Annotated in this window: 54 protein-coding genes and 2 pseudogenes (2 of these 56 running past the window's edge); 38 read left to right on the forward strand and 18 right to left on the reverse strand. The window is 66.4% G+C overall.

Features of this window, described 5'->3' with window-relative positions; genetic code table 11:
• The 6 genes in view from L1087_RS00600 to L1087_RS00625 are tightly spaced (at most 58 nt apart) and all read left to right on the forward strand, a layout consistent with a single transcriptional unit that may run on beyond the window.
• Positions 1–176 carry the final stretch of a hypothetical protein gene (locus tag L1087_RS00600; protein WP_135259513.1) on the forward strand. 310 nt of this gene lie to the left of the window's left edge, so the window shows 176 of its 486 coding nt (coding positions 311–486); its start codon lies off the left edge, out of view; the stop codon is at positions 174–176.
• The gene (locus L1087_RS00605; RefSeq protein WP_234557153.1) at positions 173–1,354 is read left to right on the forward strand and encodes an MFS transporter; all 1,182 of its coding nucleotides are present in this window, start codon (positions 173–175) and stop codon (positions 1,352–1,354) included. Before L1087_RS00600 ends, L1087_RS00605 begins: the two co-directional genes overlap by 4 nt.
• 43 nt (positions 1,355–1,397) lie before the next feature.
• Positions 1,398–1,667: a 30S ribosomal protein S15 gene (gene rpsO / locus L1087_RS00610; RefSeq protein ID WP_038042712.1), complete on the forward strand. Its 270-nt coding sequence runs from the start codon at positions 1,398–1,400 to the stop codon at positions 1,665–1,667.
• Between the two features lie 58 nt (positions 1,668–1,725).
• Positions 1,726–3,870 (forward strand): polyribonucleotide nucleotidyltransferase, encoded by a 2,145-nt coding sequence (gene pnp, locus L1087_RS00615; RefSeq protein WP_234557155.1) that lies wholly within the window; start codon positions 1,726–1,728, stop codon positions 3,868–3,870.
• A 56-nt stretch (positions 3,871–3,926) separates the two neighbouring features.
• Positions 3,927–5,654 carry a ribonuclease J gene (locus L1087_RS00620; RefSeq protein ID WP_038042716.1) on the forward strand — a complete coding sequence of 576 codons (1,728 nt, stop codon included), beginning with the start codon at positions 3,927–3,929 and terminating at the stop codon, positions 5,652–5,654.
• 3 nt (positions 5,655–5,657) lie between these two features.
• Positions 5,658–6,119, forward strand: coding sequence for a universal stress protein (locus tag L1087_RS00625; protein ID WP_234557157.1), 462 nt, complete (start codon positions 5,658–5,660; stop codon positions 6,117–6,119).
• Here L1087_RS00625 and L1087_RS00630 read toward each other — a convergent pair.
• The 3 genes from L1087_RS00630 to L1087_RS00640 are packed head-to-tail and all read right to left on the reverse strand — an operon-like array spanning position 6,083 to position 9,908.
• Positions 6,083–7,048 (reverse strand): sodium:calcium antiporter, encoded by a 966-nt coding sequence (locus tag L1087_RS00630; protein ID WP_234554405.1) that lies wholly within the window; start codon positions 7,046–7,048, stop codon positions 6,083–6,085. The genes L1087_RS00625 and L1087_RS00630 overlap by 37 nt on opposite strands.
• Complete coding sequence (locus L1087_RS00635; protein WP_234557159.1) at positions 7,045–7,494, reverse strand: CBS domain-containing protein; 450 nt, start codon at positions 7,492–7,494, stop codon at positions 7,045–7,047. Before L1087_RS00635 ends, L1087_RS00630 begins: the two co-directional genes overlap by 4 nt.
• Positions 7,491–9,908, reverse strand: a complete 2,418-nt coding sequence (locus tag L1087_RS00640) for a cation-translocating P-type ATPase (RefSeq protein WP_135259507.1) — start codon at positions 9,906–9,908, stop codon at positions 7,491–7,493. The genes L1087_RS00635 and L1087_RS00640 overlap by 4 nt, the downstream gene beginning before the upstream one ends.
• A gap of 68 nt (positions 9,909–9,976) precedes the next feature.
• On the opposite strand from L1087_RS00640, the gene L1087_RS00645 reads away from it, so the two are divergent.
• From L1087_RS00645 to L1087_RS00655, 3 genes and pseudogenes are all read left to right on the forward strand, one after another.
• Positions 9,977–10,543, forward strand: a complete 567-nt coding sequence (locus tag L1087_RS00645) for a thioredoxin family protein (protein ID WP_234557161.1) — start codon at positions 9,977–9,979, stop codon at positions 10,541–10,543.
• An 826-nt stretch (positions 10,544–11,369) separates the two neighbouring features.
• Entirely contained in the window at positions 11,370–12,302 is a 933-nt protein-coding gene (locus tag L1087_RS00650) for an NAD-dependent epimerase/dehydratase family protein (RefSeq protein ID WP_234557163.1), read from the forward strand.
• 74 nt (positions 12,303–12,376) lie between these two features.
• Positions 12,377–13,246 (forward strand): annotated as a pseudogene (locus tag L1087_RS00655) (SLAC1 family transporter); the annotation flags it as partial.
• 3 nt (positions 13,247–13,249) lie between these two features.
• Here L1087_RS00655 and L1087_RS00660 read toward each other — a convergent pair.
• Positions 13,250–14,701 carry a lyase family protein gene (locus L1087_RS00660; RefSeq protein ID WP_234557165.1) on the reverse strand — a complete coding sequence of 484 codons (1,452 nt, stop codon included), beginning with the start codon at positions 14,699–14,701 and terminating at the stop codon, positions 13,250–13,252.
• A gap of 170 nt (positions 14,702–14,871) precedes the next feature.
• Between L1087_RS00660 and L1087_RS00665 the strand changes: the two genes are divergently transcribed.
• The 13 genes and pseudogenes from L1087_RS00665 (at position 14,872) to L1087_RS00720 (ending at position 27,964) form a co-directional block, all read left to right on the forward strand.
• On the forward strand, positions 14,872–16,167 hold the full coding sequence (locus L1087_RS00665; protein WP_234557166.1) for an ABC transporter substrate-binding protein: 1,296 nt from the start codon (positions 14,872–14,874) through the stop codon (positions 16,165–16,167).
• Positions 16,168–17,031 carry a branched-chain amino acid ABC transporter permease gene (locus tag L1087_RS00670; RefSeq protein ID WP_130839800.1) on the forward strand — a complete coding sequence of 288 codons (864 nt, stop codon included), beginning with the start codon at positions 16,168–16,170 and terminating at the stop codon, positions 17,029–17,031.
• Entirely contained in the window at positions 17,028–18,101 is a 1,074-nt protein-coding gene (locus tag L1087_RS00675) for an ABC transporter permease subunit (RefSeq protein WP_234557168.1), read from the forward strand. Before L1087_RS00670 ends, L1087_RS00675 begins: the two co-directional genes overlap by 4 nt.
• Positions 18,098–19,765, forward strand: a complete 1,668-nt coding sequence (locus L1087_RS00680) for an AMP-binding protein (RefSeq protein ID WP_234557170.1) — start codon at positions 18,098–18,100, stop codon at positions 19,763–19,765. Before L1087_RS00675 ends, L1087_RS00680 begins: the two co-directional genes overlap by 4 nt.
• A complete protein-coding gene (locus L1087_RS00685) occupies positions 19,746–20,510 on the forward strand; it encodes an ABC transporter ATP-binding protein (protein WP_234557172.1) in 765 nt (254 codons plus the stop codon). Before L1087_RS00680 ends, L1087_RS00685 begins: the two co-directional genes overlap by 20 nt.
• Complete coding sequence (locus L1087_RS00690) at positions 20,503–21,246, forward strand: ABC transporter ATP-binding protein (RefSeq protein WP_234557174.1); 744 nt, start codon at positions 20,503–20,505, stop codon at positions 21,244–21,246. The genes L1087_RS00685 and L1087_RS00690 overlap by 8 nt, the downstream gene beginning before the upstream one ends.
• 118 nt (positions 21,247–21,364) lie before the next feature.
• On the forward strand, positions 21,365–22,549 hold the full coding sequence (locus tag L1087_RS00695; RefSeq protein ID WP_234557176.1) for an ABC transporter substrate-binding protein: 1,185 nt from the start codon (positions 21,365–21,367) through the stop codon (positions 22,547–22,549).
• 51 nt (positions 22,550–22,600) lie between these two features.
• Entirely contained in the window at positions 22,601–23,476 is an 876-nt protein-coding gene (locus tag L1087_RS00700) for a branched-chain amino acid ABC transporter permease (RefSeq protein ID WP_135259501.1), read from the forward strand.
• 42 nt (positions 23,477–23,518) lie between these two features.
• On the forward strand, positions 23,519–24,295 hold the full coding sequence (locus L1087_RS00705) for an ABC transporter ATP-binding protein (RefSeq protein WP_135259538.1): 777 nt from the start codon (positions 23,519–23,521) through the stop codon (positions 24,293–24,295).
• A pseudogene (locus tag L1087_RS00710) lies at positions 24,292–24,801 on the forward strand (ATP-binding cassette domain-containing protein); the annotation flags it as partial. The gene L1087_RS00705 and the pseudogene L1087_RS00710, both read left to right, overlap by 4 nt.
• 6 nt (positions 24,802–24,807) lie before the next feature.
• Positions 24,808–25,035, forward strand: coding sequence for an ABC transporter ATP-binding protein C-terminal domain-containing protein (locus L1087_RS13370; protein WP_407702033.1), 228 nt, complete (start codon positions 24,808–24,810; stop codon positions 25,033–25,035).
• A 6-nt stretch (positions 25,036–25,041) separates the two neighbouring features.
• Positions 25,042–26,895, forward strand: coding sequence for an AMP-binding protein (locus L1087_RS00715; RefSeq protein ID WP_234557180.1), 1,854 nt, complete (start codon positions 25,042–25,044; stop codon positions 26,893–26,895).
• A 1-nt stretch (position 26,896) separates the two neighbouring features.
• Positions 26,897–27,964, forward strand: coding sequence for a branched-chain amino acid ABC transporter permease (locus L1087_RS00720; RefSeq protein WP_234554394.1), 1,068 nt, complete (start codon positions 26,897–26,899; stop codon positions 27,962–27,964).
• A 102-nt stretch (positions 27,965–28,066) separates the two neighbouring features.
• Here the strand turns inward: L1087_RS00720 and L1087_RS00725 are convergent, their stop codons facing one another.
• From L1087_RS00725 to coaE, 4 genes are read right to left on the reverse strand one after another with little or no spacing between them, the layout of a single operon-like run.
• Positions 28,067–28,609 (reverse strand): glycerol-3-phosphate acyltransferase, encoded by a 543-nt coding sequence (locus L1087_RS00725; protein ID WP_038042728.1) that lies wholly within the window; start codon positions 28,607–28,609, stop codon positions 28,067–28,069.
• Between the two features lie 4 nt (positions 28,610–28,613).
• Complete coding sequence (locus L1087_RS00730; RefSeq protein WP_234557181.1) at positions 28,614–29,024, reverse strand: SufE family protein; 411 nt, start codon at positions 29,022–29,024, stop codon at positions 28,614–28,616.
• A gap of 9 nt (positions 29,025–29,033) precedes the next feature.
• Positions 29,034–29,726: an SDR family oxidoreductase gene (locus L1087_RS00735; RefSeq protein WP_234557182.1), complete on the reverse strand. Its 693-nt coding sequence runs from the start codon at positions 29,724–29,726 to the stop codon at positions 29,034–29,036.
• Positions 29,727–29,731: 5 nt separating this feature from the next.
• Positions 29,732–30,337, reverse strand: a complete 606-nt coding sequence (gene coaE, locus L1087_RS00740; protein WP_234554393.1) for a dephospho-CoA kinase — start codon at positions 30,335–30,337, stop codon at positions 29,732–29,734.
• Between coaE and L1087_RS00745 the strand changes: the two genes are divergently transcribed.
• Both L1087_RS00745 and amrB read left to right on the forward strand, forming a co-directional pair.
• Positions 30,317–31,612, forward strand: a complete 1,296-nt coding sequence (locus tag L1087_RS00745; protein WP_234557183.1) for an HDIG domain-containing metalloprotein — start codon at positions 30,317–30,319, stop codon at positions 31,610–31,612. The two genes, coaE and L1087_RS00745, sit on opposite strands and share 21 nt — an antisense overlap.
• Positions 31,587–32,720 (forward strand): AmmeMemoRadiSam system protein B, encoded by a 1,134-nt coding sequence (amrB, locus tag L1087_RS00750; RefSeq protein ID WP_234557184.1) that lies wholly within the window; start codon positions 31,587–31,589, stop codon positions 32,718–32,720. Before L1087_RS00745 ends, amrB begins: the two co-directional genes overlap by 26 nt.
• A gap of 268 nt (positions 32,721–32,988) precedes the next feature.
• On the opposite strand, the gene rnr is transcribed toward amrB, so the two are convergent.
• Genes rnr through glmM form a run of 5 tightly spaced genes read right to left on the reverse strand, consistent with a single transcriptional unit; the run spans position 32,989 to position 38,479 of the window.
• A complete protein-coding gene (gene rnr, locus L1087_RS00755) occupies positions 32,989–35,247 on the reverse strand; it encodes a ribonuclease R (RefSeq protein WP_234557185.1) in 2,259 nt (752 codons plus the stop codon).
• A 1-nt stretch (position 35,248) separates the two neighbouring features.
• Entirely contained in the window at positions 35,249–36,493 is a 1,245-nt protein-coding gene (locus tag L1087_RS00760) for an aspartate aminotransferase family protein (RefSeq protein ID WP_234557186.1), read from the reverse strand.
• Between the two features lie 10 nt (positions 36,494–36,503).
• Positions 36,504–36,902 carry an acyl-CoA thioesterase gene (locus tag L1087_RS00765; protein WP_135259491.1) on the reverse strand — a complete coding sequence of 133 codons (399 nt, stop codon included), beginning with the start codon at positions 36,900–36,902 and terminating at the stop codon, positions 36,504–36,506.
• Positions 36,890–37,168: a ribosome-binding factor A gene (locus L1087_RS00770; RefSeq protein ID WP_038046166.1), complete on the reverse strand. Its 279-nt coding sequence runs from the start codon at positions 37,166–37,168 to the stop codon at positions 36,890–36,892. Before L1087_RS00770 ends, L1087_RS00765 begins: the two co-directional genes overlap by 13 nt.
• Before the next feature lie 9 nt (positions 37,169–37,177).
• A complete protein-coding gene (gene glmM / locus L1087_RS00775) occupies positions 37,178–38,479 on the reverse strand; it encodes a phosphoglucosamine mutase (protein WP_234557187.1) in 1,302 nt (433 codons plus the stop codon).
• A gap of 38 nt (positions 38,480–38,517) precedes the next feature.
• Here glmM and L1087_RS00780 point away from each other — a divergent pair, with 38 nt between their 5' ends.
• Entirely contained in the window at positions 38,518–39,042 is a 525-nt protein-coding gene (locus L1087_RS00780; RefSeq protein WP_038042747.1) for a Uma2 family endonuclease, read from the forward strand.
• A gap of 33 nt (positions 39,043–39,075) precedes the next feature.
• Here L1087_RS00780 and polA read toward each other — a convergent pair whose 3' ends face one another.
• Genes polA through aroE form a run of 3 tightly spaced genes read right to left on the reverse strand, consistent with a single transcriptional unit; the run spans position 39,076 to position 42,960 of the window.
• The gene (gene polA / locus L1087_RS00785; protein ID WP_234557189.1) at positions 39,076–41,577 is read right to left on the reverse strand and encodes a DNA polymerase I; all 2,502 of its coding nucleotides are present in this window, start codon (positions 41,575–41,577) and stop codon (positions 39,076–39,078) included.
• 9 nt (positions 41,578–41,586) lie between these two features.
• Entirely contained in the window at positions 41,587–42,165 is a 579-nt protein-coding gene (locus L1087_RS00790) for an IMPACT family protein (protein ID WP_038042750.1), read from the reverse strand.
• The gene (gene aroE, locus L1087_RS00795) at positions 42,166–42,960 is read right to left on the reverse strand and encodes a shikimate dehydrogenase (protein WP_234557191.1); all 795 of its coding nucleotides are present in this window, start codon (positions 42,958–42,960) and stop codon (positions 42,166–42,168) included.
• Between the two features lie 47 nt (positions 42,961–43,007).
• Between aroE and L1087_RS00800 the strand changes: the two genes are divergently transcribed.
• The 13 genes from L1087_RS00800 to L1087_RS00860 all read left to right on the forward strand — a co-directional run bounded on the left by L1087_RS00800 (position 43,008) and on the right by L1087_RS00860 (position 53,277).
• Entirely contained in the window at positions 43,008–44,276 is a 1,269-nt protein-coding gene (locus L1087_RS00800) for an NfeD family protein (protein ID WP_234557193.1), read from the forward strand.
• A 1-nt stretch (position 44,277) separates the two neighbouring features.
• Positions 44,278–45,255, forward strand: a complete 978-nt coding sequence (floA, locus tag L1087_RS00805; protein WP_234554925.1) for a flotillin-like protein FloA — start codon at positions 44,278–44,280, stop codon at positions 45,253–45,255.
• Positions 45,252–45,650 carry a hypothetical protein gene (locus L1087_RS00810; RefSeq protein ID WP_038042758.1) on the forward strand — a complete coding sequence of 133 codons (399 nt, stop codon included), beginning with the start codon at positions 45,252–45,254 and terminating at the stop codon, positions 45,648–45,650. The genes floA and L1087_RS00810 overlap by 4 nt, the downstream gene beginning before the upstream one ends.
• Positions 45,614–46,609, forward strand: a complete 996-nt coding sequence (locus L1087_RS00815) for a PhoH family protein (protein WP_038042760.1) — start codon at positions 45,614–45,616, stop codon at positions 46,607–46,609. The genes L1087_RS00810 and L1087_RS00815 overlap by 37 nt, the downstream gene beginning before the upstream one ends.
• The gene (ybeY, locus tag L1087_RS00820) at positions 46,587–47,006 is read left to right on the forward strand and encodes an rRNA maturation RNase YbeY (RefSeq protein ID WP_038042761.1); all 420 of its coding nucleotides are present in this window, start codon (positions 46,587–46,589) and stop codon (positions 47,004–47,006) included. The genes L1087_RS00815 and ybeY overlap by 23 nt, the downstream gene beginning before the upstream one ends.
• A complete protein-coding gene (locus tag L1087_RS00825; RefSeq protein ID WP_135259482.1) occupies positions 46,961–47,359 on the forward strand; it encodes a diacylglycerol kinase in 399 nt (132 codons plus the stop codon). The genes ybeY and L1087_RS00825 overlap by 46 nt, the downstream gene beginning before the upstream one ends.
• A gap of 4 nt (positions 47,360–47,363) precedes the next feature.
• Positions 47,364–47,726 (forward strand): hypothetical protein, encoded by a 363-nt coding sequence (locus L1087_RS00830; RefSeq protein WP_038042765.1) that lies wholly within the window; start codon positions 47,364–47,366, stop codon positions 47,724–47,726.
• A 63-nt stretch (positions 47,727–47,789) separates the two neighbouring features.
• Positions 47,790–48,260, forward strand: coding sequence for a GreA/GreB family elongation factor (locus tag L1087_RS00835; protein ID WP_135259480.1), 471 nt, complete (start codon positions 47,790–47,792; stop codon positions 48,258–48,260).
• A 2-nt stretch (positions 48,261–48,262) separates the two neighbouring features.
• Entirely contained in the window at positions 48,263–49,738 is a 1,476-nt protein-coding gene (gene lysS, locus L1087_RS00840; protein WP_135259479.1) for a lysine--tRNA ligase, read from the forward strand.
• Entirely contained in the window at positions 49,739–50,611 is an 873-nt protein-coding gene (locus L1087_RS00845; protein ID WP_234557195.1) for a cation diffusion facilitator family transporter, read from the forward strand.
• 96 nt (positions 50,612–50,707) lie between these two features.
• Positions 50,708–52,363: an acyl-CoA mutase large subunit family protein gene (locus tag L1087_RS00850; protein WP_135259477.1), complete on the forward strand. Its 1,656-nt coding sequence runs from the start codon at positions 50,708–50,710 to the stop codon at positions 52,361–52,363.
• Positions 52,364–52,372: 9 nt separating this feature from the next.
• Positions 52,373–52,792 (forward strand): cobalamin B12-binding domain-containing protein, encoded by a 420-nt coding sequence (locus tag L1087_RS00855; RefSeq protein ID WP_038042778.1) that lies wholly within the window; start codon positions 52,373–52,375, stop codon positions 52,790–52,792.
• On the forward strand, positions 52,789–53,277 hold the full coding sequence (locus L1087_RS00860; protein WP_234557197.1) for a PaaI family thioesterase: 489 nt from the start codon (positions 52,789–52,791) through the stop codon (positions 53,275–53,277). The genes L1087_RS00855 and L1087_RS00860 overlap by 4 nt, the downstream gene beginning before the upstream one ends.
• On the opposite strand, the gene L1087_RS13110 is transcribed toward L1087_RS00860, so the two are convergent.
• Positions 53,231–53,353 (reverse strand): hypothetical protein, encoded by a 123-nt coding sequence (locus tag L1087_RS13110; protein ID WP_267964606.1) that lies wholly within the window; start codon positions 53,351–53,353, stop codon positions 53,231–53,233. The genes L1087_RS00860 and L1087_RS13110 overlap by 47 nt on opposite strands.
• A gap of 400 nt (positions 53,354–53,753) precedes the next feature.
• Positions 53,754–55,453: the 3' portion of a vWA domain-containing protein gene (locus L1087_RS00865; protein ID WP_234557199.1), read on the reverse strand. The gene runs 415 nt beyond the window's last position; the window shows 1,700 of its 2,115 coding nt (coding positions 416–2,115); its start codon lies beyond the right edge, outside the window; it ends in the stop codon at positions 53,754–53,756.

The following is a 55,453-nucleotide window of genomic DNA, read 5'->3' on the forward strand; positions in this document are numbered from 1 at the left end:
TGGGGCTTTCCACCGTTTTCCTCCTGCTCTTCCTCCTCACCCGCACCCTGCCCCTACCCTTCCCCACCCCCCTGGGGCCAGCCCTGCTTTCCCCAGCCCCCTTGGACCCCCTTTCCCTGCTGATGGTCCTTCCAGAAGCCCCCCTGCTTTTCCTTTACCTGAGGTATCGGCCATGAAGCTTCCCACGCAAGTGTACCTCCTGGGCTTGGTCAGTTTCCTCATGGACGTGGCCAGCGAGATGGTCTACCCCCTTTTGCCCCTCTTCCTCACCGGACTGGGAGCAGGCGCTGGGGTGCTGGGCCTGGTAGAAGGCATCGCCGAGGCCACGGCCAGCCTCTTTAAGGTGGTGGGAGGAAGGGTTTCGGACCGGGTGGGCCGCAGAAAACCCCTCCTTCTCCTGGGCTACGGCCTTCCAGCCTTTTTACGACCCATCTTGGCCCTGGCCCAAAGCCCGGCCCACGTGCTCCTCTACCGCTTCCTGGACCGCACGGGCAAGGGGCTGCGCACGGCGCCGCGGGACGCCCTCTTGGCGGAAAGCGTGGATAAGGGCGCCTTAGGGCGGGCCTACGGCCTCCACCGGGGCCTGGACACCCTGGGGGCCACCGTGGGCCCCTTCCTGGCTTTTCTCCTCCTGCCGCACCTGGGCATCCGGGGGGTCTTCTGGGCCTCGGCCGTCCCCGCCTTTCTGGCCCTCCTGGCCCTTTTATGGGTGAAAGAGGCCAAGCGCCAAGAAATCAGGCCCCCGCTACCCCCCTTGCGCCTGGCCTACCTCCGCGCCCTCCCCGCTTCCTACCGACGCTTTCTCCTCATCTCCGGGGTCTTCGCCCTGGCCCTTTCCTCCAACGCCTTCCTCCTCCTGCGCCTGAAGGAATTGGGCCTAAGCCAGGAGCAGGTCACCCTGGCCTACACCGGGTACAACCTCCTCTATGCCCTCCTTTCCTACCCCCTGGGCAGCCTGGCAGACCGGGTGGGGTTGCGGCGCGTGGTGGCCTGGGGGTTCGGCCTTTATGCCCTGGTGTACCTGGGCTTCGCCCTGGCGCAAAGCGCCCTGTGGGGGGTAGCCCTGCTCCTCCTCTACGCCCTCTACTCTGCCGCCTTTGAGGGGTCAAGCCGGGCCTACCTGGCCACCTTGGTGCCTGAGGCCACCAAGGCCACCGCCATCGGCCTCTACCACACGGTGGTGGGGGTCTTGCTCCTCCCGGCCAGCCTGGTCTTCGGAGCCCTTTGGCAAGCCTACGGGCCTGGGCTGGCCTTCGGCGCGGGTGCCGGCCTGGCCCTTTTGGCCCTGGCCCTTTTCCTGCTTGACGGAAGGAGGCCAAGGGCCTATTCTGGTTCAGGCCCCACGGGGCTTTGAGGAGGAAGGGGCATAAGCGCCTTCCCCCCTGACGGAGGAGAAAATGCCCATCACCAAGGAAGAGAAGCAGAAGGTCATCCAGGAGTTTGCCCGCTTCCCGGGGGATACGGGGAGCACCGAGGTGCAGGTGGCCCTGCTCACCCTGCGCATCAACCGGCTTTCCGAGCACCTCAAGGTCCACAAGCACGACCACCATTCCCACCGCGGCCTTCTCATGCTGGTGGGGCAAAGGCGCAGGCTTCTCCGCTATCTGGAGCGGGAAGACCCCGAGCGCTACCAGGCCCTGGTTGAGAAACTAGGCCTTAGGAAGTAAACTGGTAACCAGGTCGGGGGCGGGGCCTTTGGGCTCCGCCTTTCGTTTGAGGACAGCCATGCCGGATGCCACACCCAACACCCCACAGGCCCATAGGTACGAAACCCAGGTGGCTGGCCGCCCCCTGGTGTTGGAGGCAGGGAAATACGCCAAACAAGCCTCGGGCTCGGTCCTGGTGCGCTATGGGGACACCGTCGTGCTAGCCACGGCCCAAGCCTCAGAGGAGCCCATAGAGGCAGACTTCCTCCCCCTCACGGTGGAGTTCGAGGAGCGGCACTACGCCGTGGGCAAGATACCGGGGAGCTTCATGCGCCGGGAAGGACGCCCTGGAGAGAAGGCCATTCTCTCCGCCCGCATGACGGACCGGCCCATCCGTCCCCTCTTCCCCAAGGGGTTCCGGCACGAGGTGCAGGTGATCGTCACCGTGCTCTCCGCCGACCAGAAGAATCCCCCGGACATCCTGGGGCCTACGGCGGCCAGCGCTGCCCTCATGCTCTCGGACATTCCCTGGGAAGGCCCCGTGGCGGCCGTGCGGGTGGGCCTCATTGGGGGGCAGTTCGTCCTGAACCCCACCTTGCAGGAGCTGGAGGAAAGCGCCCTAGACCTGGTGGTGGCGGGAAGCCGGGACGCCATCCTTATGGTGGAGGCCGGGGCCCAGGAGGTGGATGAGGAAACCCTGGTCCAGGCCCTGGAGTTCGCCCATCGGGAGATGCAGCCCATCCTGGAGCTGCAGGAGGCCATGGCCCGGACCCTGGGCAAACCCAAGATGGCCTGGACGCCTCCCGAGAGCCTATCCGATGAGGAGAAGGAGGCCCTTTACCGCCTGGCCCTGGAACGGGGGCTTTCCGCCGTGCTCCAGACCGCCAGCAAAGGGGAAAGGAGCCGGGCCCTCGAGGCCTTCGCGGAAGCCCTGATCCTCGAGGCCCTGCCCAAGTTAGAGGACAGCACCCCGGACGAGAGCAAGAAGCCCCTCTACGCGAGCGCTTTTGATGAGGTGGTCCGGCGGGAGCTGAGGCGGTTGGTGCTGGAGGAAGGCAAGCGGGCAGACGGCCGCGGCCCCAAGGACCTCCGCCCCATCTGGATCGAGGTGGACGTCTTGCCCCGCACGCACGGCTCGGCCGTCTTCACCCGGGGGGAGACCCAGGTGCTGGGCACCGTGACCCTGGGCACGGGCCGGGACGAACAGATCATCGACGACCTGGGCATTGACGAAACGGAAAAGTTCCTGGTCCACTACAACTTCCCTCCCTTCTCCACCGGGGAGGTCAAGCGCCTGAGGGGGGTTTCCCGCCGGGAGATAGGCCACGGCAACCTGGCCAAGCGGGCCCTGAAGGCGGTCTTACCTCCAGAAGACGCCTTCCCCTACACCATCCGCGTGGTGGGGGATGTGCTGGAGTCCAACGGCAGTAGCTCCATGGCCACGGTCTGCGCCGGGTGCCTGGCCCTCATGGACGCCGGGGTGCCCATCCGCGCCCCCGTGGCCGGGGTGGCCATGGGCCTGGTGTGGGAGGGGGAGCGGGCGGTGATCCTCACCGATATCCTAGGGCTGGAGGACGCCTTAGGCGACATGGACTTCAAGGTGGCGGGGACGCGCCAGGGGGTTACCGCCTTGCAAATGGACAACAAGGTGGGTGGGCTTCCCCGGGAGGTGCTTAAAGAGGCCCTCATGCAGGCCCGTGAGGCCCGCATGAAGATCCTGGACCTCATGGAAAGCGTCCTTCCCGCCCCACGCCCCGAGCTCAAGCCCTTCGCGCCGCGCATCCTCACCCTCAAGGTGCCGGTGGAGAAGATCGGCATCGTGATTGGCCCTGGAGGCAAGAACGTGCGCGCCCTGGAGGAGCTTGGGGTGGAGGTGGACATCGAGGAGGACGGGACGGTGCGCATCTACTCCAGCGACATGGAGGCGGCCCAAAAGGCCAAGAAGCGCATCGAGGAGCTCACCATGGAGGCCAAGGTGGGCGAGATCTACGAGGGCACCGTCACCAAGATCACCCCCTTTGGTGCCTTCGTGAGCCTTTTCCCCGGGACCGAGGGGCTCCTTCACATCAGCCAAGTCGCCCCCGGACGGGTGCGGCGGGTGGAGGACCACCTTAAGGTGGGGGACGTGATCAAGGTCAAGGTGCACCGCATTGACGAGCGGGGCAAGATCGACCTAATCCGCCCCGAACTGGAAGGCAAGATCCCCCCCAGGCGGCGCGGCTAGCCCCTGGGGGTTTTCCCTAGCGCCCATCCCGGCCAGGCCGGGAAGATAGGAGGTTTATGGAAGATCAGGCGCGCAAACCGAGGCGGCGGCGGAGAAGGCCGCAAGAGGGAGGCGGAGTAACCGGCACCGGTCCCCAGGACTTCCTGGAGATCATCCCCTTAGGAGGGATGGGGGAGATTGGCAAGAACATCACCGCCTTCCGCTTCCGGGATGAGATCTTCGTTCTGGACGGCGGGTTAGCCTTCCCCGAGGAGGGAATGCCCGGGGTGGACCTCCTCATCCCCCGAGTGGACTACCTGGTGGAAAACCGCCATCTCATCAAAGCCTGGGTCCTCACCCACGGCCACGAGGACCACATTGGGGGGCTTCCCTTCATCCTGCCCATGGTCTTCGGCAAGGACTCCCCAGTGCCCATCTACGGGGCAAAACTCACCCTGGGTCTCCTTAGAGGGAAGCTGGAAGAGTTCGGCCTGCGGCCAGGATCCTTCAACCTGAAGGAGGTTTCCCCCGACGACCGCATCCAGGTGGGGCGGTACTTCACCCTGGACCTCTTCCGCATGACCCACTCCATCCCCGACAACTCCGGGGTGGTCATCCGCACCCCCATCGGCACCATCGTGCACACGGGGGACTTCAAGCTGGACCCCACCCCCATCGACGGCAAGGTCTCCCACCTGGCCAAGGTGGCCCAGGCGGGGGCGGAAGGGGTATTGCTCCTCATCGCCGACTCCACCAACGCCGAGCGTCCCGGCTACACCCCCAGCGAGATGGAGATCGCCAAGGAACTGGACCGGGTGATCGGCCGGGCCCCGGGAAGGGTCTTCGTCACCACCTTCGCCAGCCACATCCACCGCATCCAAGCGGTGATTTGGGCAGCGGAAAAGTACGGGCGCAAGGTGGCCATGGAGGGGCGGAGCATGCTGAAGTTCAGCCGCATCGCTATGGAACTGGGCTACCTCAAGGTGAAGGACCGCCTCTACACCCTGGAGGAGGTCAAGGACCTTCCCGACCACCAGGTGCTCATCCTGGCCACGGGAAGCCAGGGCCAGCCCATGTCCGTCCTCTCCCGCCTGGCCTTTGAGGGCCACGCCAAGATGGCCATCAAGCCCGGGGACACGGTGATCCTCTCCAGTAGCCCCATCCCCGGCAACGAGGAGGCGGTGAACCGGGTCATCAACCGCCTCTACGCCTTAGGGGCCTACGTCCTCTACCCCCCCACCTACAAGGTGCACGCCTCCGGCCACGCCTCCCAGGAGGAGCTCAAACTCATCCTGAACCTGACCACGCCCAAGTTCTTCCTGCCTTGGCACGGGGAGGTGCGGCACCAGACCAACTTTAAGTGGCTGGCGGAAAGCATGAGCCGCCCCCCGGAGAAGACCCTCATCGGGGAAAACGGGGCCGTGTACCGCCTCACCCGGGACGCCTTTGAGAAGGTGGGGCAGGTGCCCTCGGGGGTGCTCTACGTGGACGGGCTGGGGGTAGGGGACATCACCGAGGAGATCCTGGCCGACCGCCAGCATCTGGCCGAGGAGGGCATTGTGGTCATCACCGCCCTGGCCGCCCGGGACCCGGTGGTGGAGGTGGTGTCCCGGGGCTTTGTGAAGGCCGGGGAAAGGCTTCTCGGCGAGGTGAAGCGCATGGCCCTCGAGGCCCTGCAAAACGGCGTGAGGGAGAAGAAGCCCTTGGAGCGCATCCGGGACGACATCTACTACCCGGTGAAGAAGTTCCTCAAGAAGGCCACGGGCCGCGACCCGGTGATCCTTCCCGTGGTCATCGAGGGGTGAGCCATGTACCAAAGCCTCCTCCTCCCCACCGACGGCAGCGAGGCTGCCGAACGTGGCGTGCGGGAAGGCCTCCGCTTGGCCAAGGCCCTGGGGGCCAGGGTGGCCTTCCTGTACGCCCTGGAGCCCTTGGGGCCCAGGCTCCTCCTGGGCCCGGAAACCCTCCCCTACTACCAGGAGCTTCTGGAGGACGCGCGCCAGGCGGGCCTGGCCGCCCTAGACCGGGCCACCCACCTGGCGGAAGAACTCGGCGTGCCCTTTGAGGCCCACCTCCTCGAGGGCCGGGCGGCGGAGGTCATCCTCAGGGAGGCCGAAAACCACGACCTGGTGGTCATGGCCTCCCACGGGCGCACGGGTTTGGACGCGCTCCTTCTGGGCAGCGTGACGCAAGAGGTGGTCCGCCGCAGCCCCAAGCCCATCCTGGTGGTCCCCTATCGGCCCAGCGACAGCCAAGCGGCCAGCAGGTAAAGCCCCAGAATCGCCCAGGAATCGTAGGCCAATACCCAGAGCTTGCGCAGGCTCTGGTACATCAGGCCCACCAGCACCGCCCCCGACATGGCCAGAAGGATGAGAACGCTGACCAGGTGGCCCTCCCCCACCTCCCGCCCCAGGGGCCCCGGCGCCAAGAGGTCGGCGTAAAAGAAGAGGAAGCTGTTGAACATGCCGCTGCCCAGGGCATTACCCAAGGCCAGGTCCACGGCCCCCAAGCGGGCGGCGGCCATGGTCACCGTGGCCTCGGGGAGCGTGGTCACCAGGGCCACCAAAAAGGTCCCCACCCAAGCCTCCCCCAAGCCCGTTTCCTGGGCCAAGCGCTCGGCTAGGCCGGGCAGGAGCACCGCTGCCCCCACCAGGAACAAGGCCCCTACCAGGTAGCGCACCAAGGCCCCCGCCAGGGTGAAACCCTCGTAGGCCTCAGCCTCCACCTGCTCGTCGCGGGGAAAACGCCTGGCGTAGCGAAAGGAAAGCCAAAGGGCGAAGAGGTAGAGGGGAAGCAAGGCCAGGGTAAACATCCCAAGCCGGCCGCTACCCCGGTCCAGGACCAAGCCCAGCCCCAAAATGGCCAGGAGTACGATGAGTAGCCCCAAGCTCAGGGCATGCTCTTGGCTAGCCCGGGCGGTGAGGGGCCTAGGGTGAAGGGCATCCAGCAGGGTGAGCAGGAGGAAGTTCACCATGGTGGCGCCCAAGAGGTTGCCCACCGCGATTTCCGGCAGGTCCTGGAGCACGGCGCTGGTCACGTTGAAGAGCTCCGGCAGGCTGGTGGTGACCCCCACCAGGAAAAGCCCCATGAAGGTGCGGCCCAAGCCCGTCTTCCCCGCCAGCACGTCGCCGTAAAAGGCCACCTGGCGCCCCGCCAGGAGGATGACCAAGGCTACGCCCAGGAAAGCCCAAAGGGTCATAGGTGGGGCCTTAGGAGGCGCAACAGGTCAAAACGGGTGATGATGCCCACAGGCCTTCCCTCGGCATCCACCACGGGCACATGGTTGATGTCGTACTCCAGCATGATCTCCAGCACCTGGGACAGGGGCGCCTCCGGGCCCACCCCATGAACGGGTGCGCTCATGATCTCCTCCACCTTGGTGCGCTTGGCCTCCTCCAGCAGGTGGTCCAACCCTTCCCTTCCCAAAAAGCGCCCCAGAAGCACAGGGGCGCGGAACGTGGAAAACGGGATGCCCCGTTCCTTGAGGAAGTCGCTTTCCGTGACAATCCCCGCCAGGCACCCCTCCTCGTCCAGCACCAGCACGCTACCGATCCTTTTCTCCAGCATGAGACGGGCAACCTCCTCCAAGGAGGTCCCGAGGGGCACACCCACCACCGGGCTGGTCATGGCGTCCTTCGCTTTCATGGTCTAGCCTCCTTTCGCCAAAGCCATCGATCCACACCCTCGGCCATCAGCCAAGCGAGAAGGGCCAACCCCAGTATGACACCCCACCCCCAAAGGGGAAGGGCAACCCCTTCCACGAACTGGGGCGCCAAAAGGCCCAAGAGAAGCTGCACCAGAATGCCCAGGGCCACGGCCCCGTGCAGGTAGGGATTGGGCAGGGGGATGAGGTGGGTGTGCCGGGCGGCGTAGGCGAAGAAGAGCTGGCCAATGGCCATGAAGTGGAAGGTGGCGGAGCGGGCCGCCTCGAGGCCCAGCCACCCCGGGAAGACCGCCAAAATGGCCAAGGCCACCCCCGCTTTCACCGAACCGGTGATGAGCACGAAGCGGAGAGAAATCCGGTCCAGAAGGGGAGCCTCCTTGGGCCTTGGGGGAGAGCGCAACACCCCGGGGTTCTGGTCCAGGGCCAGGGCCAAGGCGGGCAAACCATCGGTGACCAGGTTGATCCAAAGGATCTGCGCCGCGGTCAAGGGAAGCAGCAAGTGCCCAGCCGCGTCCCTGAGGTTCAAAAGGGCGGCGAAAACCATCCCGATGGCCACCACCAACACCTCGGAGAGGTTGGTGGAGAAGAGGAAGCGGATGAACTTCTGGATGTTCTCGTAGATGTTGCGCCCCTCCTCGATGGCCGCCACGATGGTGGCGAAATTGTCGTCCAAGAGGACCAAGTCCGCCACCTCGCGGCTCACGTCGGAACCCCTTAGCCCCATGGCCACGCCCACGTCCGCCCGCTTCAGGGCGGGGGCATCGTTCACCCCGTCCCCGGTCATGGCCACCACCTCTCCAGCCTTCTGCAGGGCCGCTACGATGCGGAGCTTGTCCTCGGGACGGACCCGGGCGAAGACGTCCACCTCCAAAAGCTCCTCGTCGGAAAGCTCGGCGATTTCCTCCCCGGTGGCCACCACCTCGGCGGGGATGCCCACCTGACGGGCGATGGCCAGGGCGGTGGCCGGGTGGTCCCCGGTAACCATCACCACCCTAACCCCCGCCTCCTGGACCCTCCGCACCGCTTCCGGCACCTCGGGGCGGGGCGGGTCCAGGAGGAGGACAAAGCCCAAAAACCTCAGGCCCTCTTCCCGCTCCCCCTCGCCATAGGCCAGGGCCAGGACGCGGAAACCCCTTTGGGCGTGGGCCTCCGCCTCCTCCAGGAGCCGGGCCTTTTCCTCTGGGGAAAGGGCCAGGCGGGGGATGAGAGCCTCGGGAGCCCCCTTGAGGTAGCTCCCCTTGGGGGTGGTGACCCGCATGAACTTCCAGGCGCTGTCGAAGGGGCGCTCGGAAAGCCGGGGGTGCTTGGCCCTAACCTGGGCCACGTCCAGGTGCCGGGTGGCATAGCGCAGGAGGCCCAGCTCCAAGGGGTCTCCCGCCCCCGTGTCCAGGTCGGCGTCGTTGCAGAGGACCATGGCAAGCAGGGCCCCTTCCGGGTCTGGCCCCACCACCTCCCGCACCTCCATGCGGTTTTCCGTGAGGGTGCCGGTCTTATCGGTGGCGATCACCGTGACGCTCCCCAGGGCCTCCACCGCCGCCAGGCGGCGCACCACCGCCTTGCGCCGGGCCATGCGCTCCACCCCCAGGGCCAGGGCCAGGGTGAGGACGGCAGGAAGCCCCTCGGGCACCGCGGCCACCGCCAAGGCCACGGCAAAGAGGACCACCTGCGCAGAAACCCCTTCCACCAGGAAGCCGAGGATCACCAAGGCCGCGGCCAGGAGGATCACCCAACGGGCCACCCGGTGGCCGAAGGCGGTAAGGCGCCGCTCCAATGGGGTTTTTTCCTCCTCCATCCCCGCCAGCAGGCCCGCGATGCGGCCCATGGCGCTCTGGGGGCCCGTGCGGGTCACCTCCACGAGGGCCCGGCCCCGCACGAGAAGGGTGCCCGCATAGACCTCCTCCCCCATCCCCTTCTCCACGGGGACGCTCTCCCCGGTGAGCACGCTTTCGTCCACCATGACCCCGCCCGCCTCTACCAGCACGCCATCCGCGGGCACCCGGTCCCCGGCCTCGAGGCGCACCACATCCCCTGGGACGATCTCCCGGCTCCGGATACGCCTAAACTCCCCATCCCGGAGCACCCAGGCCATGGGCTCCGCCAAAGCCTTCAGGCGGCGCAGGGCATCCTCGGAGCGCTTCTCCTGCAGGGTGCCAAGCCCCGCGTTCAGAAGGAGAATGGCCGAGATGGCCAAAGACTCCAAGGGCAGACCCTGTGCCCCCTCAAGACCCCACAAGACCAGGTCCACCGCCAGGGCAAAAAGCAGAATGTAGATGAGAGGACTTTGGAATTGGCGCAGAAACTTTCGCCAGAGAGGCTCGGGAGGTTTTTCAGGGAGGGCATTAGGCCCATACTCTTTGAGCCTAAGCCTGGCCTCTTCCGAGGAAAGCCCGCGCATAGGGCCAGGATAACCGAAAAGGCCCAGGGCCATTGTCCCGGAAGCCCCGGCGTTGATACCATGGGGCCATGCTCCAGTATCCCGAGCTTCCCTTAGAAAGCCCCCTCATCGACGCCGAGCTTCCCGACCCCCGGGGCGGGCGGTACCGGCTTTCCCAGTTCCAAGAGCCCCTTTTGGCCGTGGTCTTCATGTGCAACCACTGCCCCTACGTGAAGGGCTCCATCGCCGAGCTGGTGGCCCTGGCGGAGAGGTACCGGGGCCGGGTGGCCTTCGTGGGCATCAACCCCAACGACTACGAGCGCTACCCGGACGATGCCCCGGAGAAGATGGTGGCCTTCGCCGAGGAGCACGGCATCTTCTTCCCCTACCTCCTGGACGAGAGCCAGGAGGTGGCCAAGGCCTACCGGGCCCTGCGCACCCCCGAGGTCTTCCTCTTTGACCAGAACCGGCTCCTCCGCTACCACGGGCGGGTGAACGACAGCCCCAAGTTCCCCGACCAGGTGCAAAGCCACGACCTGGAGGCGGCCATAGAGGCCCTCCTCAAAGGAGAAGAGCCTCCCCTCAAGGAAGCCCCGGCCATCGGCTGCACCATCAAGTGGCGCCCCGGCAACGAGCCCGAGATCGGCATTGGATAAATGGGAGGAAAGAGAAAGCATCAGATAGCTGAAAGGAGGAAGCAGATATGGGCTTTTTCGTTTATGAGTACGGCGCCGTGCCATGCGCTAGTCCGGGGTATCAGCTACTAAGGTCAGTAAATCTCGCCGGCTCCGCTCTTACAGCAATTATTGCCGGTTGCCTACCGCCAGGAACAACACTCCCCACCCCTCCGCCCTCGGCACCCCCTGGCGGCACGCTGAGCGGTTGCCTAAGCCCCCAGGGCCTTCCCTCTGCCTCCTCTCCTTGCCCCTCACCCATCCGCTGGTGCGCAACTGACGCCGATCTGCTGTCTCATTTAGGGTACACCCACCCGGACCATCGCCTGGTGGTGGATATGAAGCCCAATGTCCCCAGCGTTGTTTCCCTCTATGAGCTGAAAAAGGTTTGGGGGGTTACCTACGTCCACGGCAACCCATGGACCGTGGTCATGCTCCAGCTGGAAGCCCTCTGGGTGGATTACCACCCCCCTGTCGGAACTTCGGTAACAGCCTTTAAAGCATGTTTTCCCGACCCCCCTAGACCCAGGGCCCTGGTACACGAGTTCCTGTACTTAAATTACCGGGTTCCACCACGTTCCAGAAGTGGAGTCCCTACATGGTTATGGGGCCCCTCAGGAATGGTAAACGCTCCCGTCTTATTTGAAGACGCCCTGACTTACTTCATACCGCACTTGCGCCACGAGCTTCTTCGCCACTCGGAAACCGACGTCTGTGTTGGCTGTAGCGGCGTGCTTCCTCCTCCGACCTGCTAACACAAATGGTCTTGCTTTCGCAGGCCCTACAGGGTAGCCTTGTGAGGGGTTTTATGCGCGTATTAGTCACGGGCGGTGCCGGGTTCATCGGGAGTCATATCGTGGAAAGCCTCTTGGAAGAAGGCTTGGAAGTGGCCGTCCTGGACAACCTCTCCACGGGTAAGCGGGAAAACGTCCCCAAAGGGGTCTACTTCTACAAGGTGGACCTCAGGGACCGAGAGGGGCTGGAAAGGGTCTTCCGCGAGTTCCGCCCCACCCACGTCTCCCACCAGGCGGCCCAGGCCTCGGTGAAGGTGAGCGTGGAAAACCCCGTCCTGGACTTTGAGGTGAACCTCCTGGGCGGCCTGAACCTCCTCGAGGCCATGCGCAAGTGGGGGGCGGAGAAGATGGTCTTCGCCTCCACCGGGGGAGCCATCTACGGGGAGGTGCCCGAGGGGGAGGCCGCGGAGGAGACCTGGCCCCCCCGGCCCAAAAGCCCCTACGCCGCAAGCAAAGCGGCCTTTGAGCACTACCTCTCCGCCTACGGGCAGAACTACGGGCTCAGGTGGGTCTCCCTCCGCTACGGCAACGTCTACGGCCCCCGCCAAGACCCCCACGGGGAGGCGGGGGTGGTGGCCATCTTCGCCGAGCGGGTGCTGAAGGGGGAGCCCGTCACCCTCTACGCCCGCAGAACCCCGGGGGATGATGGGTGCGTGCGGGACTACATCTTTGTGAAGGATGTGGTGCGGGCCCATAACCTGGCCCTCAAGTCCCTGGAAGGGGTATACAACGTGGGCACCGGGGAGGGACACACCACCCAGGAGGTGCTCCAGGCCGTGGCCGAAGCCGCAGGGAAAACGCCCGCCGTGAACCCCGCCCCTCCTCGCCCCGGGGACCTGGAGCGGAGCGTGCTGTCCCCCGCCAAGCTCCTGGCCCACGGCTGGCGGCCTGAGGTGGGTTTTGCCGAGGGCATCCGGCTCACCGTGGAATACTTCCGCACCCGTTGACATACCCCCCACCCCTATCTGATGATGGGGGTATGAGCGTTCGTTTCTTTCACCCCGCCTGGTTCGCCATGGTCATGGGGGGAAGTGGGGTGGCCCTTGTGCTCCACCGCTTTGGCCTCGAGGCCCTGGCCCTGGTGAATTACGGTGTGGTGGCCCTTCTCTTCCTCGCCAGCCTGGGTATATTCCTGGCGAAGCTCCTCGGCCACCGGGACCGGATCTGGGAAGAGCTCCATCACCCCCTTCTTTCCCAGCTCTACGCCACCTTCCCCCTAGCCCTTTTGCTCTTCAGCTTGGCGACCCACGAGGTTTTGGGGCAAGAGAAGCTGGCCCTGATCCTTTTCGCCGTGGGCTCGCCCCTGGTTCTCCTCTTGAGCCTTCTTCTCAGCTACCTGATCTTCACCCGCATGCGCCTTCCCTTTGAAACCGCCAACGGCACCTGGTTCATTCCGCCGGTGTCCTCCATTGTGGTGCCCCTGGCGGGAGGCCCCCTCCTGCCCCTCATGGGCCCTTGGGCCAAGGAGGCGTTCTATTGGATGCTCATGTTCCTTGGGCTCGGCCTCGTCCTCTTTCTCTGGGTGGGGGCCAACCTCCTGGCCCGCCTCTACGCCCATAAACGCCCGGCCCCCGAACTGATACCCAGCTTTTTCATCGGCCTGGCCCCGGTGGGGGTGGGAATCCTCGCCCCCCTCTCCCTCCTTAAGGGCGCCAAGACCATGGGCTTTTTCCCAGGAGACCTCGAGGGCCTACACCTCTTCGGGATCGCCCTATGGGGCCTGGGCGGGTGGTGGTTTGTCCTGGCCATGGCCCTTTTTCTGGAAAACCTTCTCCTCCACCGGGTGCGGCTAGGGTTCCAGCCCGGGCTATGGGCCTTCGTCTTTCCCATGGCGGCCTTCACCCTGGCCACCAGGGCCCTGGCCGAGGGCCTATCCAGCCTACTCCTGCACCTCCTAGCCCAGGGGCTCTTCCTGGTGCTCCTGGGCTTCTACCTGCCCCTGCTGATCCGTAGCCTTCTCGCCTTCCTCCGCCTGGAAACCCTCAGGCCCTTTGGCCAACAGCCGCCTGGCCAGGCGCACCCGAGCCCGCAGGGCCGCTAAGGCCTTCCGGTCTTCCTTAAGGCGCTTCCTGGCCCGGGCCATGGCCTCTGCCCGGGCCTTGGGCCCCACACCCCCCAGGACCTCCCGGCGGGCAAAGAAGCCCTCGAGGCTCATCCAGGCGATGAGTTCCTCCCGCCCCACCCCCAAGAGCTCGGGCCGAACCCCCGGCAAAGCCCCCTGGACCCGCCGGTAGGCCTCGGCAAGGGGCACCCCCTTGCGCACCAAAAGGTCCACCGCCTCCGAGGCCAGGACCTCCGGGGAGAGCTCCTCCAGGAGAAGGGCGGGCTCAAATCGGCTTTCCTCGAGGGCCACCCGAGTTAGCTCCAAAGCCGCCTCGGCGCTTTCCATCAGAGCCGTCAAAGGCTCCAGTACCCCCGTGGAGTGGTCGTTCAGGTCGGTGAAGGGGGTGTTGTGGTTCAAGAGGGCCAGGGCCCCCACCCCGCCCACCAGATGGCTCGCATAGATGCGGGCGTGCTCCAGCACCACGGGATTCCGCTTCTGCGGCATGAAGCTGGAACCCTGGGCCAGCCCCTCCCCCACCACGAAGGCCCCCCGCTCCGCCAGGGCCAGAAGGTCGGTGAGGAAACGGGAGAGGCTGGTACCCAGTCCCACCAGGGCCGAGGCCAGCTCCAGGGCATAATCCCCCGAGGCCACGGCATCCAAGGTGTTCTCCACCGGCCCAGCGAAGCCCAAAAGAGCGGCGAGCCGCAGTCGGTCTACAGGATAGGGGTTCCCCGCCAGGGCACTGGCACCCAAAGGGCACCGATCCAGGGTATCCAAAGCCTGCCGCAAACGGCGGTAGTCCCTCTCTAAAAGCGCCGCCACCCCGAGGAGGTAATGGTCCAAGGTAGAGGGCTGGGCGGGCCGGTGGTGGGTGCGGACGACCAGGGGTACCCCGGCGTAGGCCTCGGCGACCCGGAGTACCGCCCCTCGCAGGCGAAGAAAATCCCCCAGCAAGGCCACCAGTCGGTCCCTCAGGTAAGCGCGAAAGGCGGTGAGGTCCAGATCGTTACGGGATAGCCCTCGGCGTATGGCCCCCGCCACCTCCTCCCCCCAATGCTCGGCAAGCTGCGCCTGGATGGAGAAGAACACGTCCTCCACCTCTCCGGTGAAGCTGGGGAGGGGATGGAGCCGCAGCTGCCGCAGGGCCTCCACCGCCTCCGCGGCCCAGGGAAGGCCCAAGCGGGCGAGCTCGAGGGCGTAGGCGGTGAGGGCATCGAAGAAGTGGGGGACGAGCTCCTCCCGGGCGAAGCGGTAGTGGCGCGCCAGGACGAAACGGCGGTAAACCGCGTGCCAGCGAGGCATGGGCTCATGCTACTTGACAAGGAATAGGGTTCGGGGATAAGTTGGTCCTAACCGACTGGTCGGTAGTGGCAGGCCCCATGGGGCCCATTGGCGAGTGGCAAACGCCCTTGTAGAACGTGGGGGGAGGGGCTAGCCTGAGGGCAAGAGGGTAAGAGGAAAGGAGGTTGGCGATGGGAAGGATAGGGACGGCGGTCCTTTGGGCGGTGGCGCTCCTCTTGGGGAGCGGGGTCTCGGCCCAGACCCTGCGCATCGGGGTGGTGGGACCCATGGCCTTCGTGCAAGGGGAGCACACCTGGTACGGGGCCACCTTGGCGGCGGAGGAGATCAACCGGGCGGGAGGCGTCCAGATCGGTAACCAGCGCTACCGCATCGAGCTCATCCGGGTGGACACCAACGAGATGACCAGCGTCACCGACGCCGCCACCGCAGTGGAACGGGCCATCACCGCCCAAAGGGTGGATTTCCTGGTGGGCGGCTTCCGCAGCGAGGCGGTCCTGGCCATGACCGAGGTGGCCGCGGACTACCGCAAGATCTTCATCATTACAGGAGCCGCCTTGGACGGCCTTCTGGCAGGGCGGGTGGACCGGAACTACGAGCGCTTCAAGTACCTCTTCCGCGTGAGCCCCAATAAGTCCAGCGACCTGGCCCGGACCTCCCTTCTCCTGGCGGGAGAGGTAATCCAGGCGGTGCGGCAGCAGCTCGGCATCCCTCGGCCCCGGGTGGCCATCCTGGCAGAACGGGCCGCTTGGGCCGACCCCCTGGTGGAAACCGCAGGCCGCCTCTTCGCCGCCCCCCCACCCCAAGGGTACGGGGCCGAGGTGGTGGGCACCTGGCGGCCTTCGGCCACGGCCACCGACGTGACCCCAGAACTCACGGCCATCCAGCGGGCCGGGGCCCAGGTGATCTTCACCGTGCTCTCCGGCCCCGTGGGGGTGCCCTTCGGGCGGGACTGGGGCCGCCTGAGGATCCCCGCCGCCCCCGTGGGCATCAATGTGGAGGCCCAGCAGGAAACTTGGCTCAGGGCCACGGACAACCTCGGGACCTACGTGGCCACCCTGAACTCCCTGGCCCCGGGCGTAGCCATTACCCCGAGGACCATCCCCTTCATCAGCACCTTCCAAGCCCGCTTCCGCCAGTTCCCCATCTACACGGCCAGTGGGGCCTACGGGGCGATTCACATCCTGGCCGAGGCCCTGACCCGCGCGGGCACCACCAACGTGGACGCGGTGGTGCGGGCCCTCGAGGCCACCGACTACACTGGGCCCACAGGGCGCATCGTCTTCGATCGAACCCACGACGTCACCTGGGGCCCCGGGTACACCACGGGCCTAGGGGTGCAGTGGGTGGGCGGCCGGATGCAGGCCTTCTGGCCCCGCAACTGGCAGGTGGAAGGCCGGGTGGTGAGCTACGCCGGGGTGCGCCCCTATCAGCTCCCCCCTTGGGTGGTGGAGGCCTGGAGAAGGTAGATGCTCGCCGCCATCCTGGTTAACGGCCTGGTCCTGAGCGGCATCTACGGGATGCTGGCCCTCGGCTTCGCCCTCACCTACGGGGTGGCCCGCATCCTGAACCTGGCCCACACCGCTTTCTACATGGCCGCCGCCTACGCCCTTTTCTTCTTCCTGGGACTCATGGGTTTCGCCCCGGCGGCTCTTCTCTCTGCCCTTTTGGTCCTGGGGCTGGCCCTCCTGGCCTACTGGTTCTTTCTGGAACCCCTCAAGGAGTACGAGGCCACGGTCCTCATCGTCACCATCGCCCTGGCCCTCCTCCTCCAGGAAGTGGCCCTCCTCCTCTTCGGCGGGCACTTCCGCTCTGTCCCTGCCCTGCTTCCAGGGTTCGTGGAGATCCTGGGGGTGCGGGTGGCCCAGCAAGCCCTCCTGGCCCTCCTCTTCGCCGGAGGGGTTCTGCTTTTGGCCTGGGCCTTCCTGAAGGGAACCCGGCTCGGCCTCAGCATCCGGGCCGCCGCCCAGGACCAGGAGGCAGCGGAGCTTCTGGGGATTAGCCTTTCCCGGGCCGGGTACTGGGCCGTGGGGCTCGGGGCCCTGCTGGCCGCCCTGGCGGGCCTGGCCGTAGCCCCCATGGCCACCTTGGAGCCCCACATGTGGATGCCGCCCCTCCTGGTGGTTCTGGCGGCGGTGGTCCTCGGAGGCCTTGGTAGCCTCCCGGGAGCCCTCCTGGGAGCCTTGGTCCTGGCCTTCGCCGAGGTAACGGTGGTGAACCTGGTGCCCGGGGGCGCCTTCCTGCGCACCGCCGTGGCCCTCCTCATCCTGGTTTTGGTCCTGGTCCTACGCCCTGAAGGCCTTTTCGGCGCGTCCTTCGCGGAGGAGCGATGACGGGTCCCCTGCGGGTCTGGTCCCTTCCCTGGGCTCTCCTATACCTGCGGCACGAGGTTCTGGCCCTTCCGGGCCGCACCTTGGCCCTGCTCTTCGTCCTCTTCCTCCTTCTCTTTCCCCTCTTCAGCCAGGACCCTTACTGGCTCAGGATCCTCACCCTCACCGCCATCTTTGCCCTCTACGCGGCCAGCTGGGACCTCCTCTCCGGCTACACGGGCCAGGTGAGCCTAGGACACGCCTTCTTCTTCGGCCTTTCCGGCTATACCTCCGCCATCCTGGGCCGGGAAACGGGGCTCTCCCCTGCCCTCACCATCCCCTTGGGGGCCCTCCTGGCCACCCTGGCGGGGGTGCTGGTAGGCCTCCCCTCCTTAAGGGTGCGGGGGCCCTACCTCTCCCTGGTCACCTTGGCCTTTCCCATCATCGCCACCGGCCTCATCTTCCTCTTCCCCCGGTTCACCGGGGGGGAGCTCGGGCTTTCCGGCCTGCCCCGGCTCGGGCAGAGCCGTCTGGAGGAGTATTACCTGGTGGTGGTGATCTTCCTCATTTCCCTTCTCATCCTGTGGAAGCTTGCAAGCTCGCGAATAGGCCTCCTCTTCCACGCCGTCCGCGAGGACGAGGCCGCGGTGCGCATGGTGGGGGTGAACACCGTGCGCCTTAAGCTCCTGGCCTTCGCAGTAAGCGCCCTTTTCGCCGGGATTGCCGGTGGGCTTCACGCCCACTATCTGCGGGTGGCGGGGCCGGACAGCCTTTCCCTCTTCAACTCCATCCAGCCCGTCATCTGGTCGGTCTTCGGGGGCATCGCCACCATCTACGGTCCCGTGGCCGGCACCTTTCTCCTCTTCCCCATCCTGGAGATCCTGCGGGTCACAGAAGAGCTCCGGATGCTGGCCTTCGCCCTCCTTATCCTTCTCGTCATGCGCTTCCTGCCCCAAGGGGTGGTCCGGGGCGTCCTGGACCGTTTGGAAGAGGTGTGCCCCCGGTGCAAGGTGAGGAACGCCTTCACCCGCAGGCACTGCCGGGCCTGCGGGGTGGAGCTGCACCTTCCTGCGGCAAAGGAGGTGAAACCGTGACCCAGACCCTCTACTGGGAGCGCCCTTGGCTGCGCTTCTACCCCCCGGGAACCCCCTCCGAGGTGGAAACCCCTGCGGGCAACGTGGGCCAGAAAATAAGGGAGGCTTTTGAGGGGAGGAGCCGTGAGGTGGCCCTCCTCTACTACGGTAGGGCCTACCGCTATGGGGAGCTCTTGGAGGCCATCCAGCGCTTCGCCGGCGGCCTCAAGGCCCTGGGTCTGGCCCCCGGGGACCGGGTGGGGCTCTACCTGGCCAACAGCCCCCAGTTCGTCATCGCCTACCTGGGCATCCTCTGGGCCGGGGGGGTGGTGGTGCCCGTGAGCCCCCTCTACACCTCCCACGAGCTTCGCCACCAGCTCCTGGACTCGGGGGCCCGCTTCCTGGTGGTCCAGGACGCCCTGCTGGAAAACGCCGCCCGAACCGGCGTGGCTTTGGAGGCTACCGTTGTGGCCTCCCTTAAGGAAGCCCTTCCCACGTGGCAAAGGTTGCTGGTGAGAGGGCTTCCCCTGCCCAAAGGACCCGGAATCCATCCCTTCGCCGACCTGCTCCGGAGCGCCCCCCTCCCTGTTCCCGAGCCCCGGGGAGAGGAGGACCTGGCCGCCCTCCCCTATACGGGGGGAACCACCGGCCTGCCCAAGGGGGTTGAGATCACCCACGGGAACATCCTGGCGGCCCACCGCATGATCCAAAGCCTGAACCCCCTGGGCCGGGAAAGCACCATCATGGCCTTCCTGCCCTTCTACCACATCTACGGCCAGGTGGTCCTCCTCCTTGGGGGGCTTCTCTCCGGGGCCAGGCTGGTGGTCTTCTCCACCCCCGACCCCGACTGGATCCTCGAGGCCATGGTGCGCTACCGGGCCACCCACTTCTTCGGGGTCCCTTCCCTCTACGAGGTCCTCCGGGACCACCCCAAGGCCCACTGGGTGGACTGGCGACGGCTAGAGGTGGTGGTAAGCGGGGCCGACACCCTGCACGAGGCTACGGTGGAGGCCTTCAAGCGGCGCACGGGGAGGGAGATCGCCGAAGGGTACGGGATGACCGAAACCACCTCGGTGAGCCACATCAACCCCCGCGACCGGATAAAGCGGGGCTCTTTCGGCATCCCCCTGCCGGGCATCCGGGCCCTGGTGGTGGACCCGGAAACCTTGGAGCCCGTCCCCGTGGGGGAGGTGGGGGAGCTGGCCCTGGCCGGACCCAACGTGACCCGGGGCTACTGGCGGCGGGAGGACGAGAACGCTCGAAGCTTCTTTAGCCAAGGGGGCCTCCGCTTCTTCCGCACCGGGGACCTGGTGCGCATGGACGAGGAGGGGTATTTCCACTTCTACGACCGGGCCAAGGACATGATCAAGTACAAGGGCCGCCCCGTTTTCCCCCGGGAGATCGAGGAAGCCCTCCGCGCCCACCCCCTGGTGAAGGCCGCCGGCGTGGTGGGGGTGCCGGACCCCAAGGTAGGGGCCTACCCCAAGGCCTACGTGGTCCTGGAGACGGAGGCCCGGGGCAAGGTGACAGAGGAGGACCTCCTGGCTTTCCTAAAGGAACGCCTCGCCCCCTACAAGCTCCCCAAGGAGATCGAGTTCCGGGGGGAGCTGCCCAAAACGGATGTGGGCAAGGTATCGCGCCGGGAGCTCCGGGAGGAGGTCCAGGGTGGATCTGCTGCAGGCTGAAAACCTTTCCAAGCGCTTTGGGGGCCTGCAAGCCCTTTACAAGGTGGACCTCCGGGTGAAGGAGGGGGAGATTGTGGGCCTCATCGGCCCCAACGGGGCGGGCAAGACCACCCTCCTGAGGATCCTTCTGGGCATCCACCGCCCCGACGAGGGGCGGGTGTTCTTCAAGGGGCAAGCGATCACCTCCCTCCCCACCTGGGAGCGGGTGCGCCTAGGCCTAGCCGCCACCTTCCAAAACCCCAGGCCCCTGAAGCGCCTGCCCGTAATCGCCAACGTCCTGGTAGCGGCCTATGGGCCCCGAGGAGGTAGGAAGGGAGACTGGGTGAAGCGGGCTGAGGCGCGTGCCCTGGACGCCTTGGAGTTCGTGGGCATCGCCGACAAGGCCAAGGAGCCGGCCTCAGTCCTCTCGGGAGGGGAGCTCAAACGCCTGGAGATCGCCCGCGCCCTGGCCACGGAGCCCGAGCTCCTTATCCTGGACGAGCCCTTCGCCGGACTCACCCCGGTGGAGACAGAGCTCCTCGCCAAGTCCCTAGCCCGCCTGCGCAAGGGGGGGAGGTTCGGCAGGCTCCACAGCGAGGGGTGTGCCATGGTGATCATCGAGCACAAGCTTTCCGAGCTCTTCAAGATCGCCGACCGGGTGGTGGTGCTGCACTTCGGGGAGGTACTGGCGGAGGGAACTCCCGAGGAGGTAGCCCGCAACCCCAAGGTGATCGAGGCCTACCTGGGGGAGGAGACCCATGCTTGAGGTCCGGGGGCTTTCCCTCAGCTACGGCAAGGCCCAGATCCTCTTCGGGGTGGACCTGGAGGTGCGGGAGGGGGAGCTCGTCTGCTTGGTGGGGCCCAACGGCGCCGGCAAGACCAGCTTCCTCCGGGCCATCTCCGGCCTGGTCCGCCTCGAGGCCAGGCTCCACCGGGGCAGCAAGGCGGGGGAGATCCGCCTGGAGGGGGAGGCGCGGTTCTTGGGGAAGCGCATCGACCACCTCCTCCCCCACCAGATCGCCCAGCTGGGCCTCGTCCTCTGCCCCGAAAGGCGGCGGCCCTTCAAGGAGCTCTCCGTGGAGGAGAACCTCCTGGCCGGGGGGCTCCTCCTGCCCAAGGGGGAAGTGCGGAAGCAGCTCGCCTTTGTTTACGAGCTCTTTCCCAGGCTCCAGGAGCGCCGGGGCCAGCGGGCAGGCAACCTCTCCGGGGGGGAGCAGCAGATGCTGGCCATCGGCCGGGCCCTCATGGCCCGTCCCAAGCTCCTGGCCATAGACGAACCCTCCACCGGCCTCGCCCCCAAGGTGCGGGCCCTGGTCTTTGAGCAGATCGCCCGGGTGCGCCAGGAGGGAATCACCGTCCTCCTGGTAGAGCAGGAGGCAGCCCGGGCCCTGGCCTTGGCCGACCGGGCCTACGTCCTCTCCAACGGGCGCCTGGTGCGCCAAGGGCCCGCCCGGGCCCTTCTGCAAGACCCCCAGTTCCAAAGGGCCTACTTGGGGCTTTAGAGCCACCTCCCCCCCGGCGCCCAGCCAGGAACCTTTGCCTTCCAAGGCGGAGCCTCTTGCCGGGTAGTGGCCGGTATGTTATTTTTAGCCCAAGCACAACCCGAAAGGAGGCAGAGCCATGAAGCGCAGGGAGTTCTTAAGGAAGCTGGGCGTGGGTTCTCTGGCAGCCTTCGGCATGCCCTATTTCGCCGCCGCCCAGGCACGGCCCGTCAAGCTGGCCACCCTCCTTCCCCTCACCGGGCCCTTCGCCTTCGCGGGGAACGCTGGGCGGGAGGGGTTCGTGGACGGGGTGGACTACGTCAACGAGGTCCAAGGAGGGATTGGAGGCCGCAAGCTGGAGCTCATCATCGAGGACACGGGGTACGATGTGGCCAAGGGCACCGCCGCCTTCAACCGGGTGGTATCCCGGGAGCGCCCTGACGAACTCCTCTTCGTCTATGGAGACTCCACCGGCCTTTCCAAGGCCCTGGCGCCGGAAATCGCCCGCATGGGCCTTCCCTACTCCGCCACCAGCTTCGCCAACGAGCTCGCCGACCCCAAGACCTACCCCACCATCTTCGTCTTCGGCCCCACCTACAACGACATGATGGAGGCCCTTCTTAGGCAGATCCGCCTGCAAAAGGGCCGGGCTAAGATCGCCTTGGTCTACTCCAACACCGAGTTCGGACGCGACCCCATCCCCTACGCCAAGGAAAGGGCCAAGGCTCTGGGCATGGAGGTGGTCCACGAGGAGGTGACGCCCCCGGCCTTTACCGACGCCACCCCCGTGGTGCTGAACCTCCGCCGAGCCAACCCCGACTTCGTCATCCTCCAGGGCTATGCCCTCTCCGCCGAACCCCTCATCCTGCGGGCCGCCCGGGAGCAGGGCCTGCAGGCTCAGTTCATGGGCACTTACTACTCGGCAGAGCTGGCCCTTATCCAGCGGGCAGGTCCCGCCGCCGAAGGCTTCACCGTCACCTACCACAACGCCTACTGGTACGACACCCTGGTGCCGGCGGTGGACGAGATGCGGAAATTCCGCCAGCGGAAGGGGCGGGACACCTCCTACCGCCCCACCTACTACATGGGTAGCCTGGCGGTGGTCCTGGCCATCGCCGAGGCCATGCGCCGGGCGGCGGGGGCGGGCAAGCTCACCCGGGCGGGGGTGGTGGAGTACTTGGAGAAGCTCGGGGACTACAATGGCCTGGGGCTCCAGCGGAGCTACCAGTTCGTCAACCACCGCCTGCCCTACACCAAGCTCTACCGGGCAAGCGTCAAGGACGGGCGCTTTAACGCCATCACCGACTGGATCAAGCTGGCTTAGGCGGATGCCCCGCCCGGGCCAGCCAAGCTGGCCCGGGCCCCAGGAAGACCCATGTCCGACCTCCTGCCTTACCTCATCGGGGGCCTGGCCAACGGGGCCCTTTACGGCCTGCTGGCCCTGGGCTTTGTGCTCGTCTACCGGGCTACCAGCGTGGTGAACTTCGCCATCGGGGAGTTCCTGCTGGTGGGGGCCTACCTCACCTACACCTTCGCCCTCTTCCTGCCCTTGCCCCTGGCCATGCTGGCCGCCCTCCCCGCTGCGTTCCTCTTTGGGATTATTGTGGAGAGGGGTTTCGTGCGGCCCCTTTTGGGGCGGAACGTGGTGGCGGTGATCATGGCCACCATCGGGCTGGCCTCCACCCTAGACGGGGGAGTACAGCTGGTTTGGGGCCCGGACCTGAAGTACCTTCCGGGGAACCTGCCCAACCTGGGCTTCCAGACCGGGGAGATCTTCGTCTCCTCCCGGGCGGTGTGGAACCTGCTCCTGGCCCTGCCCCTGGGGCTTGGCCTTCTTTGGCTCCTCCGAAGAAGCCGCTACGGCATCCTGGTGCGGGCCATTTCCGAAAGGGAGGTGGCTGCCCTGGCCCTAGGGATTCCCACCGCCCGCATCCTGGCGGGGGTCTGGGGGATTTCCGCCCTGCTCGCCACCCTGGCCGGGGCGCTTTTGGCGGTGGCCAGCGGGGTGGGTCCCAACCTGGTCTTCCTGGGGCTCAAGGTCTTTCCCGTGGCCATCCTGGGGGGCTTGGACTCCGTGGGGGGAGCTTTGCTGGCGGGCTTTATCCTAGGGATCCTCGAGGCCCTCTCCCAGCGCTACCTGGAAACCGTACTCCCCGGCTTCACCGAAGCCCTGCCCTTCCTGGTGGTGCTTTTGGTCCTCTTGGTGCGGCCCTATGGCCTCTTGGGAGAACGGCAAATCGAGAGGGTGTGAGGCCCCATGGCCAGGTGAAAGGATGCGGAGAGAAAAGGCATGATCCTGTCCGTGGAAAACCTCAAAGTGGTCTACCGGGGAGTGATCCTGGCCCTGGACGGGGTTTCCCTAGAGGTGAGGGAGGGGGAAGCGGTGGCCCTCCTCGGGCCCAACGGAGCCGGCAAGAGCTCCTTGGTGCGGGCGGTGGCGGGGCTTCTGCCCAAATTTGAGGGGCGGGTGCTGGACGGGCACGTCCGCCTTTTCGGGAAAGAAGCCACCCACTTGGACCCGGTGCGCATCACGGGCCTGGGGCTTACGGCGGTCCTCGAGGGGCGCCCCCTCTTCCGCTACCTCACCCCGGTGGAGAACCTGGTGGCCGCCGGGCATCGCCTCTCCTCCCGGGAGCTTAGGGAAGGCATGGAGGAGGTTTTCGCCCGGTTCCCCCGGCTCTACGAAAGGCGGCACGAGCAGGCCGGCTACCTCTCGGGAGGCGAACAGCAGATGCTCCTCATAGGCATGGCCCTCCTCACCCGGCCCAAGGTGCTGGTGGTGGATGAGCCCTCCTTGGGCCTCGCCCCCAAGCTGGTGGAGGAGGTGATGCGCACCCTGGACGCCTTGAGGAAGGAGAAGGGACTAAGCCTCCTCTTGGTGGAGCAGAACGCCCGGGCAGCCCTGGCCATTGTGGATCGGGTTTACGTCATGGAGCGGGGCCGGGTGGTGTTTGAAGGAGATGCCAAAACCGCCCAGGAAGACCAGGACGTGATGGAGTTCTACCTGGGCAGGGAGGAAGTGGGCTTCCGCCAGGCCAAGCGCTACCGAAGGAGGAAGCGGTGGGTGTGATCCTCGAGGCCAAGAACCTCCACCTCGCCTTCAAGGGGGTAAAGGCCCTGGCAGGGGTGGAGTTCAGCGTCGCCGAAGGCGAGTTCTTTGCGGTGATCGGGCCCAACGGGGCCGGAAAGACCACGCTTTTGAACGTGCTTTCCGGGGTGTACGAACCCGACAAGGGCGCGGTGCTCTTCCTGGGCCAAGACCTCCGGGGGAAAAGCCCTCAGGAAAGAGCCCGCATGGGCCTAGCCCGGACTTTTCAGGGCCTGGAGATCTTCAGGGGTATGAGCGTTTTGGACAACGTGAAGCTGGGAGCCGAGCTGGCCCTTCCCTCCTATCCTCTCGCCCTACCCCGGGCTGAACAGGAAGGACGCCTCAGGGCCTGGGCCGAGGAGGTCCTGGACTACCTCCACCTCTCCCCTTTCCGCCACGCCCCTGCCGGGATGCTCCCCTACGGCCTGCAGAAGCGGGTGGAGGTGGCCCGGGCCCTGGCCAGCCGGCCCAAGCTACTCCTCCTGGACGAACCCATGGCCGGGCTCTCCCTGGAGGAGAAGCAAGACCTCGCCCGCTTCCTCCTGGATGCCCGGGAGGAATGGGGGGTTACCCTCCTTTGGGTGGAGCACGACCTGAGGGCGGTCCTGGAGCTTTCCGACCGGGTCCTGGTCCTCTCCTACGGGGAGGTGCTCTACCATGGCCCCCCGCAAGGGGTGCGCCAGGATCCCAAGGTGGCGGAAGCCTACCTGGGGCAAGCTTGAGACACCATGGAAGGAACGCTTCTTGCCTACCTACACCACCACGCCACGGAGCGCCCCCACGCCCCCGCCTTGCGGGTGAAGCGGCTTGGGGTGTGGCAGAAGACCTCCTGGAAGGAGCTCCTAGAGCGTACCCTTCGCCTTGCCGGGGGGCTTTGGGCCTTGGGCCTTCGGGAAGGGGAGGTCCTGGCCATCCTCGGGCACAACGCTCCCGAGTGGGTGGAGGCGGAACTGGCCGCCCAAACCCTAGGGGCCTTGCCCATGGGCATCTACGCCGACGCCATGCCCGAGGAGGTGGGTTACTTCCTGGAGTTCACCGGGGCCAAGGGGATCGTGGTTTCCGACGAGGAGCAGCTGGACAAGGTCTACCCCCACCTGCACCTGGTGGACTTCGTCCTGGTCTGGGAGGAGGCAGGAATGTCCCGCCACTTCCAGGGCAAGGTGCTCCGGTTTAGCCAGGCCCTTGGGGATCCCAAGGTGGGGGAAGAGGCCCTCAAAAAGCGCCGCCCCGAGGAGATCGCCCTCCTCGCCCCCACCTCGGGCACCACGGGAAGGAGCAAGCTGGCCATGCTTTCGCACCAGAACCTTCTCGCTGGCCACTTTGCCTTGGGCCAAGCCCTGGGGTTCCAGAAGGGAGCCTGGGTCTTCAGCTATCTACCCCTTCCCTGGATCGGGGAACAGATGCTCACCGTGGTGCAGGGCTTGGTGGAAGGCTCCACGGTGCACTTCCCCGAGGATCCCACCACCTTGAGGGAGGACCTCAAGGAGGTCCAGCCCGACTTCTTCTTGGCTCCCCCCCGGCTTTGGGAGGATATGGCCAGCCTCATCCAAAGCCGCATGGCGGACGCCGACCTCCTCAAAGCCTTCTTCTACCGGGTGGGGATGGGGGCCCTCCTGGAAGGGGCAAGCCGTGAGTTCCGGGGGGAGAGGGTGGGCCTTTGGCTCAACCTCAAGCGGGCCTTCTTCTATCCCCTCATCGCCAGGCCCCTTAGGGCCAGGCTGGGCCTCGCCGCCTGCCGCATCGCCGTCACCGGGGGCGCCCCCCTGGGCCCCGAGGTCTTCACCTTCTTCCGCGCCTTGGGCCTGGACATCCGCCAGGTCTACGGCCAGTCGGAAACCGCCGCCGCCACCACCGCCCACGCCACCGGGGATGCCCCCCCCGAGACCGTGGGCCCCCCCCTGCCCGGCACGGAGGTGCGCCTCAGCGAGGAGGGGGAGATCCTGGTGAAGGGTCCCCAGGTCTTCCAGGGGTATTTCCGCCAGGAAAAGGCTACCGAGGAAAGCTTCACCGAGGATGGCTTCTTCCGCACCGGGGACGCGGGATTCTTCGACGAGCGGGGCCACCTGGTAATCCTGGGGCGGGTGAAGGAGGTGGGGGCCCTGCTGGATGGGACCCGCTTTGCCCCTCAGTTTCTGGAAAACCGCCTGAAATACTCCCCCTACATCCGCGAGGCCGTGGTCCTGGGGCACGGAAGACCCTTTGTCACGGCTCTCATCGAGCTGGACCCTGAGAACGTGCAGAACTGGGCCAGGAAGCGGGGCATCCCCTTTACCACTTATCTGTCCCTCACGGAAAGGCCCGAGGTCAAGGCCCTGATCGCCGAGGAAATCCGCATGGTGAACAAGACGCTTCCCGAAAAGCTCAAGATCCAGCGCTTCGCCATCCTGCCCAAGGAACTCCACCCCGACGACGAGGAGATCACCCGCACCCGCAAGGTCCGGCGCCAGGTGGTGGAGGCCCGCTACGGCCCGGTGATCCAGGCCCTCTACGGGGAGGGGGGACGGGTGGAGGTGGTGCTCCCCATCCGCTACCTGGAGGGGGAAGGGAGGCTCGAGGCTACCCTCGAGGTGCAGGAGGTCTAACGTGTACGCTCTTTCCAAACAACTCACCGACGCCTATAGCCGCCGCTTTGCCCGAGCGGTGCGGGAAACCTACAAGGAGGACGAGGCCTACGCCAGCACCCCCCTGGGGCGGCTGGCGCTTTGGGCCTTCCTGGCCCTTCTCTTCTTCCTACCCCTCCTCCTAGGGCCTTACCCCATGTACGTGGCCACCCTGGTGGCCATCGGGGCCTTAAGCGCCCTGGGCCTTCACCTCCTGGTGGGGGGTGCAGGGCAGATCTCCTTGGGCCACGCCGCCTTCATGGGGGTGGGAGCCTACGCCGCAAGCCACCTTTATGGCCCCTTGGCTCCTTTGGGTATCCTCCTCGGGGGAGGCATCGCCGCCCTTTTGGGCCTCGTGCTGGGTCTCCCCTCCTTGCGCATCAAGGGGGTGTACCTGGCCATCGCCACCCTGGCCTTCCAGTTTTTGGCGGACTACGTGTTCAAGAACTGGGAGGCGGTCACCGGAGGCATCCGGGGGCGCACCCTACCCCCCGCGGAAATCCTGGGTCTGGCCTTGGACACCCCCGACCGGCTTTGGTACCTGGTCCTGCTCTTCGCCCTACCCCTCTTCTTTTACGGCAAGCGCCTCCTCATGACCCGGGCGGGGCGGGCCTTCATGGCGGTGCGGGACAACGACCTCTCCGCCCGGGTGGCGGGGGTGGACCTGGTGGGGGTAAAGCTCCTGGCCTTTGCCCTTTCCGCCTTCTACGCGGGGGTGGCGGGGGGGCTTTTGGCCCAGCTCTACAAGGCGGTAACCCCCGAGTACTTCCCCCTCACGGTGAGCATTCAGTACCTAGCCATGGTGATCGTGGGCGGGGCGGGCACGGTGCTGGGGGCGGTGCTTGGGGCCTTCTTCGTCCTCCTCATCCCCGAGGTGCTCAACAGCTTCGTGGGAGCCCTGGGGCCCCAGTACGCCGCCGCCCTGGCCGCCTGGCGCAACGTGATCTTCGGCCTCCTGATCCTGGGCTTTCTGATCCTAGAGCCCCTGGGTCTGGTGGGCCTTTGGGGGAGGATCCGCAACTACTTCCGCACCTGGCCCCTCCCCTACTAAGTACCCGCACGCAAAGGTTGCCCCACCGGCCAAAGTCGAAGTGGCGGGCTCATGGCCTCTTTGGGGCCCCCGTGGTGGCGCAAGCCACGACGGGGTACTTAACTAGCGGTGCCAGTCCTTGAGGTGGCGTAAGGCCACGGGAAGGCCAAGCCCCAGCCCGAAAAGGAGGTAAGCGGGAGCCGGATGCAGGAAGCTAGCCAAGAAGGGCTGGGCCAAGGCCACGGCCAGAGCCACACGGTAGGGCCTTCGGAAAAGGGCGAAAAGGGTAGCGAAAAGCAGGAGGGAAAGGAAGAGAAGCCGAGGATCTACGGCAAAGAGCACCCCGGCCCCCGCAGCCAAGCCCTTACCTCCCTGGAAGAGGAGCCAGGGGGAAAAGGAATGCCCCCACACCGCCCCCACACCCCCGGCAAGGCCACCCAGAGGGCTTCCCCCCATTCCCTCCCCAAGGGCCACCGCCAGGATTCCCTTGAAGAAGTCCAGGAGGAGAACCATGAAACCCGGCACCGGCCCCAGCACCCGGTAGGCGTTCAAGGCCCCGGGGTTGCCCGATCCCTCCTGGAGGAGGTTCCTTCCCCGAAGGGCTCCAAACCAGTAGGCGATGGGCAAGCTTCCCAGGAAGTACCCAAGGAGAAGGGCTACGAACATAGGCCTAGGAAAGAGCCCTTTGCACCTGGCCTTGGAGCCGCAAGAGGGCCGCCTCGAGGCCCCTTAGCCGTAAGGGGGTGAGGAGTTCCTCTAGCCCTGCTCCTTGGTAGAAGGTGGGGGGCACGGAAAGCACCGCCTCAGGGGACTCCCCCTCGAGGCCCTCCTTCAGAAGCCCTGCAAAGGCCTTCACCGTGGGAGCTTCATCGGGGATGAAGAAGTAAAGCCTAACCCTTCCCCCCTCCACCTCCGCCCTCAGGAAGAAGGGGGTCTGGCATTCATGAACCCGTTCCAGCTCCACCCCAGGAGGGGGGGTGGGCACCTTTTTGGCGTATTCCAGAAGCACCTGGGCCTTGAGCTCCTTGGGCATGGCCCGAATCAGGTCCAGGGCCTCCTGAAGCTTCTTGGGCAAGGCCATGGCCTTAGCTTAGCCCCCCTTGGGGGCGGTCTGGGTGGGGCGGAGCTCAATCTCGCTCACCATAGCCCTTTCCGGCATCTCCGCTGCGAAAAGCACCGCCTGGGCCACATCAAGAGGGGAAAGCTTCCAGGAGGCTCCCGGGGTGTTGCCGGCAAAACCCGTGTCCACCGAGCCCGGCAGGACGTTCACCACCCGAATGCCCGCCTCCCTTAGCTCCAGCATGGCCGCCCCCATGAGGCCCAAAAGCCCGAACTTGCTGGCGTTGTAGGCCGCCCCGCCCTTGAAGGCGTTCTTGCCCGCAAGGCTCCCGATGTTCACCACCACCCCCCTCGAGGCCAAGAGGGCTGGCAAAGCCGCCTTGAGGCCCAAAAAGGGCCCCACCAGGTTCACCTCCAAAACCTGGCGGAACTCCTCCTCGCTGAGCTCGGCCACGGGCTTCATCACGCCAATCCCGGCGTTGTTGACCAGGAGGTCCAGCTGGCCGTAAGCCTGCAAGAGGCTCGCCACCGCCTTCTGCCAGTCCGCAAACGAGCGCACGTCCCCGGGCAAGGCCAAGGCCCCCTCCCCCAGCTCCGAGGCCAAGGCCTCGAGCCTTCCCCCATCCCGGGCAAAGAGCCCTACCCTGTACCCTTTAGCGTGCAGAAGCCGGGCGATGGCCTCCCCAATCCCCCGGCTCGCCCCCGATACCAAGGCCACCCGCATGTCCTCTAGCTTAGCCCAAAACGCTCCTGGATCCGGGCCAGGATTCCCCTCAGTCCCTCCTCCAGCTCCTTAAGCCCTCCTTGGTTCTCCAAAACCCAGGTGGCCCGCTTCCTTTTCTCCTCCTCAGGCATCTGGGCCCTTTCCCGGGCCAAGACCTCCTCCCGCGAAAGTCCGGAGCGGGCCACCACCCGCCTCACCCGCTCCTCCACAGGCGCCGCCACCAAAAGGGTTCCATCCAGGCGGGCCTCCCACCCCTTCTCAAAAAGCAGGGGGATTTCCAGGAAAATCAAGGGAGCTTTTATGCGGGCCAGCTCCTCGGCCAAAAGCCTCCGCACCTCGGGGTGGAGGAGGTCCTCGAGGGCCTTAAGCCTTTCCGGGTCGGAAAAAACCAGCTGGGCCAGCACCCTGCGGTCCAGCTCCCCGCCCGCGAAGGCCTCCGGGAAAACCCGCTTAAGCTCCGCCTTCTTGTTCTCCCTGGCCCGTGCCGCCAGCTCATCCAGATCCAAGACGGGGTAGCCCCAGGACCTTAGGAGAGCAGCCACCGTGCTCTTGCCGCTTCCGATGTTCCCGGTGATGCCGATAATGATGGGGTGCTCCGCCCGATCGCCCATAGGGACTTTCCCTTTTATACCCCCAAGGGGGCCATTCCCGTGGGGGGTGCGTTACGGGACCTCCTTCTGGGACGAAGGCCCTGGGACCTGGACTTCGCCGCCTTGGACCCCTTGAAGGCGGCGGAGGAAGCCCAAGGCCGTCTGGGGGGTACCCTCTTCCCCTTGGATGCCACGCGGGGCCAGTACCGCCTCGTATCCGGCACCCTGGTCCTGGACTTCTCCCCCCTGGAGGGGAGCCTGGAGGAAGACCTCCTCAGGCGGGACTTCCGCCTAAACGCCCTGGCCTGGAAAGGGGGACGGATCCTAGGCCTAAGGGGGGCGGAGGAAGACCTCAGGCGCAAGGTCTTGGTCCCGGTTCGGGAGGAGAACCTCTACCAAGACCACCTGCGAAGCCTGCGGGCGGTGCGCCTGGCCGCCAGCTTGGGCCTGGGCTTGCCCGGGGAAACCCGAAACGCCCTTTCCCGCCATGCCCGCTTCCTCCAGGCCCACCTCGAGGCCCTTCCCGCCCGGGAACGAGTGAAGGAGGAACTGAGCCGGCTCCTCCTCTCCCCAAGGGCAGCTTGGGGCCTTCACCTGATGGAGCGCACGAGTCTTTTGGACGTCTACCTCCCCGAGCTCCGCCCCCTGGTGGGTCTGGAGCAGGGCGGGGTGCACCACCTGGACGCCTGGCGACACACCCTCTCCGTCCTCTTCCACCTCGCCTGGCTCTGGCCGGAAGCCCCCCTCACCGCACGCCTCGCCGCCCTCTACCACGACGTGGGCAAGCCCCTGACCCGCCGCTATGACCCCGAGGTGGGGCGCTACCGCTTCCTGGGCCACGCCGAGGTGGGGGCGGAGGTGGCGGAAGCGAGCCTCCTCTGGCTCCGCTTCCCCAAGGAGGTGGCGGAGGGGGCCAAGGCCCTGGTGCGCCGCCACATGGACCGCCCTCCGGAAGGGAAAGGGGCCCTCCGCCGCTTCTATTTCCGCCGCAAGGATCTCCTTCCCGCCCTCCCCTACCTCATGGCGGCAGACCGCTTGGGCACCCGGGGGGTGGAGGGGGAGGCCTGGGAAGTGCTCAGGAACTTTCAGGAGGCCACCCGAGAGCCGCTCCCCGAGCGGCCCTTCCTTTCCGGAGAAGAGGTGATGGCCCTCCTGGGCTTGAGGCCAGGGCCGGAGGTGGGGCGGGCCTTGGCCTTCCTCCTCGAGGCCCAGGCGGAAGGACGGGTGCGAAGCCCCGAGGAGGCCAAGGCCCTTCTCCTATATTGGAAGGGTGGAGGGCAGGATCCGTCTTCGTGAACCACAGATCACCCCGGTGGAAGGGGGGTTCCTCCTCAGTGACCCTTACGGGGTCTTCGGGAAACCCCTGGCCCTCACGGAAGGGGGGCTTTTCCTCCTCTCCCTCATGGAGGGAAAAACCCTGGAGGAGGTGCAGGAGGAGGTCTTCAAAGCCCACGGGATCCTGGTGCCCCGGAAGGAGCTGGAAGACCTCCTGAAGGCCTTGGAGGAGGCGGGCCTCCTCCTCACGGAGGGGGTGGAAAGGCGCCTAAAGGAGGAAGAGGAAAGGCTCAGGAAGGAGCGGCCCATGCGCCTGGCGGGCCTCTCCTACCCCGAGGGGGAGGAAGAGGCCCGCGCCTTTTGGGAGGCCTTCCGGGCCAGCTTCCCGGGGCCGAGGCCCCAAGGGAGCCCCTCCATCCTCCTACTTCCTCATCTGGAGCCAAGCCGGGTACCCGAGGCCTACGGGGCGGCCCTGGCTACCTTGGAAGGCATCCCTGAGCCGGAGCGGGTCTACCTGGTGGGGGTGGCCCACCGCCCCTTGAAGGAGAGGGCCGCTGCCTTGCCCGTTCCCTTCCACACCCCCTTCGGCCCGGCGGAGCCCGACCTGGAAGCCCTCCAGGCCCTGGACGCCCTCCTTCCCTATGAGCTCTTCAACACCCCCCTGGCCTTCCGGGAGGAGCACAGCCTGGAGCTTCCCCTCTTCTTCTTGAAAAGGGCCTTTCCCCAGGCCAAGGTGCTGCCCCTCCTGGTGGGGCGGCGAAGCCCCGAGCTGGGGGAGGCCCTAAAGGTGGTTCTCAAGGACTTCCCAGGCCTCTTGGTGCTGGCGGTGGACCTCTCCCACGTGGGGCCCCGTTTTGGCGACAAGCCCTTTTCCCGCCCCCTGGCGGAGGAGGCCAGAAAGCGGGACCTGGGCTTCCTGGAAAGGCTGGCCCAAGGGGAGCCCGAGGCCGCCTTGGCCTTTTTGGGAGGGAATCCCACCCGCGTGGACGCCGTGGAGGTGGTGGCGAGCCTCATCCCCCTCCTCACCGGCAGGAAGGGCCAGGTCCTGGCCTACCGCCTGGACCTCGAGGCCCCCACCCTCTCGGCGGTGGGGGCGGGCACCCTGGTCTTCCCCACCCTTCCCGGCTAAACCCCAGGCGATGGGGCCCCATGCCCTTTCTCCCCGAATCGTACCCCACGGCCACCCAAGGCTAAGTACCCGCACGCAAAGGTTGCCCCACCGGCCAAAGCCAAAGCGGCTTGCTCATGGCCTTTTTGGGGGCCCCCGGCGTGGCGCAAGCCACGACGGGACACTTAGGGCCGAAGGGCTTTGCCGGGTCCCTGGCGAAGCCAGGGTGGGGCGGCATCATACCCTTTCACCGGGGCCCCCACGGGGACTTCGTCCCCGTGGGGTGGTATCAGCGGCGCCTACGCCGCCTCTTGGCCCTGGTGTCCACCGGGCGGTGCATCCCGGCCTTCTCCTCCCTAGGAGCCCACTCGCCGAAGTAAACGGTGTTCACCGTGGCCCGCTCGGGCCGGCTGTCGCGGCTTGTATCCTTAGGCGGTCCTACCACCTTGCGCATCTCCTCCTCCTTTGCCTTTCCCTTCTGCACCAGGGTTTTTCTCCTGGAAGCTTCCTTCTTTTCCTCCTCCCGGTAGGGTAGGAGATCGATCTGCCGGAGCCTGGGGTTGGCGGCGGCGATCACCACCTCCATCTCGTCCCCCAGGCGGATCCTTTTGCCCTTAGGGCCCAGGAGGGCCAGGGCCTCCTCGCTGTAGGTGTAGGGGCCCAGGGCCTCGAGGCGCACCAGCCCCTCCACCCCGTTTCTCAGCATCACGAAGGCCCCGAAGCTGGCCACCCCCGTCACCTTGCCCAAAAAGCGCTCCCCCAGATGGAGCTCGGCCCACTTGGCCATGTAGTACTTGGTGAGCTCCCGCTCGGCGGCCTCCGCCTTCCTTTCCATCTCCGAGGCGTGCTCGGCCATGGCGGGGAAGGTCTCCTGCCAGCGGGCCTTCTTGGCCGGGGTGAGGGTACGCCGCAGCACCGCCTTCAGCACCCGGTGCACCGCCAGGTCCGGGTAGCGGCGGATGGGGCTGGTGAAGTGCAGGTAGTGCTCCATGGCCAACCCGAAATGCCCGAGGTTCTCCGCAGCGTACCGGGCCAAACGCAACGAGCGCAGGACCAGGTTGGCCACCACGGGCTCCTCCGGGCGGCCCTTGGCCTCGAGGAGAACCCGTTGCAGGGCCTTGGAGGAAAGCTTCTCCGGCAGGGTATACCCCAGCCGGGCCAAGGCCGTGCGGAGCTTCCCGTAGGCTTCCTCCAAGGGCTCCTCGTGTACCCGAAAGAGCCCGGGAAGCCCCTTCTTGACCAGGTACTCAGCCACCAGCCGGTTGGCCAGGAGCATGAGCTCCTCGATGAGGCCCCTCGCCCTGGGCTCCTCCTGGGGGATGAGGTGGAGGGTGCCGTCTTCCACCTCCACCTTCACCTCGGGGAAGCTGAAGTCCAAGGAGCCCGCCTGCAGGCGCTTTTGCCTCAGCCTCCCCGTCAGGTCCAGGAGGAGCCTCAGGTCCTCCGCCAAAAAGGCGTGCTCCTCGGGAAGGCCGTACCCCTCAGCAAAGGCCTCCACCTCCGTGTAAGTCAACCGGGCCACGCTCCTTATGACCCCCTCGGCGAAGCGCACCCGCTTCACCTCCAGGTTCTCGTCCAGGTCCACCAGGACGGAGAGGACCAGCCGGTCCTCATGGGGCTTCAGGGAGCAGACCCCGTTGGAAAGCCTTTCCGGGAGCATGGGCAAGACCCTTCCCGGCAGGTAGACGCTGGTGCCCCTTAAGAGGGCCTCCTGGTCCAAGGCGCTACCCTCTTTCACGTAGTGGGAGACGTCGGCGATGTGTACCCCGAGGCGGTACCCCTGGGGCAGGCGCTCCACGTGGATGGCGTCGTCAAAGTCCTTGGCGTCCACCCCGTCGATGGTGAAGACCCGCAAGGAGCGGAAGTCCTCCCGCCTTCTGAGCTCGGCCTCAGGGATCTCCAGGGGAATGGCCTCCGCCTCCTTTAAGACCTCCTCGGGAAACTCGGCCCTCAGGCCGTACTTGGCGATGACCGCCTCGGTTTCCGTCTCGGGGGCGTCCCCCTCCCCCAGGTACTCCAAAAACTCCCCATAAGGGCGCCGGTCATAGTGCACCTTCACCACGATCCGGCTTCCGCGCTTGAGGCCGTGGAGCCCCTCAGGAAGAAGCCTAAGCTCCGGAAGCCCCGGCTCATCGGGAAGGAGGACAGCGTAGCCCCTGCGGAAGTCCAGGGTGCCCACCACCCGCTCCCGGGCCCGCTTCAAAACCCGCTCCACCACCCCCCAGGGCTTCCCGTCCCGCCCGGGGGGCATGAGGCGGGCTTCCACCAGGTCCTCGGGCCAAGCGTCTTTGGTGTAGCCGGGTGGGATGAAGAGGTCCTTCTCGGGGAGGCGCACGAAGCCGTACCCGTCCCGGTGGAGGCTGATGGGCCCCTGCACCCGGGCGGGGAGGAAGTACTGGCTTCCCTTTTTCTCCAGAAGGCCCTCCCGCACCAGGCCCCGCAGGTACGCCTTGGCCTCCCGCTTCTCCAGGCCAAACCGGCTCAGGATTTCCTCCAGGCGGTGGGGCCTGCCCGTCTTTTTGAAAAACTCCAGTAAGGTTTCCCGCATTCTAACCCAGGAGGCCCTCCAAGGCCTTCTCCGTGGCCTTCAGGCTTTCCGAGAAGGCCGAAAGGGCCTCGTCCACGTGCTCCTTGCGGATGATGAGGGGGGGCTCGAGGCGCACCACCTTGGGGTTGTTGAGGCCGAAAGCGGTGATCACCCCCCTCTCGGCCAGCTCCGCCACCACCAAGGCCCCGATGTCGGCGTCGGTGAACTCCACGCCCAACATCAGCCCCCGGCCCCGCACGTCCTCAATCAGGTGGGGGTACTGGGCCTTGAGGGCCTTTAGCCCCTCCATGAGGTAGCCCCCCACCTCCAGGGCCCTTTGCGGCAGGTTCTCCTCCAGGGTGACCTCTATAGCCGCCAAGGCCGCCGCCGCCGCTAGGGGGTTCCCCCCGAAGGTGGAGGAGTGGAAGAGGGGATTGGCCTTGAAGACCTCAAAGACCTCCTTCCGCCCCACGCAGGCCCCGATGGGCATCACCCCGCCTCCCAGGGCCTTGGCCAGGGTCATGAGGTCGGGGGCCACCCCCTCCCAGTCCACCCCGAAGAGCCTGCCAGTGCGCCCGAGGCCGGTCTGCACCTCGTCGGCGATCATGAGGACGCCCTTTTCCCGGGTGATCTCCCGCACGCCCCGCAAGTACCCATCCGGGGGCACGCGGATGCCGCCTTCCCCCTGGATGGGCTCCACGATCACTGCAGCCGTCTCCTCATCTATGGCCGCTTCCAAGGCTTTCAGGTCCCCGTAGGGCACCGCCTTCACCCCGGGCAGGAGGGGCCTGGCGGGGTCCTGGTACTCGGGCTTGGGGGTGAGGGAAAGGGCCCCCATGGTCTTGCCGTGGAAACCCCCCTGGGTGGTCACGATGCCGGGCTTGCCCGTGTAGGCCCGGGCCAGCTTGATGGCCGCCTCCACCGCCTCGGCCCCGGAGTTGCCGAAGAAGACCATCTCCAGGCCTTCGGGCGTAATCTCCGCCAGCTTGGCGGCAAGCCTGGCCGTGGGCTCGGACACCAGCACCCGCACGGACATGGGCATGCGCTCAAGCTGCCGCTTCACCGCCTCCACCACCTTGGGGTGGCGGTGGCCCAGGTTCAGGGTGCCGTACAGGCCCAAGAAGTCCAGGTAGCGTTTGCCCGTGGTGTCCCACACATAAGGGCCCTCCGCGTGGGACTCGATGCGGTCCAGGCCAGTGAAGCGAAGCAACCCTGCCAAGCCGGGATTGATGTGGCGCTCAAAGAGGGTAAAGGGATCGGGGTTCATGACCACAAGGCTACCCTAAGTGTAGCACACTCAAGGTTTGGTAGATGTCCTCGGGAATGCGCCCGGCCCTCTCCCCCACCTGGCAAAGGTGGCGGGTGAAGCCCTCGGCCAAAAGGATCCCGTCCCGCTCCACTCGGTAGCGGAAGGTGAGGTCCCGCCGGGAAAGCCCGGCCAGGCGGGTCCGCACCAGCACCTCCTCCCCGAAGCGGGCGGGGGCGCGGAAGGTGAGTCCAAGCTCCACCACCGGGAAATACACCCCCCGGGCCTCCACCTGGGGGTAGGGCAGGCCCGCCCTTTCCAGGAAGTCCACCCGGGCGGCCTCCAGATACACCGCATAGACGGAGTGGTGGACCACCCCCATCTGGTCGGTCTCCGCGTAGCGGACCTTGATGCGAGTCAGGCTCTCCATGGCAGGAACTCCAGCCTGGGTAGGTGGCGCATCCGCACCCGCCGGGCAAGGGCCCCAAGGAGCCGGCCCTCGGCATGGCGCAGGGCCGAAAGGGCCTTTTCCTCGTCCTGAAAGGCCTCCACGTACACCGTGAGCACCCGGCCATCCGGGGAAAGGCGCACCCCCTCCACGGTGAGGAGGAAAAGCCTGGGGTCTTCCAGCTCCCCAATGGCCTCCGCCAGGGCGCGCAGGAGCCTCTCCTCCAGGTGGGCCTTCCCGTAGCTCACGCCTAAAGCTTACTCCCGGTCCAAGGCGGCGACCAGGTCGGCAAGCTCCCTCGCCACAGCCTCTGCCCCCTCCTTGGCCTCCACCATGACCCGCACCACGGGCTCGGTCCCCGAGGGGCGCACGTTCACCCGGCCCCGCCCCCCAAACCGCCTCTCCGCCTCCTGCACCGCCTCCCTCAGCCGAGGGTGCCCCATCACCTTGGCCTTGTCCTCCACCCGCACGTTCAGGAGCACCTGAGGGTACATGGGCAGGGCTTCGTACCAGTCGGCCAGGTCCCCCCCCAAAGCCTTCAGGGCCTTTAGGGTGAGGAGGGCGGTGAGGAGGCCATCCCCCGTGGTGTGGTGCCTAAGGAAGATCACGTGCCCCGAGGGCTCCCCGCCCAGGTGAAGCCCCTTCGCCTTCAGCGTCTCCAGCACGTAGCGGTCCCCCACCTGAGCGCGGTGGAAGGCCAGGCCCCGCTCCTTTAGGGCCACCTCCAGCCCCATGTTGCTCATCACCGTGCCCACCACCCCCTCCTCCCCAAAGGCCAAGGCGGTGAGGTAGAGGATGTGGTCCCCGTGGAAAAGCCGCCCCTTGCGGTCAATGAACTGCACCCGGTCCCCATCGCCGTCAAAGGCAATCCCCAGGTCCAACCCCAGCTCCACCACGAAGCGGCTCAGGGCTTCCGGGTGGGTGGAGCCGCACCCCCTGTTGATGTTCCTGCCGTCTGGGGTGTTGAAGAAGGCCATCACCTCGGCCCCCGCCCGCTGGAAAAGCCTTGGGCCTATGCGGTAGGTGGCCCCGTGGGCCAGGTCCAGGCCCACCTTGAGCCCGCTGAGGTCGGGGGCGTGGGTCAGAAGGAAATCCAGGTACATCCTCTCCGCCTCCCGGAAGTCCCCCACGGTGCCGATGCCCCGGGTGGGATGCTCCTCCTCCAAAAGGGCCTCGATCTCCTCCTCCGCCTCGTCGGGAAGCTTCTCCCCCTCGGGCCCGAAGAACTTGATGCCGTTGTCCTGGTAAGGGTTGTGGCTGGCGGAGATCATGGCCCCGGCGGTGGCCTTAAGGTGCCGGGTCAGGTAGGCCACCCCCGGGGTAGGCAGAACCCCTAGGTGCTCCACCCTAACCCCCTGGCTCAGGAGCCCCGCGGCCAAAGCCGCCTCCAGGAGGTCGGAGGACTCGCGGGTGTCCTTGGCCAGGAGGACCACGGGCTTGGGGCTATGGGCCCGGAAGTAGGCCCCCGCCGCCTGGCCGAGCCTCAAGACGAACTCCGGGGTGAGGGGGGGCTTCCCCGCCTCCCCCCGCACCCCGTCGGTGCCGAAGTAGCGCCTCATGGGGAAGACTATACGCCCCTGCCTGGTATTCTGGAAGCATGGGAACGGCTCCTAAGCTCCTGAGCCTCGAGGCCTACCTGGAGCGGGAAGCCCGCTCCCCACGCAAACACGAGTTCGTGGAAGGCGTTGCCTACGCCTTGGCTGGGGCCAACGCCCGGCACAACCTCCTGGTGAGCAACCTCCTCTACCTCCTGCGACGAGGCGCGGAGGGCAAACCCTGCCGGGTTTTCCCCTCGGACATGCGCCTCAAAGTGGGGAACCGGGTGTACTACCCGGACCTGACCGTGGTGTGCCATCCTGTGGACCTGGAGGCCATGTACCTGGAAGATGCTTGCCTGGTGGTGGAGGTGCTTTCCCCCAAAACCGCCAGCATCGATGCCCGGGAGAAGCGCACCGCCTACCTGGGTCTGCCCGGCCTCAAGGGTTACCTTATGGTGGACAGCCGCCGCCCTTCCCTGACCCTCTACCGGAAAACGGCGGAGGGCCTCGTGGAGGAACGGGGTCGGCTGCGGTTGCCCTGCCTGGACCTGGAGCTGGACCCGGAGGAGGTGTACCGCCTCTGATGGCCTTCCCCGCCAAGGGGCCACAGGAAAAGCCTAGGCCTTGGCGGAAAGCCAGTCCTCCCCGATGCCCACCTCCACCTCCAAGGGCACGGCCAGGGGCCAGACCCCTTCCATCACCTCCTTGGCCAGGGCGGCCACGGCCTCCGCCCGGTCCTTAGGCGCCTCGAGGACCAGCTCGTCGTGCACCTGCAAAAGCATTCTGGCTCCCAGCTCCCCAAGCCTGGGAAAGAGCCGCACCATGGCCAGCTTCATCAGGTCGGCGGCGGTGCCCTGCACCGGCATGTTGAAGGCCATGCGCTCGGCGGCCTCCCGCACGCTCTTCACCCGGGAAGCCAGATCCGGCACGTAGCGCCTGCGGCCGAAGAGGGTTTCCACATAGCCCCGCTCCCGCCCCTCCTTTAGGGTTTTCTCAATCCAGGCCCGCACCTTGGGGTAGCTCTGGAAGTAGCGCTCGATGAAGGCCACCGCCTCCTCGTAGGGGATGGCAAGCTCTGCGGAAAGCCGGTGGGCGGACATGCCGTAGAGGACCCCGAAGTTGATGGTCTTGGCCGCCCGGCGCATGAGGGGGTCCACGGCCTCCGGGGGCACGGAAAACATCCAGCTTGCGGTCTGGGTGTGGATGTCCTGCCCCTCCTGGAAGACCCGGATGAGGTTCTCGTCCCCGGAGAGGTGGGCCAGGACCCGGAGCTCGATTTGGCTATAGTCCAAGGCCACCAGGACCCAGCCCTCCTCGGCCACGAAGGCCCGGCGGATTCGCTGGCCCAAGGGGGTGCGCACGGGGATGTTTTGCAGGTTGGGGTCGGAGCTACTAAGCCTCCCCGTGGCCGTGGCCGTCTGGTTGAAGCGGGTGTGGAGCCGGCCCGTCTTGGGATGGACCAGGGCGGGCAGAGGGTCGATGTAGGTGCCCTTGAGCTTGGAAAGCTCCCGGTACTGCAGGATGCGGTCCACGATGGGGTGGACCTCCCGCAGGGCCTCCAACACCGCAGCGCTGGTGGAGCGCTTGCCCGTCTTCTCCGTCTTGCCGATGGCGGGAAGCCCCAGCTCGTCAAAGAGGACCCTTTCCAGCTGGTCGCGGGAGTTCAGGTTGAAAGGGTGCCCTGCCAGGCGGAAGACCTCCTCCTCGAGGCGCTTCATCTCCGCCTCCACCTCGAGGGCAAGGGCCTTCAAGTAGGCCACGTCCAGGCGCACCCCGGTGGCCTCCATCCGGGCCAGCACCCGGGAGAGGGGCCGTTCCACCTCCTCGTAGAGCCAAAGAAGCCGCTCCTCCCCTTTAAGCCGCTCCAGGAGGACGGCGTAAAGCCTTTCGGAAAGCAACGCCCTTTCCCCCGCCTCCTCGGTCCACTCCCCCCCGTAGCGCCGGGCCACCCCCTCTGGGGCGGTGTTAGAAGGGTCCAGGAGGTAGGCGAGGAGCATGGGGTCGTCCCCCGGGAGGAGGTCCAGCCCCTCCCGCTGGGCCAAGACGGCAAGGTCCTTGGCCAGAAGCCCCCGCACCTCCTTGAGGTCCCTTAGGCCCGCCAAGGGGTCCCCCGCCCGGAAGACCCGGCTCCCCTGGGCCCCCGCCAGGGCCAGGAGGTCGGCCCACATGGGCTCGGGACGGGAGAGGACAAAGCCCACGAAGGCCCCTTCTGGGGGCGGCCAAGGGGCCTCCTCGGCCGCCACCGGGCTTTCCAGGAGGCCGAACTCGTGGAGGAGGCTTCCGAACTCAAGGCGCTCCAAAAAGGCCCGAAGCCCTTCCCGGTCGGGCTCCCGCTTCCGGGCAAAGTCCACCTCCAGGGAGAGATCCGTGCGCACCCGGGAAAGCTCCCGGGATAGCTGGAGGTCTTCCATGTGGCTGAGGATTTTCTCCCGAACGGAGGCGGGCTTTACCTCCTCCAGATGCTTCAGCAAGTTCTCCAGGCTTCCCCACTCCCGGATGAGCTTGGCCGCCGTCTTCTCCCCAATGCCCTTCACGCCGGGGATGTTGTCGGAAGGATCCCCGGCCAAGGCCCGGTAGTCCACCCACTGGGAAGGCTTAAGCCCATACTTCTCCCAAAACCACTCCGGGGTGATCAGGTATCCCTCCGGGTGAAGGATGGAGATTCGGTCCGAAAGAAGCTGGTAGAGGTCCCGGTCCGCGGTGAGGATGCGCACCTCGTACCCTTCCCGCTCTGCCTTCTTGGCCAGGGTGGCCAGGACGTCGTCCGCCTCAAAACCCGGCACCTCCAGCCGGGTGAGGCCCAAAAGGTCCACCAGTTCCTTGATAAGGGCCAGCTGCCGGGGAAAGTCCTCCGGGGTGGGGGCCCGGCCCGCCTTGTACCCCTCGTAGGCCTCGTGGCGGAAGGAAGGGGCCTTGGCGTCAAAGACCACAATCACCGCATCCCCGTCCTCCTTCAGGGCCTTGAGGAGGCTCTTGGCGAAGCCGTATACCGCCTGCACGGGCTCACCGCGGCTGGTGGTGAGGCCCTTCAGGGCGAAGAAGGTGCGGTAGGCCAGGTGGTGGCCATCCACCAGAAGGAGGCGGCCTTTGGGTTCGAAGAGGGGCAGCATCGCCTCCATGGTAAGGGCTCACCCCTCCACCTGGGCCTGGCCCCGGGTCTGGTCCCCAAGGGCCCTAAGAAAAGCCTCCTTCTCCTCTTCTGGAAGACGTAGGGCGAAAGCCACCCCCTCGGGCAGGTAGGTTTCCTCCGCCGCAAGGCCGCGGGCGCGCAAGAGGCCGTGGACCCGGCCCACTTCGGCGAAGGGCACCCGGAAGCGCACCTCCACAAGGTCCACCAAGGGCACCTTGGGAGCCCGCCGCAACGCCTCCGCCGCCACCCCTCCGTAGGCCCGCACCAGGCCCCCGGCCCCCAGCTTCACCCCCCCGAAGTAGCGCACCACCAGGACCACCACCCGGTCCAGTCCCCCCGCCTCGATGGCATGCAGGATGGGCTTGCCCGCTGTGCCCGTGGGTTCGCCGTCGTCGGAAAAGCGATAAAGAGAACCGATCTTGTAGGCGTAGCAGTTGTGGGTGGCCTCCGGCTCCCGCTGGGCCGCCAAAAAGGCCAAGGCTTCCTCCTCCGAGGCCACCGGGGCCGCCTTGGCGAGGAAGCGGCTTTTCTGAATGATCTCCTCGTGAACCACCGGGGCTGCCAGGGTGTAGGCCATTCACTCTCCCTCCAAGGCCTGGCGAGCCGCCTCCTCCATGCCCCTAGGGTCGGGGAGAAGGCCCGTCCAGATGCGGAAGGCCAAAGCCCCCTGCCAGGCCAGCATGGGAAGCCCGGTCTGCACCTTGAGCCCCCGCGCCTGGGCCTCCCGTAGGAACCGGGTCCAAAGGGGGCGGTAGACCAGGTCCACCGCCGCCCCCTCCGCCGGAAGGAACTCCGGGGGCAAAGGCGTGGCCCCTGGATCCTTCAACCCCACACTGGTGGCGTTCACCAGGAGCCGGGCCTCCTTTGCTCGCTCCAGGGACACGGCCTTCAGGCCAAACGCCTCCGCCAGGGCCTCCGCCCGAGCGGGGGTGCGGTTCCACACCCAGACCTCCAGCCCCGCCTCCTTCAGGGCCCAGGCCACCGCCCGGCCCGCTCCCCCCGCCCCCAGGACCAAGGCGGGGCCTTCCAGGGGGATGCCGCCTGCTTGGAGGGCCTCGAGGAACCCGGGGGCGTCGGTGTTAAAGCCGAAAAGCCTCCCCTCCACGGAAAGCACCGTGTTCACCGCCCCGATGGCCTGGGCTTTCGGGGAGATCCAATCCAAAAACGGCAGGGCCGCTTCCTTAAGGGGGATGGTCAGGTTCACGCCCCGGTACCCCTGGCGCACCTCCTCCAGGCGGTCCTTCAGGGCCTCGAGGGGGGTTTCCCAGGCTTCGTAGCTCCCCTTGAGGCCCAGGGAGCCCAGGGCGTACCGGTGCATAGCCGGGGAGAGGGAGTGGGCTATGGGGTGGCCCAACACCGCTAGGCGTAGCACGGACTTTAGGATAACCCCACCACACTCCCCCGCCAAAGCCCTATAGAATGAGGACGGTGAAAAGGCTCCTTGCCCTATGCTTCCTGCTCTCCCTGGCCCTGGGGAAAACCTACCTCGTCCCCATCCAGGGGGAGATCGACCCCGCCTTGGCCGTCTTTGTGGAGCAGGCCCTGACCCGCGCCGAACGGGAAGGGGCGAGCGGTGTGGTCTTCCTCATCGACACCCCAGGGGGCCGGGTGGACGCCGCCATCCGCATCTCCGACCGCATCCTGCAAACCCCCCTTCCCACCCTGGCCGTGGTGCAGAACGCCTTTTCCGCCGGCGCCCTGATCGCCCTTTCCTGCCGCCAGATGGCCATGCTCCCGGGCTCGGAAATCGGGGCCGCCCTGCCGGTGGTGGCCCTGCCCCTACAACAGCCCCAGGCGGCGGACCAGAAGATCATCTCCGCCCTTAAGGGCAAGTTCCGCGCCGTGGCGGAAGCCCGGGGCAGGCCGGTGGAGCTGGCCGAGGCCATGGTGGACCCCAACCTGGAAATCCCCGGCCTCTCCGCCAAGGGGGAGCCCCTTACCCTTTCCGCCGACAAGGCGGTGGAGCTGAAGGTGGCGGACTTTAAGGCGGGAAGCCTGGCGGAGGCCCTGCGCCAGGCGGGCTACGCCCTGGAGACGGAAAGGCTGGAGCCCGGCCCCCGGGTGCAGGTGGCCCGCTTCCTCACCAGCTCCACCGTGGCGGGGCTTCTCCTGGCCCTTGGGCTTCTTCTTCTCCTTCTCGAGCTCTTCACCCCGGGCTTTGGGGTGATGGGGGCCTTGGGCCTGGCCTTTTTGGCCCTTTACTTTGCCGGGGGGTGGCTTGCCGGGCTTTCCGGGGCCTTCGAGCTCGTCCTCTTCTTCCTGGGGGTGGCCCTCCTCCTGGCCGAGGCCTTCCTCTTCCCTGGGTTTGGCATCGCTGGGGCCTTGGGCGTGGGATCCATATTGGCCTCCGTGTACTTCACCTTCGGGGAGAACGCCCTGATGGTCATCGCCATCGCGGTGATCGCCCTGGGCCTTGGCCTTTTCATGGTCTTTCGCTTCCTACCCAGGACCCGGCCAGCAAGGGCCTTGGTGCTGGAAAGCACCATCGCGGAACACGCCACCGGGGACGAGGTGGAGGTGGGCGCCATCGGCGTGGCCCTCACCGACCTGAGACCCGGGGGGGTGGCCCGCTTCGGCAACAAGCGCATCGATGTGGTGGCCAACCGGGGTTTCCTGCCCAAGGGCACCACCTTAAGGGTGGTGGAGGTCAGGGGACCCACGGTGGTGGTGGAAGCCTTGGAGGAATGATATGGAAGGACTTGGCGTGCTCTTTCTGGCTTTTGTTGTTCTTGTCCTCGTTTTTCTCTTCTTCAGCTTCATCCCCGTAGGCCTCTGGATCTCCGCCTGGGCCGCAGGGGTCAGGGTGCCCCTCATCACCCTGGTGGCCATGCGCCTAAGGCGGGTTCCCCCCGCCAAGATCATCTACCCCCTCATCAAGGCCACCAAGGCGGGGCTGGACGTGCGCCTGGACCGCCTCGAGGCCCACTACCTGGCGGGGGGCAATGTGGACCGGGTGGTGGACGCCTTGATCGCCGCCGACAAGGCGGGCATCAAGCTCACCTTTGATCGGGCCGCGGCCATCGACCTGGCGGGGCGGGATGTGCTGGAGGCGGTGCGGGTCTCGGTGAACCCCAAGGTGATCCAGACCCCCATGGTGGCCGCGGTGGCCAAGGACGGAATCCAGCTTCTCGCCACCGCCCGGGTAACGGTGAGGGCCAACATCGACCGCCTGGTGGGCGGGGCCGGGGAGGAGACCATCATCGCCCGGGTGGGGGAAGGCATCGTGACCACCATCGGCTCCGCCCTCTCCCACAAGGAGGTCCTGGAAAACCCCGACCGCATCAGCAAGACCGTGCTGGAAAAGGGCCTGGACGCGGGCACGGCTTTTGAGATCCTTTCGGTGGACATTGCGGACGTGGACGTGGGCAAGAACATCGGGGCCCAGCTCCAGATCGACCAGGCGGAGGCCGACAAGAAGATCGCCCAGGCCAAGGCGGAGGAGCGCCGGGCCATGGCGGTGGCCGCGGAGCAGGAGAACCGGGCCCTGGTGGAGGCCATGCGGGCCAAGCTGGTGGAAGCCCAGGCCCAGGTGCCCCTGGCCCTGGCGGAAGCCTTGCGCGCGGGAAAGCTTGGGGTCATGGACTACTACCGCCTGAAGAACATCGAGGCCGACACCGAGATGCGGGAGTCCATCAGCCGGGCGGCCAAGCCCGAGGGTGAGGAATGAGCCTAGACGACCTCCTGGGCCTCCTTTTCCTACTCTTCTTCATCGTCATCCCCGCCCTGCAGGGCCTAAGCCGCCGGGGCCAGCCTCCCCCCACCCCCCCGGGATTTCCCGAGGACCTGCCCTTACCGGAGCCCCTACCCCGCCCCAAGCCCAAGGCCCGACCCAAGCCGAAACCCCGGCCTACCCCCCCTCCCTCCCAACCCACCGAGGCGGCCTCCTTGGAGCGCTACCCCAGCCCGGAGCGAACCCCCTTGGAGGTCAGCTTCCGCGCAACCCCAAGCCCGGAAGAGGAGCCCCAAAGGGCTCCCAAAAGAAAGCTGTTGGCCACAGACGGTGAGAGCATCCTGAAAGGGGTGATATGGCACGAAATCCTGAAGAGGCCCAAAGGCTGGTAATCCCGCTAAAACCCGAGGAAACCCTGGCCTTCTTGGGCCAGGCGGACCGCAACCTGAAGAAGCTCCGCTCCCTTTTCCGGGAGGCCTTCGGCGATCGGCTCAAGCTCATCACGCGGGGTAACCAGGTGGAACTGGAGGGTGACCAGGAAGCGGTAGAAGTGGCCGAGCGGGCCGTGCGGGACCTTTTGGCCCTCCTCAGGCAAGGAGCGGAGCTGGACCCGCCCACCCTGGAACAGTCCGTGGCCCTGGCCTTACAAGGGGAGGGCCTGTACCAGGCCACCACCCCGGAAACCGAGCTGGCGCTACCGGGCCGCCTTAGGCCCAAAACCCCGGGGCAGAGGCGGTACGTGGAGGCCATCGCCCACCATGACGTTACCTTCGGGGTGGGCCCTGCGGGAACCGGCAAGACCTATTTGGCGGTGGCCATGGCGGTGAGCCACCTTCGGGCCAAGAGGGTTAAGCGCATCGTCCTCACCCGGCCGGCGGTGGAGGCGGGGGAGAAGCTGGGGTTTCTGCCCGGGGACATCCAGGCCAAGGTGGACCCCTACCTCCGCCCCCTCTACGATGCCCTCTTTGACATGATCGACGCCGAGCGCTTTGAGCAGTACCTCCAGTCCGGGATCATTGAGGTGGCCCCCCTGGCCTTCATGCGGGGCCGCACTCTGAACGATGCCTTTATCATCTTGGACGAGGCGCAAAACACCACCCCGGAGCAGATGAAGATGTTCCTCACCCGCATGGGCTTCTCCTCCAAGATGGTCATCACCGGGGATATCACCCAGATCGACCTGCCCAAGCACCAGAAGTCGGGGCTGGTGGAGGCCATCCGCATCCTCAAGGGCATTGAGGGCATCGCCTTCATCTACTTCAAGGAGTCCGACGTGGTGCGCCACCCCCTGGTGGCCCGCATCATCAAGGCCTACGAGGAAGCGGAACGTGGTGGCGATCGTAGCCAATAAGCGTCCGCCCCGCGGCCTCATCCCTAGGCTCCGCCGGGCTCTTTCCACCCTGATGGAGGAACTGGGCGTGGGGGACAAGGCGGTCACGGTCATCCTCACCGGGGACCGCAGGATCCGGGCGCTCAAGCGGGCGTGGTGGGGGGAGAGCGAGGCCACGGATGTCCTCTCCTTTCCCCACTATGAACCCGGGGATCCCTTCGTCCCCCCCCACCTGGGGGACATCTGGATCAGCCTGGACACGGCCAAGCGCCAAGCCGAGGCGCGGGGGGTGGGCCTCGAGGAGGAGGTGCTTGTCCTGGCGGCCCACGGGCTATGGCATCTCCTCGGCCACGACCACCAACGGGAGGAGGATTGGGAGGGCTTCCGCCGCGTCCAAGAGAGGATCCTCGCCCTCTAAAGGGCGTTTGGCGCTCCCTGGGCTATGCCTGGGAGGGGATCCTCTACGCCTGGCGGGTGCAGCGCAACTTCCGTCTGGAGGCCTACTTGGCCTTTCTGGCCCTCGGGCTTGCCCTTTGGCTGGAGGTCAATCCGGTGCCGGTGTTGCTCGTTAGCGCCCTGGTGCTTTCCTTGGAACTCATGAACACCGCCCTCGAGGCCCTGGCGGACCTGGTGAGCCCCGTCTTCCACCCCCTGGTCAAGCGGGCCAAGGACACGGCGGCGGCGGCGGTGCTTTTGGCGAGCTTCTTCGCCCTCCTCCTAGGCTTCTACCTCTTCCTGCCCCCCCTCCTGGGGCGTTTTGGGCTAAGCTAGTCCTATGGACCATGAGGAAAGGGAGATGATCCTGGAGATCTTTCCAGGCACTCCCCCAGAACTTCTCCCCATTGGGGAGATTCTTTATTATCGCGACGAGGAAGGCCGGGTGATCATCCAGGAAAAGGGGCCCCCCGAGCTCCGCCTGACCCTGGAACCCCTGCCCGGAACCCTGGGAAGCCCTCAGGTGTGCGAGGCCTGCCACCGCCATCTTTCGGGAAGCGCCTTGGGCTTCTTCCGCCACCCGGTGGGGGGAAGGGAAACCCACCTCCGCTACCTGGTCCTCTGCCTGGACACGGGCTCCTGCGCCAGCCACGCGGAGCCCGAGCGTTTGAGGGAAATCCTCCTCCGCGGTATACTCACCTGAGAAGGAGGCCCTTGGGCCAAGGAGGTCGGCTTTGGCCGACCTTCATGACTTACGAGGTGAACTATGGCGCGCGAGGTGAAGCTAACCAAAGCCGGTTACGAGCGGCTCATGCAGCAACTTCTGCAGGAAAGGGAACGCCTGCAAGAAGCTACCCGCATCCTGCAGGAGCTCATGGAGTCCTCTGACGACTACGACGATTCGGGGCTGGAGGCGGCCAAACAGGAAAAGGCCCGCATCGAGGCCCGGATCGACAGCCTCGAGGACATCCTCTCCCGGGCGGTGATCATCGAGGAGGCTGCCACCGAGGTCATCGGCCTGGGCTCAGTGGTGGAGCTGGAAGACCCGGTCACCGGGGAGCGCCTGGAGGTGCAGGTGGTCTCCCCTGCCGAGGCCAGCGTCCTGGAAACCCCCATGAAGATCTCCGACGCCTCCCCCATGGGCAAAGCCCTCCTGGGGCATAGGGAGGGGGATGTGCTCAGCCTGGAAACCCCCAAGGGCAAAAAGGAGTTCCGGGTGGTCTCGGTGCGCGGCTAAACATGAACGAACAGACGCGGCAACGCCTACTCAACCTAGAAGCCCTGGTGGAGGCGGGGTTTCAACCCTACCCCTATCGGTATCCCAAGACCCACAGCGCAAAGGAAATCCTATCCGCCAAGGAGGGGGCTCCCCCGGAAAGGGAGTGGGAGGAGGAGGTGGCCCTGGCCGGGCGCATCGTGGCCTTAAGGCGCATGGGGAAGGTCACCTTCGCCCACCTCCTGGACGAAAGCGGGAAGATCCAGCTCTATTTCCAAAAGGACCTCACCCCAAGCTACGAGCTCTTGAAGAAGCTGGACGTGGGGGACATCCTGGGGGTCAAGGGCACGGTCTTCACCACCAAGACCGGGGAGGTCACGGTGAAGGTCCTCTCCTGGACCCCCCTGGTGAAAAGCCTCCATCCCCTCCCCGACAAGTGGCACGGGATCAAGGACAAGGAGGTGCGCTACCGGCAGCGCTACCTGGACCTCATCGTCAACCCGGAGGTGCGGGAGGTCTTTCGGCGGCGCACCGCCATGGTGCGCTACATCCGCCGCTTCTTTGAGGAACGGGGGTTTTTGGAGGTGGAAACCCCCATTCTTCAGGCCACCACCGGCGGAGCGGAGGCCAGGCCCTTCAAGACCTACCACAACGCCCTGGACCACGAGTTCTACCTAAGGATCTCCCTGGAACTTCACCTGAAGCGCCTCCTGGTGGGCGGCTTTGAAAAAGTCTTTGAGATTGGCCGCAACTTCCGCAACGAGGGCATCGACCACAACCACAACCCTGAGTTCACCATGCTGGAAGCCTACTGGGCCTACGCGGACTACCAGGATATGGCCCAGCTGGTGGAGGAACTCCTTTCCGGCCTGGTCCTCCACCTCTTCGGCAGCTACCAAGTCCCCTACCAGGGGCGGGTGCTGGACTTCACCCCGCCCTTTAAACGCATCTCCTTCGTGGAGGCTTTGAAGGAAAAGGCTGGCCTGCCCTTTGACCCCCTAGACCTGGAAAGGCTTCGGATCTTCGCCGACGCCCACCACCCCGAGCTCGCCCAGGTTCCCAGTTACAAGCTCCTGGACAAGCTTTTTAGCATCTACGTGGAGCCTGAACTCCAAAACCCCACCTTCGTCTTCGACTTCCCCCTGGCCATCAGCCCCCTGGCCAAGCGGCACCGGGAAAAGCCCGGGCTCACGGAGCGCTGGGACCTCTATGCGGGCGGGATGGAACTCGCCCCCGCCTACTCCGAGCTCAACGACCCCCTGGACCAGAGGGAACGCTTTTTGGAGCAGGCCAGGCGCAGGCGGGAAGGGGACGAGGAGGCCCCCGAGCCCGACGAGGACTTTCTGTTGGCCCTGGAGTACGGCATGCCCCCGGCGGCAGGGCTTGGCCTCGGCCTGGACCGCCTGGCCATGATCCTCACCGACCAGCCCTCCTTGAGGGACGTCCTCCTCTTCCCCTTGCTCAAACCCAAGCGGGAGCCCGTGGAGGAAAAGGCCTAGATGGCGGAGAAGGCCGCCCGCCTCAGCCTCCTGGTGGCCCTGTGGGTCCTGGGGTTAAAGGCCTTGGCCTACCTCCTCACCGGTTCGGTGGCCCTGCTCTCCGACGCCCTCGAGTCCACGGTGAACGTGGCCGCGGCGCTTTTGGCCCTCTTCGCCATCCGCTTCGCCCAACGCCCCCCCGACGAAACCCACCCCTTCGGCCACACCAAGGCCGAGTATTTCTCTGCGGTGGTGGAGGGAGTCTTGGTGGTGGCGGCGGCCCTCCTAATCGCCCAAGAAGCCCTGCCCCGCCTCCTCGATCCCCGGCCTCTTCTGGGCCTGGGACCGGGGCTCTTGGTCAGCCTCCTGGCCTCCCTGACCAACGGCCTTCTGGCCTGGCATCTCATCCGCCTGGGTAAGGTCCTCCGGTCCCCTGCCCTCACCGCCGATGGGTACCATGTGCTTTCCGACGCGCTCACCTCCGTGGGGGTTCTCGCCGGGGTAAGCTTTGCCTGGGCCACGGGGTTATGGATGCTGGATCCTTTGCTGGCCCTTTTGGTGGCGGGGAACATCCTCCTCATGGGCTTCCGCCTGGTGCGCCAGTCCGTGGGGGGGCTTATGGACGAGGGACTTCCCACAGAAGAGGTGGCGCGAATCCGGGAAACCATCGCAAAGGCCCTAGGGGGGAGGGCCCTCGAGGTCCACGACCTCAAAACCCGCAAGGCGGGAAACCGGGCCTTTTTGGAGTTTCACCTGGTGGTGCCGGGGTCCATGACCGTGGAGGAAGCCCATCGCCTCTGCGATGAGCTGGAAAAGGCTTTGGAGGAAGGTTTCCCTGGGCTTGCCGTCACCATCCACGTGGAACCAGAAAGCGAGCGCAAACGCCCAGGATGAGGCAGGCGGGGGCCTTGGGGACCACCCCCGGTGGGGGGCATAACGCTCTTTTCCTCGGGCGCATAAAAGCGTAGAATACGGGCCAAGGGAGGGCCTATGCGCAAGAAGCACGACTGGCTCAGGGAAACCTATCAGAAGAGCCTGGAGAAGATGCCCGAGAGGCCCGTGGCCCACCGCACCCTTTCGGACATCGCCCCAGAGCCCCTCTACACCCCCGAGGACATCGGCGTCCTGGACCCGGAGTACGAGGAAAAGCGGGGCTACCCGGGGGAGTACCCCTACACCCGCGGGGTCTACGGCTCCATGTACCGGTCCAAGCTCTGGACCATGCGCATGTTCGCCGGTTTCGGCACCGCCGAACAGACCAACGAGCGGTTCAAGAAACTCCTAAAGGCGGGCCAGACCGGCCTCAGCGTGGCCTTTGACCTGCCCACCCTCATGGGCTACGACTCCGACCACCCCCTTTCCAAGGGAGAGGTGGGCAAGTGCGGGGTGGCGGTCAGTAGCCTCGCGGACATGGAGATCCTCTTCGAGGGGATCAACCTCGAGGAGGTCACCACCTCCATGACCATCAACAGCCCGGCCAACGCCATCTGGGCCATGTACCTGGCGGTGGCCAAAAAGAGGGGGTACGACTGGAAGAAGCTGGGGGGCACCATCCAAAACGACATCCTCAAGGAGTTCATCGCCCAGAAGGAGTTCATCTTCCCCCCCGAGCCCAGCGTGAAGCTGGTCATCGACACCTTCGAGTGGGGGCCCAAGAACGTCCCCAAGTGGAACTTCATCTCCGTCTCCGGCTACCACATCCGGGAGGCAGGCTCCACCGCGGTCCAGGAGCTGGCCTGGACCCTGGCGGATGGTTTCGAGTACGTGGAGGCCGCCCTCAAGCGGGGCCTGGACATCGACGAGTTCGCCCCCCGCATCAGCTTCTTCTTCGACGTCCACAACGACTTCTTTGAGGAGATCGCCAAGTTCCGCGCGGCAAGGCGCATCTGGGCCAAGGAGATGCGCCACCGCTACGGGGCCAAGAACCCCCAAAGCTGGATGCTCCGCACCCACGCCCAGACCGCCGGGGTCTCCCTCACCGCCCAACAGCCCCTCAACAACATCGCCAGGGTGGCCATCCAAGCCCTGGCCGCCGTTTTGGGGGGTACCAACAGCCTGCACACCGACGCTTACGACGAGGCCCTGGCCCTGCCCACGGAGGAATCCGCCACCATCGCCCTCCGCACCCAACAGATCATCGCCTACGAAACGGGCGTCACCCACACCATCGACCCCCTGGCGGGCAGCTACTACGTGGAGTGGCTCACCGACGAGATGGAGCGCCAGGCCATGGCCATCATCGAGGAGATCCGGCGCATGGGGGGCGTGGTGCGGGCCATCGAGGAGGGCTACTTCCTGCGGGAGCTGGCCGAGGCCAGCTACCGCTACCAGCAGGAGGTGGAGCGCAAGGAGAGGATCATCGTGGGGGTGAACGCCTTCACCGACGAGATTCCCTTGAAGGTTCCCATCCAGCTGGTGGACCCCGAGGTGGAGCGGGTGCAGGCGGAGCGCCTGGCCCGGGTACGCCGGGAACGGGACCCCAAGCGGGTGGAGGAGGCTCTTGCGGGTCTCCGGCGGGCCGCGGTGGAAGGGCAGAACACCATGCCCCACTTCGTGGAGTGCGCCCTGGCCTACTGCACCCTGGGGGAGATGATGGACGTCCTGCGGGAGGTCTACGGCACCTACCAGGAGCCAGCTTACGTTTAGGATGGGCGTATGGACAGGCGCATACGGGTGCTCATCGCTAAGCCGGGCTTAGACGGCCACGACCGCGGGGCCAAGGTGGTGGCCCGCGCCCTCAGGGACGCCGGCATGGAGGTGATCTACACGGGGCTCAGGCAAACCCCGGAGATGATCGTATCCGCGGCCATCCAGGAGGACGTGGACGCCATAGGGCTATCCATCCTCTCCGGGGCCCACATGCACTACTTCCGCGAGGTCAAACGGCTTCTGGAAGAGCAGGGGGCCTCGGACATCCTCCTCTTCGGGGGAGGGATCATTCCCGACGAGGACGTGCCCAAACTGAAGGCCCTGGGAGTGGCGGCGGTGTTCGGTCCGGGAACCAGCACCCAGGAGATCGTGGACTTCCTCCGCCAGGCGGTGCCCGAGCGCTGGCGGGCCCAGGGTTTGGCATGAAGGCCATCCAGCTCTACTACCCCCCGGAGTGGGCCCACTGCTACGGGTGCGGCTACCTGAACCCTATGGGCCTCCACCTCAGGACCTATTGGGACAAGGAGCGCAAGGAGAGCCGCACCGCCTTCACCCCAAGCCCCCACCACACCGCCATCCCCGGGTTCGTCTACGGGGGGCTTCTCGCCTCCCTGGTGGACTGCCACTCCACCGCCACCGCTGCCGCCGCCAAGGCGGACGCTGACGGGCTGGACCTGGAAACCCATCCCCTGCGCTTTGTGACCGCCAGCCTCAAGGTGGACTACCTGAAGCCCACCCCTTTGGGGCCCGAGCTGGTCTTGGTGGGCCGGGCCAAGGAGGTAAAGGGGAGGAAGGTGGTGGTGGAAACCGAACTCTACGCCAACGGGGAAGTGACCGTGCGAGGGGAAGCGGTCCTGGTGCAGATCACCGAGGGCTTCGGCCAAGGAGATACCGTTCCAACAAGGCGATAATGCGGGAAAGATCCTCGGCTTTGGGGGAAACCACCAGGGCCAGCTCCAGCCGGGCTTCCTCTAGGGTCCGTTTCATGCCCCTTGCCGTTGAACCCTTTCCTCCCTTCGCCTGTCGGGGGCCTTGGATACCCTTTCACCGGGGCCCCCATGCGGACTTTGTCCGCGTGGGGTGGCACCACCTCCTCCAGCTCCCTTCCCGGGAAGACGGTACCCAGGGCCAGGGCCTGGGACCTTTCCCAAAGCTCTCTCCTTTCCCGCTGTAGGTGCCTGACCTCCTGCCTGGCCAAGTAGAGGTTCGCCTCCAGCTGGTGGATACGGTCACGGAGGGGCTTTTCCTCCTGGCGCCTATGCCCCCTCTCCCGGCGGATCCGCTCCTCCCAATCATCCCAGTGCATGGGTTCCAGATTAATAGAAAGACCCAGCATCCCAGTGCAATCCATGCACTGGCTCCCAGAACCGGCCCTCTGGACCCTGGTTCAGGCTTTCCTGGCAAAGGACCGGGCCTCGAGGAGCCGCTCCAGGAGGAACAGCACCAGGGCCAAGGCCAGGAGATAGGGGCGCAGGGGCAAAGGAGAGGATCCAGGTCGCCCCAGGTCCTCTAGAGCCAGCAACCGCCCTTGGGAAGCCTCGGCCAGGGCCTTGAGGACCAGCTTCCCATCCCTGGGGGTCCACTCCCCGGGAAGGGGCAGGGTTAGGGGGATGCGGCGCTTCCCGTCTAAGAGCACCCCCGGTTCCCCGGCCACCACCTCGTAGCGCGCAGGTCCCGTGGGCACCAAGGGCACCTCCCTTCCCCCGCTGAGGAAAAGGGGATTCTCTAAACGGCCCAGGACCACGGCACGCACCTGGTTCTTCTCAGGGTAGGTGTAGAGGGCCAGGGCCTTTTGGCTCCCCATGAGGTAACGGGCAAGCCCCCCGAGAAAGGGGGCCGCCCCCTCCCAACCCCGCCAGGAGCGGGAAAGATCCGTGGCCAAGGCGGCCACCCGCCCCTCTCCCCTCTCCCCCAGGGCCAGCACCGCCCTGCCGTCGCTTTCCAACACCACCTCCGCCCAGGGCTCGGCCCGGGCCGGAAGGAGAACGGAAAGGGGAGGTGGGGAAAACCCCTGGGCCAAGGGATGGGGCCTGGCCTTGACGGGGAAACGGCCCTCCAGGCCCTCCCCCTGGAAAACCTCTTGCCCTTCCTTAAGGAAAAGCCGGGGAAGCTCCCCTGCGGTGGCCGCCTGGTAGTACCGGCCCCCACCCCTTTCGGCGAGGGCCTTCAGAAAGGCCCGGTCGGCGTCGGGTCCCAAGGCCACGGCGCTCACCTCGAGGCCCGGAGCCTCCGCCAGGGCCAGGATGGGGTCTTGGGGGTCGGAGATGAGGCCGTCGCTGAGCACCAGGATCCCCTTGCGCTCCACCGGCACCCCCTGCACAAGCCGCACCGCTTCCCGAAAGGCCGGCCCCAACACCGTCCCACCCCCCGCCCGCACGGAGAGAAGGAGGCTTTCTGCTTCCCGCTTGCCTTGCTCCGTCATGGGCCTAGGGGGGAAGAGCACCCGTTGGCTGGAGGAAAAGAGCACCACCCCGAGGTAGTCCTCCGGCGCTGCCGAGCGCACCAGCTCCAAGGCCCCCGCCACCGCCAGGGAAAGCTTTTCCCCCTCCATGCTCCCGGACACGTCCAGGACCAGCACCAAAGCGGCCCCCTTGCGGCCTAGGGGCTTCAGGGGGAGGTCCTCGGACAGCGCGCGGTCCCACCCGCCGAAGAAGAGCCCTTTGGCGGTGGCGGTAAAGAGGAGGCCCCCGCCCCGGCGGAGGTAGTCCCGAAGGGCCTCAGGAGCCCCCTCGGGGAGGTCTAAGACCCCAAGCCCCACCGCCACCAGGTCGGCCTCGAGGGGCAACCGGAAAGGCCCCTCCTCCACGCGAAACCCCTGGGCCTCCAGGTAACGGGCCAAGGCCGGGTCCCCCAGAACCAGGGCCTTGGGGCGGTCGGCGGGGGCGAGCCGCACCTTGGCCTCGCTCCGCCCCCAAGGGCCTTCCGCCACCGCCCGCACCTCGGCCTCCTCCGTGAGGGAGAAGGTGTAGGTGAGGCTCTTCCGGCCCTCCACCCGCAAGGAACGTTCCAGGACCCCCCCGGGCCCCTCCACCCTCAGGCGGGCCTCGGTGGGGAGGGGGGCCTCGAGGACCACCCCCACCCCCACCG

The organism is Thermus tengchongensis, assembly GCF_021462405.1.
Classification (GTDB): Bacteria; Deinococcota; Deinococci; order Deinococcales; family Thermaceae; genus Thermus; species Thermus tengchongensis.

Coding starts and splice junctions, on each gene's coding strand:
- L1087_RS00620 (WP_038042716.1), top strand. CDS start 3,927: ATGGAAGATCAGGCGCGCAAACCGAGGCGGCGGCGGAGAAGGCCGCAA.
- L1087_RS00715 (WP_234557180.1), top strand. CDS start 25,042: ATGGAAGGAACGCTTCTTGCCTACCTACACCACCACGCCACGGAGCGC.
- L1087_RS00645 (WP_234557161.1), top strand. CDS start 9,977: ATGCTCCAGTATCCCGAGCTTCCCTTAGAAAGCCCCCTCATCGACGCC.
- L1087_RS00760 (WP_234557186.1), bottom strand. CDS start 36,493: ATGAACCCCGATCCCTTTACCCTCTTTGAGCGCCACATCAATCCCGGC.
- L1087_RS00670 (WP_130839800.1), top strand. CDS start 16,168: ATGCTCGCCGCCATCCTGGTTAACGGCCTGGTCCTGAGCGGCATCTAC.
- L1087_RS00830 (WP_038042765.1), top strand. CDS start 47,364: ATGGACCATGAGGAAAGGGAGATGATCCTGGAGATCTTTCCAGGCACT.
- L1087_RS00815 (WP_038042760.1), top strand. CDS start 45,614: ATGGCACGAAATCCTGAAGAGGCCCAAAGGCTGGTAATCCCGCTAAAA.
- coaE (WP_234554393.1), bottom strand. CDS start 30,337: ATGGGCGATCGGGCGGAGCACCCCATCATTATCGGCATCACCGGGAAC.
- rnr (WP_234557185.1), bottom strand. CDS start 35,247: ATGCGGGAAACCTTACTGGAGTTTTTCAAAAAGACGGGCAGGCCCCAC.
- L1087_RS00810 (WP_038042758.1), top strand. CDS start 45,252: ATGAGCCTAGACGACCTCCTGGGCCTCCTTTTCCTACTCTTCTTCATC.
- L1087_RS00790 (WP_038042750.1), bottom strand. CDS start 42,165: ATGGCCTACACCCTGGCAGCCCCGGTGGTTCACGAGGAGATCATTCAG.
- rpsO (WP_038042712.1), top strand. CDS start 1,398: ATGCCCATCACCAAGGAAGAGAAGCAGAAGGTCATCCAGGAGTTTGCC.
- lysS (WP_135259479.1), top strand. CDS start 48,263: ATGAACGAACAGACGCGGCAACGCCTACTCAACCTAGAAGCCCTGGTG.
- L1087_RS00695 (WP_234557176.1), top strand. CDS start 21,365: ATGAAGCGCAGGGAGTTCTTAAGGAAGCTGGGCGTGGGTTCTCTGGCA.
- L1087_RS13370 (WP_407702033.1), top strand. CDS start 24,808: ATGGCCGGGCTCTCCCTGGAGGAGAAGCAAGACCTCGCCCGCTTCCTC.
- L1087_RS00860 (WP_234557197.1), top strand. CDS start 52,789: ATGAAGGCCATCCAGCTCTACTACCCCCCGGAGTGGGCCCACTGCTAC.
- L1087_RS00735 (WP_234557182.1), bottom strand. CDS start 29,726: ATGCGGGTGGCCTTGGTATCGGGGGCGAGCCGGGGGATTGGGGAGGCC.
- L1087_RS00835 (WP_135259480.1), top strand. CDS start 47,790: ATGGCGCGCGAGGTGAAGCTAACCAAAGCCGGTTACGAGCGGCTCATG.
- L1087_RS00700 (WP_135259501.1), top strand. CDS start 22,601: ATGTCCGACCTCCTGCCTTACCTCATCGGGGGCCTGGCCAACGGGGCC.
- L1087_RS00640 (WP_135259507.1), bottom strand. CDS start 9,908: ATGCGCGGGCTTTCCTCGGAAGAGGCCAGGCTTAGGCTCAAAGAGTAT.
- L1087_RS00800 (WP_234557193.1), top strand. CDS start 43,008: ATGAGGACGGTGAAAAGGCTCCTTGCCCTATGCTTCCTGCTCTCCCTG.
- glmM (WP_234557187.1), bottom strand. CDS start 38,479: ATGAGGCGCTACTTCGGCACCGACGGGGTGCGGGGGGAGGCGGGGAAG.
- L1087_RS13110 (WP_267964606.1), bottom strand. CDS start 53,353: ATGAAACGGACCCTAGAGGAAGCCCGGCTGGAGCTGGCCCTGGTGGTT.
- L1087_RS00780 (WP_038042747.1), top strand. CDS start 38,518: ATGGGAACGGCTCCTAAGCTCCTGAGCCTCGAGGCCTACCTGGAGCGG.
- L1087_RS00605 (WP_234557153.1), top strand. CDS start 173: ATGAAGCTTCCCACGCAAGTGTACCTCCTGGGCTTGGTCAGTTTCCTC.
- L1087_RS00625 (WP_234557157.1), top strand. CDS start 5,658: ATGTACCAAAGCCTCCTCCTCCCCACCGACGGCAGCGAGGCTGCCGAA.
- L1087_RS00855 (WP_038042778.1), top strand. CDS start 52,373: ATGGACAGGCGCATACGGGTGCTCATCGCTAAGCCGGGCTTAGACGGC.
- L1087_RS00635 (WP_234557159.1), bottom strand. CDS start 7,494: ATGAAAGCGAAGGACGCCATGACCAGCCCGGTGGTGGGTGTGCCCCTC.
- L1087_RS00650 (WP_234557163.1), top strand. CDS start 11,370: ATGCGCGTATTAGTCACGGGCGGTGCCGGGTTCATCGGGAGTCATATC.
- L1087_RS00665 (WP_234557166.1), top strand. CDS start 14,872: ATGGGAAGGATAGGGACGGCGGTCCTTTGGGCGGTGGCGCTCCTCTTG.
- L1087_RS00725 (WP_038042728.1), bottom strand. CDS start 28,609: ATGTTCGTAGCCCTTCTCCTTGGGTACTTCCTGGGAAGCTTGCCCATC.
- polA (WP_234557189.1), bottom strand. CDS start 41,577: ATGGAGGCGATGCTGCCCCTCTTCGAACCCAAAGGCCGCCTCCTTCTG.
- L1087_RS00660 (WP_234557165.1), bottom strand. CDS start 14,701: ATGCCTCGCTGGCACGCGGTTTACCGCCGTTTCGTCCTGGCGCGCCAC.
- L1087_RS00845 (WP_234557195.1), top strand. CDS start 49,739: ATGGCGGAGAAGGCCGCCCGCCTCAGCCTCCTGGTGGCCCTGTGGGTC.
- L1087_RS00850 (WP_135259477.1), top strand. CDS start 50,708: ATGCGCAAGAAGCACGACTGGCTCAGGGAAACCTATCAGAAGAGCCTG.
- floA (WP_234554925.1), top strand. CDS start 44,278: ATGGAAGGACTTGGCGTGCTCTTTCTGGCTTTTGTTGTTCTTGTCCTC.
- pnp (WP_234557155.1), top strand. CDS start 1,726: ATGCCGGATGCCACACCCAACACCCCACAGGCCCATAGGTACGAAACC.
- L1087_RS00730 (WP_234557181.1), bottom strand. CDS start 29,024: ATGGCCTTGCCCAAGAAGCTTCAGGAGGCCCTGGACCTGATTCGGGCC.
- L1087_RS00675 (WP_234557168.1), top strand. CDS start 17,028: ATGACGGGTCCCCTGCGGGTCTGGTCCCTTCCCTGGGCTCTCCTATAC.
- L1087_RS00690 (WP_234557174.1), top strand. CDS start 20,503: ATGCTTGAGGTCCGGGGGCTTTCCCTCAGCTACGGCAAGGCCCAGATC.
- L1087_RS00630 (WP_234554405.1), bottom strand. CDS start 7,048: ATGACCCTTTGGGCTTTCCTGGGCGTAGCCTTGGTCATCCTCCTGGCG.
- L1087_RS00765 (WP_135259491.1), bottom strand. CDS start 36,902: ATGGAGAGCCTGACTCGCATCAAGGTCCGCTACGCGGAGACCGACCAG.